This window comes from Alkalimonas amylolytica (assembly GCF_900107845.1).
Lineage (GTDB): Bacteria > Pseudomonadota > Gammaproteobacteria > Enterobacterales > Alteromonadaceae > Alkalimonas > Alkalimonas amylolytica.
This window is the reverse complement of sequence record NZ_FNRM01000002.1, coordinates 333,312-387,526: the sequence shown is the minus strand read 5'-3', so window position 1 is coordinate 387,526 and position 54,215 is coordinate 333,312. Positions and strand designations below refer to the sequence as shown.

The window sequence follows — 54,215 nt, the reverse complement described above, 5'->3', positions numbered from 1 at the left end:
TTAACAACAACTTTTTACCCAAGGATAAGGCTTCGGATGGCAGTTCAAAGCCACCATTGGCAATCACGCCTTCACAACGCTGCAAATGGCGCTGAAAGTTTTGATGCGACAGCGGATGCAGGCTGATGTTATCAGCAATTTCATGCTCTTTTTGCTCCGGGTGATAACAAACAAAACGCTGGGTTTTAATGCGTTGCAACAAGGTGCGGATTTGTTGCAGTTGCTCAAACGGCAGATACACCAACACATAGGGCTCGCTATCGGTTGATTGTACATCGAGTTGATGCACGATAGGCGGCAATATCGGCTGATCAAAATGGTACCAATGCAAGCCAATGGCATGCTGTACCGGCGCAAAATACTGCATCACCAGCCGGTCCAAGGCCGTCATACCGACCTTGGGGACCTGATGGCGAAAAGCATTCTGATGGCTGATACCAACCGATGGGATCTTCTGCCTGCGGGCCGCCCAGGCGCTGACTGGTTCAAAATCGTTAATCACCAGATCGTAGCCGGATAGATCCAGTGTCTTAATATCGCGCCATAATTGCAACGGGTGATTAGTAAGGGCGGTTTTGATGGGACGAATACGCCCTTGTTCGGTGATAAAGGTTAAGCCTCTTCGGGTTTGATAGTCGCCAAAGTCGTTCATCGAAAAATACTGGTCTGCAGCGCGGCCGGAAAACAAATAATCCACCTGTACGGGCTGCTTTTTTAGTGCCTGCGCCATGGCTCGGGCGCGGGCGATATGGCCGTTGCCGGTGCCTTGCACACCGTAAAGTATTTTCATAAAACTCCTAAGTTAAAAGGGACAGAGCGATATGCGCACAGGCCATGCCGAGCAATGCTCCAATCAATACGTCGGTCATAAAGTGCACGCCAAGTAAGATCCGGGATAAACCGATTAAGGTGGCCCAGCACAGCGCCAGCAGATAAAACTCCGGATAAAACTGACCGATGAGCGTCGCCATTAAAAATGCGGCTGCAGTATGACCAGAGGGTAAGCTGTAACGATCACTTGGGGTGATAAAGCAGGTGAGAAATTCGCACAGCTCTTTAGGGCGGCGGCGACGAAAGCTGTTTTTGGCTAACCAATAGATGGGGAGATGAATACTGAAGGCCAGTAAGCCAGCTTGCAGGAAACGGGGGCTATCCAGCCACCAGGTTAGCAGGCCCAGCAACAGATAGAGATGGCCATCACCGGTGCGTGAAATGACTTTGCTGATACGGGCCACTTGCCTGTTAAAGCGGTGCCGTAAACAAAACAACGAAAATGCTAAATCTAATTCTGCTATGGGTTGTATGGCTCGCATCTGAGATCCTCCATTGAGCACACAGCACAGAATGTAGTTTTAGCTTACTGCTCTGATATGACAGCAATATGACATCCGAGGAAGAGACGAACCTGCTAACTGGCTGGTGTTTGTTGCAGTTGATTTCTGCCTTTCGCTTTGGCTTGATACAGGGCTTGATCAGCGTTTAGCAACATGGTGTCGGCATTATCATAACCACTAAAACCGCAAACACCGATGGAAACTGTGGTGCTCATCTGTGGCGCATCGTAGCGACTAGCCAGTTGCTCGGTATTTTTACGAAGTTTTTCCAGTACGTTAGCGGCATCATCAACCGTGGTGTGTGGCAATATGGCCAGGAACTCCTCACCACCAATGCGGCCAATCACGTCGCTGGAACGCAGTTGTTGCTGGCACTCTGTGGCAAAGTCGCGCAGTAATTGATCGCCGGTGGCATGACCATACTGATCGTTGACTTGCTTAAAGTGGTCAAGATCAAGCATTGCAATGCTAAGCGGGTACTGATGTCGGCTGGCAAGGCGCAGTTGCTGCTGCAGCAGTTTGAGGGTGTAGTGCCGGTTTGGCAGTGAGGTCAGGCTGTCAAAGTGAGCCAGATGATGCAGGCGTTTGCGTTGCCACCAAATTCGTGTCAGCAGAAACAACAATAGCAAACTTCCTGCGATGGCTCCGAACAGCAGCACCGTTAGCAATTGCTGATGTTTTGCCTGGCTGTTGAACAGGCTGTATTGCAGCTCCAGCTCTTTTTGCAACAGTTCATTTTCCAGTTTGCGGCTATCGAGCTCGTGTTGAGCTCGAAGCTGATGCAACAATTGGGTACTCTCTTCTCGTTGCAGCTCTGCCAGACGTTGACTAGATGTCTTCAGCAGTTGGTAGGCTTCGTCAGCTTGACCACTCAGGCTTAGCCATTCAGCTTGTAAGCGTTGTACTTCAGCGTGCTGAATTGGCATGTGCTCATGGTTGGCATAGGCCATGGCCTGCTGCAGATAATTTGCCGCGGCAGCTAACTCGTTACTCTGCAATGCAATGCGACCCAGTTGCAGCTGGGTATCCAGCAGCATGTAACGATTATTTGCTTCTTCAAAACGCGCGAGTGCCTGAAGCAGTAGCTGTTTAGCTTGGTTTGGTTGCTGTTGGCGCAAGGCGATACCAGCCAGTTCTTTTTGAGCATAGGCGACGCCCTGATCGTCACCGGCTGCTTCGGCCAATTGCAGTGATTGTTGCAGTTTGCGAGCACCGGTAGCAAGGTCTCCTAACTGGCTGTGGGCTTTTCCCAGACCATACAAGGCAATGCTCACCTCGACCGGACTGTTTTGCTGCTGGTGAAAAGCCACTGCTTCTTCGAAGTATGGAATCGCAAGCGCATGCTCACGGCGGTATTCATACACCAGGGCGATGTAGCCAGCAATATGGCCTTTGCTTAACAGTGCATCGTCGGCGGGAGCTTGTTGGTAGGCTTGCAAAAAATCGTGCAGGGCTTCGACATAATTGACCAGACTCAATTGCAAAGAGCCGCGAACCACCAAAGCCTGTAAGAAGAGTGGTTGATGCTGTTGTTGAGCAGCGTACTGCAAAGCCGCTTCCGTCGCGGTCATGCCTTCTGAAGGTGTGCCGGCCAAATCAAACGCGAAGGCCCGGACCAGCTGCAGGCTATGATACAGCCAGGGTTGCTCAGTGGCGTTAATCAATGCCAGCGCCTGAGCGGTGCTCTCAAGTGCCCGCTCAGGATAAACCAGCAGCGTCTGTAGTTGAGCCTGGATATAAAGTAGTTGCGCCTGCTGTAACGGCTCAGCAGCTGCGCCAAGTTGAATTTCAATCTGCTGCAGTGCGGTGGCTGGTTGTTGCTGGCTTTGGATATAAAGCCCTTTTAGCTCTGGCTCCAGCGCGTTCAGAGCTGTGGCCGAAACTTGGTTGGTCAGCCCAAGCAAGGCTATACAGCAGAGGAAAAAAAACCAGCGGCCAACTAACATAGGGTTCTCATCACAGTCAAATAAGCGCTTTATCATAACAACGCTAACTGGGTTGCACAATTTTTCAGCGCTATATCAGTAAATTAAGGATTAGCCGTGGGTAGTATTTTTTATGGCTGGCACTGGTCAACAGCTTCAGAGTCGGTAGAATAGTAGGCTTTGATGCACGACGTAAGTGACCGCATGACGCAAACAGAACAAGACCCGTTTTTTGATATCCGGCCTTATCACGACCAGGAGGTTGCCGGTGCCATTGCTGATCTGATTGCTGATCAGGAATTCATTAAGGCTATTTTACACTATCGGTTCCCGCATTTATCCGGCCCCTTTGGCTGGTTGTTGTCGCCGTTGGTGAAAGCCGCCTTGAAGCGCAAATGGTCCAGCCTGAATAGTGTAAGGGATGTGCAGCTGCAGGTTGCGGCTTATATGAAAAAAACCATGGCCAATACCACTACCGATTTTAGTTATTCAGGGGTTGAGCGGCTGAAAAAAAATCAGGCTTATTTGTTTATTTCCAATCACCGCGACATAGCGATGGATCCGGCCATCGTCAACTGGTGTTTGCATAAGTACGGCATGAACACAGCCCGCATCGCCATTGGCGATAATTTGCTGAAAAAAGATTGTGTTACTACGCTGATGCGACTGAACAAAAGTTTTATTGTACGCCGTTCAGCCAAAGGCCCGCGTGAGATGTTAAAAGCGCTGGGTCAGTTGTCGGCTTATATTCACCATTCATTAGGCACTGAAAAACAATCGATCTGGATTGCCCAGCGGGAAGGTCGTGCCAAAGATGGCAACGATTATACCGATGCAGCCATGCTAAAGATGCTGTATATCGAAGGCCGCAAGCAAGGTTTGAGTTTTGCCGAGGATATCGGCCAATTGCATATAGTACCGGTGACCATCAGCTATGAATTGGATCCGTGCGATAAAGCCAAGGTACGCGAGCTGGTGCAAAAACAAATGCAAGGGCACTACCAAAAGGGGGAGTTTGAAGACATCGACAGCATTATCCAGGGCATTACCGGTATGAAAGGGCGGGTGCATGTGGCTTTTGGTGAGATGGTGCAACCCAATGTTGATTCAGCCGATGAATTGGCGTCAGCCCTGGATGCTGAAATTTACCGCAACTACCGTTTATTCCCAATCAACTATCTGGCTGCCGGGGTAGAGCACGACAGCGTTACTGCGGAAGATAGGGCTTTGTGGCAAGCCAAACTGGCGGAGCACAGCGAGGCTGAGCAACACTGGTTAAAAACCATGTATGGTGCGCCGGTATTTAAGCTGAAGCAACAGGCAGAGCAGGACGCGCCAACGCAGTAAGGTGTGGTGTGAGCGCTGGCCCGAAAGGGGGCGCTCACAAAAAACGCAGGCAACAAAAAAGGACACCGCGGTGTCCTTTTTAGATCGAAGTAAGTCAGCCTTACAGCGGAGTTACGTTCGCAGCTTGTGGGCCTTTTTGGCCTTGCTCGATTTCGAAAGAAACGCGCTGGCCTTCGGTCAGAGTTTTGTAACCGTCGCTCATGATTGCACGGTAATGAACGAATGCATCAGCACCACCGTTATCTGGAGTGATGAATCCGAAACCTTTATCCGCGTTGAACCATTTAACGATACCAGTTGATTTAGACATGTGATGTCTCCTGAAAAATATAAAAAATTTAAGTGTGTAACGCATGATGCGTTGGTAGCCGGCAAAAATGTTACTTATGTGGCCAACCAGCGTGAATCTTCAGGGACATGACTTACAATGAAGCTGTGCTGCGAAGTGTTCAGGAACAAGTTGTGTACATAGGTCTGCATTACAGGCCAGACATCATAATAGCAGCTATTTAGTGAATGTATAGTTATTTTTTGTGCGGCCGGCAAAGTTTCAATAAAAAGCCTGAGTCGAAATAAGAACGCCCAGCATAAAGCCGGGCGTTCTAACGAAAACAAGTACTTGTTAGCTATTCAATGCTACTGTTGGCTCTACATACTCAAACTTCAGCGCTTCAGCAACAAACTCGTTGGTAACCAGTCCACGGTAAACGTTCAAGCCATTGCGTAGGTGTACATCGTCCAGCAAGGCCTGCTTGTAGCCTTTGTTCGCCAAGCGGATGATGTAGGGCAGAGTGACGTTGTTCAGTGCGAAAGTAGAGGTACGTGGCACGGCACCTGGCATATTGGCAACACAGTAGTGCACTACATCATCCACAATGTAGGTTGGATCCGCGTGGGTGGTTGGCTTGGACGTTTCAACACAACCGCCCTGATCGATGGCTACATCGACAATGGCGGCTCCAGGCTTCATCCGTTTGATGTGATCAGCTGTCACCAGCTTAGGTGCTGCCGCGCCAGGTACCAGCACACCGCCAATGACCAGATCGGCAGCCAATACTTCTTTCTCCAGCGCATCCGCTGTGGAATAAACAGCTTTCACTGCACCATTGAACTGGGCATTGATCCGACGCAGGACATCAACGCTGCGATCCAGCACGGTTACATCAGCACCCAGACCAACTGCCATCTGCGCTGCATTGGTGCCCACCATACCGCCTCCAATGACAACGACCTTGGCAGGAGCAACACCTGGCACACCGCCTAGCAGCATGCCTAAGCCGCCGCAGGATTTTTCCAGTGCCCGGGCACCGGCCTGAATCGACATGCGGCCAGCCACTTCCGACATTGGCGCCAGCAGGGGCAAGCCACCTTTATTATCGGTTACAGTTTCATAGGCAATGCAGACCGCTTTGCTTTTAATCAGATCTTCAGTTTGTGGCAAATCAGGGGCAAGGTGCAGGTAAGTAAAGAGGATCTGGCCTTCGCGCAGCATGGCACGTTCAACCGCCTGAGGCTCTTTCACTTTCACAATCATCTCAGCTTTGGCAAACACTTCTGCAGCAGTGTTCAGAACTTCGGCACCGGCTTGCTGGTAATCGTCGTCGGTAAAACCAATACCGATACCTGCATTGTGCTCGACGCAAACCTGATGGCCGTGTTGAATTACTTCACGCACGCTGGCAGGAGTCATACCGACGCGGTACTCGTGGTTTTTAATTTCTTTTGGGATACCAATTAACATAACTGAATCGCCTTTTTGTAGGGTGATAAAATTTGGTGCTAGTATATAGCGAATTTTGCGGAATTAATGCCTGTTTTAAAGTTCTGACTTGGTGCATAATTCTATTTTACTAGCTAAAAACAGAGTTTTTAACTGCATGTTTTCACAGAGTAAGAGCATTAAAAAGCTCGACAGAACCGATCGTAAGATTTTAGCTGAACTTCAACGCGATGGCCGGGTTTCCAATGTTGAATTGGCCAGGCGGGTCGGCCTAAGCCCAACGCCTTGTCTGGAACGGGTACGTAAACTGGAAGCTGAACAATACATTCTTGGTTATACCGCCCTGGTCGATCCGGTTAAGGTGGGAGCTGCGCTATTGGTGTTTGTCGAAATCACCTTAAGCAAAACCTCGCCGGAAGATTTTGATGAGTTTAGTAAAGCGGTGCAAAAGTTGGATGAAATTCAGGAGTGTCATCTGGTGTCGGGCAGTTTTGATTTTTTATTGAAAACCCGGGTAACCAATATGGCTGCTTATCGTGAGCTGTTAGGGGAAACCTTGCTGCGTTTGCCCAGTGTGCGCGAAAGCCGAACCTATGTGGTGATGGAAGAAGTGAAGCAAAGTAGTTTCGTGAGGCCATAAAACAGGCACTTGTCATGCTTGATCCAGCTTGGATTCAGCCAGGAGCCACTAAACTTGCCGTCAGAGGAATAAAACTTGTCGGAATGCCGGATTTTTCTGCGGCTAACCTGCCAAACAGATGCACGAAAGGTTGCAGTCTGGTATCTTTCACAGAAGGTTATTATGCAGCAAAGTCAAGCGATGGCAGATAACAACATCATACAGATAAGTGAGGCGCACTTTTGCCACGGATATCCTTTTTTAATTTAAATGGCATCCAGCGATTGCTGGAGGTTGGCCTGATTTTATGTTGTGGCCTTGCCTTGTTTTTATTGCTGGCGCTGATTTCGTTTAATCCGGCTGATCCCAGCTGGTCACAAACCGGTTATCAGCAAGGTGTATCGAACTATGCTGGTCCTGTCGGCGCTTGGCTGGCAGATTTATTGCTGTTTAGTTTTGGCTGGATTGCTTATTTGATCCCGGTGCTGGTAGCCGGGCTGGGTTACTTGCTCTTCAAACGTTTCCATCATGTATTGCAACTGGACTATCTGATTCTGGGGCTGCGGCTTATTGGCCTGGTGCTGACCATGATCAGTGCCACCGCAATCAGTAGCATGAACTTTAACGACATTTATTACTTCTCCTCCGGCGGTGTGGTGGGGGATATTTTCAGTGGTCTGTTATTACCTTATCTAAACTTTGTTGGCACCACCTTGTTGCTGTTGTGCTTTTTTGCCACAGGCCTGACATTGATGACTGGTATCTCCTGGTTTACGGTGATGGATGCATTGGGAGCCTGGGTTTGGCTGGCAGGGTGCTGGCTGCTGCAATTGCCATCCTGGTTGCAAGATAAGTGGCAGCAAAATCAGCAGGAAGTGGATGACAGCCGGGATCAAAAGCAAGAAGCTATCGACCATAATTGGGCAACCGAGCCTAAAGTGAGCAGCCAACCAGCCAGCAAGGCATTGGCCAACAAAGCAGAGCGCAGTGAATTTACTTTGCCGGTACAGCCGCTAGAAGAGCGGGATGCACGTGCGTTTTACAGTGTGGATGACCTTGCCGATGAGTCGCTGTCATTCAGTGCGGTGGATGAACCCGAACTGCCTGAACAAATTGAAAAAACGCTGCGCCATACTGAGTTAAAACAAAAAGCTGTCAGGCTCCCAGAGCCGGAGCTGGATGATGACGACTCACCGGAGTCGGAGCCCCATGCAATCACTGAGTTGCCTGGGCTGGAATTGCTGGATCGGCCGGATAAAGCGCAAAACCCGATTGATCCAGCTGATTTGGAGCGGGTGTCGCGATTGGTTGAAGCCAAGCTATTGGATTTTAATGTTGAAGCCAAAGTGGTGGGGGTGCATCCTGGCCCTGTGGTTACCCGTTTCGAACTCGATTTAGCACCAGGCGTGAAGGTCAGCAAAATTACTGGTTTAGCCAAAGATCTGGCGCGCTCCTTGTCGGCCATCAGCGTGCGGGTGGTGGAAGTAATCCCCGGCAAGTCGTTTATTGGTTTGGAGCTGCCGAACAAGCACCGTGAAATCGTGCGTTTATCGGAAGTGATTGGCGACAGCACCTTTGAGCAGTCGCGCTCGCCATTAACCATGGTGCTGGGCAAAGACATCGCCGGTAAAGCCATGGTAGCCGACCTGGCCAAGATGCCACATTTGCTGGTGGCAGGTACCACCGGCTCGGGTAAGTCGGTCGGTGTCAACGTGATGATTTGCAGTATTTTGTACAAATCGACGCCGGATGAAGTGCGCTTTTTGATGATTGACCCGAAAATGCTGGAGCTGTCGATTTACGAGGGCATTCCGCACCTGCTGACTGAAGTGGTCACTGATATGAAAGATGCGGCCAATGGTCTGCGCTGGTGCGTTGGCGAGATGGAGCGACGATACAAACTGATGTCTGCGCTGGGTGTACGCAATCTAAAAGGCTACAACGCCAAAGTCAAAGAAGCCATTGCTGCCGGTCAGCCCTTGATTGACCCGTTGTGGAAGCCTTCCGATGATATGCGCGATGAAGCACCCAGGCTGGAGAAGTTACCCGCCATCGTGGTGGTGATTGATGAATTTGCCGACATGATGATGATTGTCGGTAAAAAAGTGGAAGAGCTGATTGCCCGTATTGCGCAAAAAGCCCGGGCGGCAGGTATTCACTTGATTCTGGCGACCCAACGGCCTTCTGTGGATGTGATCACCGGCCTGATTAAAGCCAATATTCCAACCCGCATTGCCTTTCAGGTCAGCTCGAAAATTGATTCACGTACTATTTTGGACCAGCAAGGTGCCGAGAGCCTGCTTGGGCAGGGTGATATGCTCTATTTACCGCCCGGCTCTGGTGTGCCGAACCGGGTGCATGGTGCCTTTGTTGATGATCACGAAGTGCATGCTGTGGTTGCCGACTGGAAACGCCGCGGTCAGCCGAAATACATTGCTGAAATTTTAAGCGGTGAAGCCACCGAAGAGAACTTATTGCCTGGCGAGACGCTCGAAGGGGATGAAGGCGAAGCAGATCCACTGTATGACCAGGCCGTGGCTTTTGTTACCGAAAGCCGCCGTGCTTCAGTCTCCGGAGTGCAACGTCGTTTTCGCATTGGATACAACCGGGCAGCTCGTTTGGTTGAGCAAATGGAACACAGTGGTGTGGTCAGCGGTCCGGGCCACAATGGCAATCGTGAAGTATTGGCACCACCGCCACCCAAGGGGAATTAATGAAATCATTGTTTTTAGCAGCCAGCTTGCTGCTGAGCACGGCGTGTTTGGTCAGTGTTCAGGCAGTGGCTGATTATGCCTCTGAACCGAGCGACTCGGAGCAGGCAAGCAAAGCTTTGCAGCAGCAACTGGCTGACATGACGCGTTTTTATGCCCGCTTTGAACAGCAGGTGTTTGATATGCAGCAGCAGTTGGTGCAGCAGGGTGAAGGCGAGCTCTGGCTGCAGCAGCCGGGCAAGTTCCGTTATCAGATGGAACTGCCGGAGCCTATATTATTTGTTGGTGATGGCGAAACCTTATGGTATTACCATGAGCTGCTGGAGCAGGTCACCATCTATGATGCCAAAGCTGAGCTGGAACGCACGCCCTTTACCTTGTTGATGTCGAACGATGCCAGTTTGTGGCAGCAATACCGGATTAGTCAGCTGGATGATGGCTATCGTATCCAGTCTGTTGATCCGGCCAGTCCTGTTCAGTATTTGCAACTGCACTTTACCGCTGCCGGCCTTAACATCATGCAAGTGCTGGATTTAAACGGCCAACGTAGTATCTTCCATTTTCAGCCACAGCCTGATGTTGGTTCTGACTTCGCTACCGATTTGTTTCAGTTTCAGCCACCGGCTGATGTTGATATCGACGATCAAAGGTAAAGCCGGGTGTCGACGCTGAACTTCGATTTTAGCGATGATATCAGGCCTTTGGCGGCAAGGTTGCGGCCACAGACGCTGGCTGATTATGTCGGTCAGCAGCATCTGCTGGCACCAGGCTTGCCGCTGCGTCAGGCTATTGAGCAAGGCAAGGTATTTTCTCTGATCCTGTGGGGCCCTCCCGGTACCGGTAAAACCACGTTAGCGGAAATTATTGCCCGTCATGCCGATGCCGAGCTGTGCAAGCTATCGGCGGTCACCGCTGGCATCAAAGAAATTCGTGATGCTATTCAGCAAGCCAAAGAGCGCCAACTGCAATGGCAAAAGCGCACTTTGCTGTTTGTTGATGAGGTGCATCGCTTTAATAAAAGCCAGCAGGATGCGTTTTTACCGCACATCGAGGATGGCACTATTGTCTTTATTGGTGCTACTACCGAGAACCCATCTTTTGCCCTGAACAACGCTATTTTATCCAGGGCCAGGGTCTGCGTGCTAAACAAGCTGACCGACGAGGAATTAAAACCGCTGATTGTGCGCGCCTTAACCGAGACCGAGCTGGGTTTGGGCCGACTGCAACTAACGCTCAGTGACGAGGCGCAAGCGCTGTTGCTACTGTTGGCTGGTGGCGATGCCCGCCAATTACTGAACTTGCTGGAGTTGATTGCCGAGTACAGTGCAGCATCCGGTGTCCAGCAGCCGGTCAGTGCAGAACTGGTTCGACAGTTGGTACCCCGCAAGCTGCCAGGTTTTGATAACCAGGGCGATCAGTTTTACGATTTGATTTCTGCCTTTCATAAATCGGTGCGTGGCTCATCACCGGATGCGGCTTTGTACTGGTACTGCCGTATTTTGGAAGGTGGCGGCGATCCGCTCTATGTTGCCAGGCGCTTGTTGGCGATAGCCAGCGAGGACATTGGCAATGCCGATCCAAGAGCCTTAACTCTGGCACTGAATGCCTGGGATACCTTTCAGCGGGTAGGCCCGGCTGAAGGAGAGCGTGCCATTGCTCAGGCTGCGGTCTATCTGGCGCTGGCGCCAAAAAGCAATGCCTTGTATTCGGCTTTTAAGCAAATGCGTCAGCTGGTGCGCGAGCAGCCGGATCATGAGGTGCCGCCTCATCTGCGCAATGCGCCCACCAAGCTGATGAAAGAGCTGGGCTTTGGCGCTGAATACCGCTATGCGCACAATGAAGAGGGGGCCTATGCTGCTGGCGAGAGCTACTTGCCAGAGGCACTCTGTGATCTGCAACTCTATCAGCCGACTGAACGTGGTCTGGAAAAGCAACTTGCTGAAAAAATGCGCTATTTGCAGCAATTGGATGCACAAAGTCCGAACAAACGCTATCGGCAATGATACACTATTGCCAGTTATTGTCTGATTGGCCTCAATGGCCCTTTACCGGGAAGTTTGAACCCTTATGTTGGATGCAAAGTTTTTACGTGCCGAATTAACCCAAACTGCAGAGCGCCTTGCCAGCCGTGGCTTTACGCTGGATGTGGCGAGCTTAAGCCAACTTGAAGAGCGTCGGCGCGATCTGCAGGTACGAACCCAGGAATTACAAAATCAGCGCAACAGCCGTTCGAAAGAAATCGGCCAGGCCAAAGCGCGGGGCGAAGATATTGTCCCTTTGCTGCAGGAGGTCTCGGGTCTTGGTGATCAGCTGGATGCGGCCAAAACCGAGCTGGACCAATTGCTGGCAGAGCTGGAGCAAATCAGCCTGAGCATACCCAACTTGCCGGATGCCTCAGTGCCAGTGGGGGGTGACGAAGCGGCCAATGTCGAGGTGCGTCGTCACCTGGAAGCAACCCGCTTTGATTTTGAGCCGAAAGATCATGTTGATTTAGGCGAAGCACTGGATAAAGGTCTGGATTTTGAAAGTGCAGTCAAAGTATCCGGCTCGCGTTTTGTGGTGATGCGTGGCCAACTGGCACGACTGCACCGGGCACTGGCGCAATTTATGCTGGATTTGCATACCAATGAGCATGGTTATACCGAGATGTACGTGCCTTATCTGGTGAACCACGACAGCCTTTATGGTACCGGCCAGTTGCCAAAGTTTGGTGGTGACTTGTTTCACACCAAGCCTGCCACCGAAGAAGGTCAGGGCATGGCCTTGATCCCAACGGCGGAAGTGCCGCTGACGAATTTAGCCCGTGATACTATTTTTGATTTGGCCGAGCTGCCGGTCAAAATGACGGCTCATACCCCTTGTTTTCGTAGTGAAGCCGGCTCCTATGGTCGTGATACCCGTGGCCTCATTCGTCAGCATCAGTTCGATAAAGTCGAGCTGGTGCAATTGGTCCACCCGGAACACTCGATGCAGGCACTGGAAGATCTGACCAGCCATGCCGAGCGGGTGTTGCAGTTGCTGGAACTGCCTTACCGGGTAATGCTGCTTTGCACTGGCGATATGGGCTTTGGGGCCTGCAAAACTTACGATCTGGAAGTTTGGTTACCGGCGCAAAAAACCTACCGTGAGATTTCATCCTGCAGCAATATGGGGGATTTTCAGGCCCGCCGTATGCAAGCCCGTTTCCGGCTGGCTGAAGGCAAAAAGCCGGAGCTGCTGCATACCTTAAATGGCTCTGGTTTGGCGGTAGGCCGGACCTTGGTGGCCATTTTGGAAAACTATCAGCAAGCCGATGGCTCCATTCGGGTACCTGCAGTGCTGCAGCCTTATATGCAAGGGCAGGCGGTACTGAAGGTTAAAGGTCAGTAAGGACCCCCGGTATGCCTGCCAAGCCTGGCAAAGAGCCCGGTCAAGCAGCTGATAAGGCCAGCAGTGCAAAGCGACTGCGGCCGACCGCGCCGGATGTGAAAGTGCCAGCGCGGATCCGGCGCTGGCTGTATCGCTTGTTATTGCTTGGGGTGGTATTGATTGCAGTCCTGTTCTTTTTTGAGGCGGTGATGGGCATAGTACGCGATAGCTTTTAACGCAACGTAACACCTGCTAGCGAGCAAGATACAGCCTATTCGCCGGATGGTTAAAGACAGCGTGCTGGCTTAGGTAAGCCGGCAATGCGGGTGGCCTGCTTGGCAGGGCCATCCGGAAACAGCAGAAACAAGTACTTGCTGCTGCCTTTTTCCGGCCCATAGTGCTGGGCCATGGCTTTTACCAACAGCCGGATGGCGGGGGAGGTTTGATGTTGCTGATAAAAACCCCGCACAAAGTTCACCACTTCCCAATGCGCCTCGGTCAGTTCAATGCCTTCTTGCCGGGCAAAGTACTCGGCAAGTGCGGTGCTCCACAGCGATAAATCCGCCAGATAGCCGTGTTTATCCAGCGGGATGCGCTGGTTATTTACCATTACTTCGGCCATAGCACCACCTGTGAGGCCTGCGCCGCCAGCTCCACCCAACTGGTATCATCAATGGCTTGCCAGGGTGTTCTCAGGCTCAGGCCGCGTGCGTGTAAATCCGTGGTCAGCACCAATAAACGACAGGGTAGTTCAGGCCAGGGCAGTGCCAGGCCATAGCAGCCATCCTGGCGCAACAGCAAAACATCCTGCGGTTGTAACTGCGCTAGCAAGGTCTGAGAAGGGAGTTCGGGGTAGATCCAGTGTACTAATTTCATTGGAGCAACCGTCCTTACAAAGTAACCACATGCTGAAACCGAGCCAGCCGTTCAGTTATTTGCTGTTTTGAAAGCAGTGTGATCGCCTGATTGAGTTGGCCCGGCTCTGGCTGGTATTGATTCAGACTGTCCTGACAGACCAGCGGCACGGGCAAATCGTAAAGCTCGAATAACCCGAGCAACTTACTGCAGTCTTTCAATTGCAGGGCAGCGCTAACATCGGCATGAGGCTGCAGCAGGCAAACAGCCGGGCCACTTAACAGCAACTGCGCCGGGCAATCCACTGCAGCTAGTGCAAGGATATAATCCAGTGCTTCACGGGCGGCGCTGCTGTTGTAGGGGCTGCTCTGCAACCAGATTAAGGTGGAGTAGCTCATCAGAATTGCACCAGTTTATCGCACTTACTCAGTCGCATGGCATGCTCGGCCAGGCCAGCCAGCTGATAGCCCGCGCCAAGCTGATCCGGCTGCAGGTTAACACCACGTTTTTCTGCCGCTGTGCTGCAAAACAACAAGGGAATTTGTTGTTGTTGGCAAAAGTCTGCCAGTAAAGCCGCTGCATTGGGTTCATCAGAGGGCAGATCGATGGCGACACTGGCTGCCAGCACCGCATCCTGGTACAAAAAGATGTGCTCTACCTGATGCCTGGCTTGCACGGCTGCGTTGGCAAAGCGCAGGCAGCTTTGAAAAGCCTGGCCGGCAAAAGGCGACTGGGTCAGCAGCAGGGCAAAGGTGGTCATCAGGGCCTCAAAAAAAATGCCTCACACAAAGGAGGCATTTTACCGGAAAACAAGCCAACGACAAAGTGTCTGTATCGGCTCTGATTTAGTCGTTGTTCAGCACGCCCAGCAGACTTAGCAGATGAACAAAAATATTAAAGATGTTCAGGTAGAGTGCTACCGTTGCACGGATGTAGTTGGTTTCACCGCCATGAATGATACGACTGGTATCAAACAGGATCAGACCAGACATGATCAGGATCACGGCTGAGCTGATGGCAAGAGACATTGCCGGTATTTGCAAGAACAGATTCGCCAGAATCGCCAGCAGTACCACAATCAGGCCAACAAACAGGAAGCCGCCCATAAAGGAAAAGTCTTTCCGGGTGGTCAAGGCGTAGGCCGACAGTGAGAAGAAAATCACTGCGGTACCGGCTAAAGCCTGCATAATCAGGCTTGGGCCATTGGCCAGGCCAACGTAGTAATTCAACATGGGGCCTAAAGAGGCACCAAACAGGGCAGTAAAGGCAAATACCCAGAAAATACCGCTGGCTTTATCGGCTTGCTTGTTCACCACAAACAACAACACAAAGCCAGCAATCATGCAGACCAGAGATGCCATAGGCGAAATATTTAACGCCATGGCAAAAACGGCCGCAATGGCGCTAACCGCCAGTGTCATACCGAGCAGGAAATAGGTATTGCGCAGTACTTTATTAATTTCTACACCACGGCTCACCGAGCTGATGGTTTGGGTTTCTCTGTACGACATACAGGTCTCCTTAACATTGGTTGCGTAATCTACAGAACCAGATCTTAGTTAATGCTTTGATAACTATCATACCTGCTAAGTTCCCGGAGCTCTAGTGATTCCGTAGCAAAACTGAGTCAGAAAAACCAAATTGATGAAAAATTGGCTGGCTGAACCGAAGAATGATAAAAAGGACTTTTCTTTCCCCAGCAAACTGATTAGTATACGCCTCGCTGGAGGGATGGCAGAGCGGTTGAATGCACCGGTCTTGAAAACCGGCGTGGGTTAATAGCCCACCGAGAGTTCGAATCTCTCTCCCTCCGCCATTTTTACCGGGTTGGCTAAGCCCGTTAAAAATCAGCTGTGAATTAGCCCCCAGTACCGTATTGGGTGATGCCGGAGGGATGGCAGAGCGGTTGAATGCACCGGTCTTGAAAACCGGCGTGGGTTAATAGCCCACCGAGAGTTCGAATCTCTCTCCCTCCGCCATTTTTTATTCTGCTAGCATGCCGCAATTTTGTTACGTCACCCAAAGTTTTGTTTCCATCTTGTCACTCAATCTGGCAGACTAAGCCCGCGTTGTAGTTTCGATTAAAATTTGCTGCTCAAAATGCAGCGATAGGTCGAGTTAATGGCTGTTCTCGACTAAGCTATAGCTAATAAAAAGAACGAACCAGTAAAGCGGAGAAGCAGCTTGATTAACGTACTCATTGTCGATGATCATGAGCTTGTTCGAACTGGCATCAGTCGCATTCTTAAGGACGAGCGTGGTATCAAGGTGATAGGCGAAGCTGGTACCGGCGAAGAAGCTCTGCAATTTTGTCGTCATCAGGAACCCGATGTGGTGTTGATGGATATGAACATGCCTGGCATGGGTGGCATGACCGCAACCAAGCGTATTTTGCATTTTTGTCCGGATGTCAAAGTGCTGGCACTGTCTGTAACGTGTGAAGAGCCGGTGCCGACTAAGGTGATGCAGCTGGGTGCTGCTGGCTTTATTTCGAAAAATGCGGCACCTTCGGAGGTGATTTCCGCGATCCGTAAAGTGCACTCGGGTGTGCGGCATATTTCTGATGAAGTGGCGCAAAAGATGGCGCTCAGTAAACTGAATCATCAGGGGCAGAATCCATTCGATGAGCTGTCGGATCGGGAGCTGCAAATTATGCTGATGATCACCCGGGGTGAAAAGGTCAACGACATAGCGACACAGCTAAATGTCAGCGCCAAAACGGTGAACTCTTACCGCTACCGGATGTTTGAAAAGCTGGCCATCAATGGCGATGTTGAGTTAACGCACCTGGCGTTGCGTCATGGCATGATTGATATCGCCAAGGCGTGATGGTTTGTGCCGATAAACAGATTGGCGGAAGGCCTGCGGTTGTTCAATGATGTTTGATGCGAAAGGCTTTATGCAGTCGGTGCCACAGCAACCCGGGGTGTACCGGATGCTGAATGCCAAAGGCATCGTGATCTATGTGGGTAAAGCCAAAAACCTAAAGAAGCGTCTTAGCAGTTACTTCCGGGCCCAGGTGGATAGCATTAAAACCAGGGCCTTGGTCAGCCAGATAGCCCAGGTCGAACTGACCCTGACCCACAGTGAAACTGAAGCACTGCTGCTGGAAAACAATCTGATCAAAGCGCACCGGCCGAAGTACAATATTCTGCTGCGTGATGATAAATCCTACCCCTACATTATTCTGACTGACCATAAACATCCCAGACTAATGTCGCACCGGGGTGCTCGTTCGGTCAAAGGCCAGTATTTTGGCCCTTACCCCAATGCCGGTGCTGTTTGGCAAAGCCTGAAGTTGATGCAGAAAATCTTTCCTATTCGCCAATGCGAAGACAGCTATTACCAGGCCCGCACCAGGCCTTGTCTGCAATACCAGCTCAAACTATGCTCAGCACCTTGTGTTGGCAAAATTTCGGATACCGATTATCAGGAGCAGGTGCGACTGGCACGGTTGTTCTTAACCGGCAAAGACCAGCAGATTATTGCCGATTTGGTGCAGCAGATGGAGCAAGCCAGTCAGGAACTGGCTTTTGAAAAGGCCGCCCGCTTACGCGACCAAATTCAGGCGCTACGTCGGGTACAGGAGCAGCAGTCGGTCAGTGGCGATCACGAAGAGATGGATGTGATCGGCTTTTGTTTTATGCATGGCGTGGCTGCAGTGCATGTATTGTTTATTCGTCAACACAAGGTGATAGGCAGCAAAACCTACTTTCCCAAGTTGCCGGCTAATACCAGTGAAGAAGAAATCCTGCCCGCTTTTCTTATGCAATTTTATTTGCAACGTATGGGCGGCCAGCAAGTCCCGAAAGACATTGTACTTGGCAAGCTCCCACAGGGAAAAGAGGCGCTGCAAACAGCCATCTCGGAATTGGCCGGGCGTAAAGTGCAATTGAACTCGGTGCAGCGTGGTGAGAAAGCGCGTTATCTTGAGTTGGCCAACAAAAATGCCCGCATTGCCTGCGATGGTAAAGTCAGCCAAAGCCAGAAAGTTCGGCTCGGCTATCAGGCATTGAGTGCGTTATTTCAACCCAGGGCCGCGCTCAATCAGATGGAATGCTTTGATATCAGCCATACCATGGGGCAGGAAACCATTGCTTCTTGTGTGGTATTTGATGAGAAGGGGGCCAATAAAACCCTGTACCGGCGTTACAATGTCAAAGGTGTCACGGCTGGAGATGACTACGCCGCCATGGATTTTGCGCTGCAAAAGCGCTATGGCAAGCTGACCGATGAAAGTTTGCTGCCCGATTTGGTGGTGATTGATGGTGGTAAAGGCCAGTTGCAGCGAGCGATTGATTTTTTCAGCAGCGCCAACTTCGATCGGCTGCCACTGCTGATGGGGGTTGCCAAAGGCGAAGGCCGTAAGCCAGGGCTTGAAACCCTGTTAATCCCCGGTCAGCCAGACATTCATTTGCCGGTTGAACACCCGGCGCTGCACCTGATCCAGCAAATTCGTGATGAAGCCCACCGTTTTGCGATAACCGGGCATCGGAATAAGCGCGGTAAAGCCTTACTGAAAAGTCCGCTCGAGCAGATTTCCGGCATAGGCCCGAAACGCCGCCAGGCTTTGCTGCAGTTTTTAGGCGGTATGCAGGGCGTGCAGCAGGCTAGTGTCGAAGAATTAAGCAAAGTACCGGGAATTTCCCGGCAACAGGCAGAAAGCATTTACCAGCAGCTGCATAGCAAGTAGCATAGAATGAACGCAGCAACGCAACAAGAGAGATGTCGTACATGATCAATATTCCCAATCTTCTGACGTTGTTTCGGCTGTTGCTGATCCCAGTATTTCTATGGTTGTTTTATTCTGGTATTGAGGCGGCCCGTTTCTGGGCTGCACTGGTGTTTGTGTTGGCGGCGATTACCGATGCATTGGACGGCTATCTGGCCCGTAAGCTGGAGCAATCCACCCCTTTTGGAGCCTTTTTGGATCCGGTAGCTGATAAGGTGATGGTGGTGATGGCTCTGGTGCTGGTCACCGTAGACCTGCAATTGCTGTGGATGACCATTCCAGCGCTGATTATGATCAGCCGAGAAATCATCATCTCGGCGCTGCGCGAATGGATGGCGGGCCTTGGCCGCCGTGCCAGTGTGGCGGTGTCGGGCAGCGGTAAACTGAAAACCATATTCCAGATGGTGGCGCTGATTGGCCTGATCTGGCAGCCCTCAGCTGCCTGGCTTGGCTGGGTGATGCCGCTAAGCTGGGGCTTGTTGTACATCGCCACACTGCTCACCATTACCTCCATGGTGCAGTATGTGTATGCCTCCAGAAACGACTTTGGCAGCGAGCCGGAGTAAGGCATAAGCAGGGCAGCTAAAAAAATAAGCAGTCGATCAACAATGTGACAATTTATTGTTGACTGAATGCCTGAAACCAGTAGAATGCGACACGTGCTCAGGCACAGGGTGTAGGACAATGCGAGTATAGCTCAGCTGGTAGAGCGCGACCTTGCCAAGGTCGAGGTCACGAGTTCGAACCTCGTTACTCGCTCCAATTTACAACGCGTAAATCCTGACACTGGCGGGTTGGCAGAGTGGCCATGCAGCGGATTGCAAATCCGTCCACCTCGGTTCGACTCCGGGACCCGCCTCCATTGCTTGATAGAGTAACAAAAAGTTGTCTGCCCGGGTGGTGAAATCGGTAGACACAAGGGATTTAAAATCCCTCGAGGGAAACCTCGTGCCGGTTCAAGTCCGGCCCCGGGCACCATTTACTGCAACCAGAGCAGTAAAGCAGATACGCGAGTATAGCTCAGCTGGTAGAGCGCGACCTTGCCAAGGTCGAGGTCACGAGTTCGAACCTCGTTACTCGCTCCAAATTCCTAAAAAAGCAGCCTAATGGCTGCTTTTTTGCTTTGATACCATCAACAGCTTAAATCCTGATTGCTTCCTACTATGTCATGCAGCTTTATTCTTGGTCTTTGAATGAATGTCGTAAATTTATCGTAAAAATATTAATTTTATTCTTTTCTTTGCCTCTATAACAAATCTGACGCATTTGGGCGTCCGTGTTACACAACCAATAAGCAAAGGGAGATCGTTATGGGTTATCCACACGTTAAAATTCATGATTCAACCAATTTTAATGTCAAAGGCAAGGTTCGCTATATGAGTGTGTTTTGCTCGGATGATGACTTTAGTGCAACACCTTCAACTACATGGCAAGCGAGTAGTCGAGGTGTTTGTTTGCTGACAGAAATCACCGCTACGGTCATTACACCGCAAGGTAATATTGAGGCAACGCCTTACAAATCATCGGGTACTTCGTACAGTGAGTTTGCTGTAATTTCGCGAGGTGGTAATAATTTTGCGGTGACGCGGGTCGTAACGGCTACCGATGAGTCTTTACCGGAAGACTATGTTGAGCCGACAACACAGCAAAAGTGATCGGCATATGGCACGACAAGTGAAGCTCACCTTCCAATGGCGGGTGAGCTTTGTTATTTAAAAGCTGAAAATCAGCTCCACCAGCCAGTAGCAAAACAGCGTAATCACGGCTATGGCCATGATATTTAGCGCAAAGCCGGCCTTAACCATGTCAATGATTTTGAGCTTGCCCGAGGCAAATACAATGGCGTTGGGTGGGGTTGCTACCGGCATCATAAAGGCGCAACTGGCGGCTAAGGCCGCGGGCACCACCAACATGGCGACACTGGTATCAAGCGCCAGCGCAACTGGCCCGAGCAAGGGCAGAAAACCAGCCGCGGTGGCGGTATTGCTGGTCACTTCGGTCAGAAATACGATGATGCTGGTGACCAAAAGCACCAACAGCAGAATGCTGATGCCGTCCAGGCCGCCAACCTGCAGGGCGATAAAATCGGCCAGGCCGGATTTTTGAATTTGCCCGGCCAGTGCCAGCCCGCCACCAAAGAGTAGCAGTATGCCCCAAGGCAGTTTTTTAGTGTCTTCCCATTGCAGGATGCGCTGGCCGCTGCGCCAATTCACCGGCACAATAAACAGCAGGCAAGCCGCTATGATGGCGATAATGGTGTCGTCCAGTGGCCAGCCGGTTTGGCCTTGGACAAACTCCCGAGAAATCCACCCTATGGCTGCGAATAAAAAGATAGCCAGCACCCGTTTTTCGCCATCGCTCATCGGGCCCAGCTGTTGCAGTTCATCGCGGTATAAATCTTTGGTATCGCTAAGAGTGACCTTATCCAGTTGAAAAGACAGCTTTGTTAGCCAAAACCAGCACAGCACCAGCATCAAGCTAGCGATTGGTACACCAATCAGCATCCAGCGGGCGAAGCCAATCTGAATGTCGTAATTGCTTTGCAGGTAAGCTGCGAGCAGCGCATTAGGTGGAGTACCAATCAGGGTAGCGACACCACCAATGCTGGCGGAATACGCTATGGCGAGCATCACGGCAGTATCAAATCCAGAGTTGTCATTCGTTTGGTTTTGTTGCAGGGCCAACACGGACAGAGCAATAGGCAGCATCATTACCGAGGTAGCAGTATTGGACATCCACATCGATAAAAAGGCCGTGACAAACATCAGGCCTGCCACTTGTTGGCTTGGCTTGCTGCCGACAATGAGCATCACATGCAACGCAATACGTTTATGCAGCTGCCAGCGCTCCATCGCAATGGAAAGTAAAAAACCACCCAAAAATAAGAAAATCAACGGGTGTGCATAAGGGGCAGTGACAGCACCTAAAGAGTCCAGCCTAAGCAAGGGTACCAGAATAATGGGTAGTAAGGATGTTACAGGGATAGGTACGGCCTCGCTGATCCACCAGATAGCCATCCAAAGTGTTAAGGCCGCCATCAGCCAGGCGTGCTGGCTCATATCGTCAAAAGGCACCTCCATGCTGCTTAACAGCACAAAGCTGAGTGGGCCAGCCAGCAAGGCAAACAGGTAGGTCGGTTTTTTCGTAGCCATGCAATAAATGTCGTATGAAAGCGCTTGGTCTTTAGTCTAAGGCTATGCCAGCTGCACTGCAATAATGCTATAGTGGCAAACAAGTTTTTTGCTGATTTTACAAGGTGTATCCATGAACTTTCCTCTACAGGCTTTGTTTCCAGCAGCTAGCCGACTGATGTACGGTTGTATGCAGCTTGGCGGTAATTGGGATAGCAGCAGCCTTAGTCGTGAGCAACATCAACGTGCTTTTGCAGCACTTGATGCTGCCATTGAGGCTGGTATCAACTGCTTTGATCATGCCGATATTTATACGCTCGGTAAATCAGAACAGGTGTTTGGCGATTATCTACGTCAAGCCGCCATCCCGCGTGAGCAATTGTTTATTCAAAGCAAGTGTGGTATCCGGCTGGCAACCGCTACAGAGCCCGGCTACTACGACTTTTCCGCCGGGCATATCCGCCAAAGTGTCGAGGCTTCATTGCAGCGCCTTGGCTGCGACTATCTGGATTTATTGTTGTTGCACCGGCCGGATCCGCTGATGCAACCTACGGAAGTGGCAGCCGTCTTTTCTGAGCTATACCAGCAAGGCAAGGTGAAGGCTTTTGGGGTGTCTAATATGGCCTGGCCACAGCTTCAGTTGCTGCAGCAAGCATTGGAGATGCCACTGGTTGCCAATCAGTTGGAGATGAGCCTGGCCAATTACCATTGGCTGGAAGAGGGTATTTTGACAGGGATGCCGGCTGGAAGCGAATGCCATTTCTCGGCTGGTACTGTCGAGTATTGTCAGCTGAATCGCATACAGCTACAGGCTTGGGGTAGCCTGGCGCAAGGAGTATTTAGTGGTGGTCGCTTTCCGCGCAACGATGCTGAGAAAGCGACAGCTCGCTTGGTAGAGCAGCTGGCTGGAGAGTATCAAAAGCCAGCAGAGGCCATTGTACTGGCTTGGCTCATGCGCCATCCGTCCGCAATCCAACCGGTGATAGGTTCTTGTTCCGTCAGGCGGATCCACGCCTGTCAGCAAGCAACCCAGGTCGAACTCAGCCGGGCGCACTGGTATGCACTGTATACTTCGATTCGTGCTGCTGCATTGCCCTGATACGGCACGATGACTACAGCGCAGGTCAGTTATGCTGTTAGTTTTTTTCGGGAGCCCCTTTGCTGTCTTGCTTGTTAAGTGAGATAACCCGGGTTTTGCTGATTTTGTGCCGGTAGATCTCACGCAGATACTTGATGGCCTTCTTCACACTGTCACGGGATAAGCGGATATCGTTGATGGAAATAAACTTATCCTTACTGTGGATCAGTTCACGGTATTTTTTCTCGTACATTGGCTTGATGGCGTACCAGTTGGTATCGAGAATTTTCGCTGGGTTTTCAAACTCATTTAGCATGGTATCGACCCGGTCTTCATCAAAGTCTTCACTGCGAATAAACTCCAGCATGGCTTCATCGAGCTGTTCATCAAAGCGGTAGCTGTCTTTGGCAAAACAGCGCTTGATATAGGCGACGATAAGAGTCAGGAAATCATCACTCAAACAAGGGCTTTTTACGATCAGGGTGGTCAGTGAAATATTTGCCGAGGCACCAATCACTAAAGCGTAGCGTTTTAAGGTGGTATTTGGGAAAAGGTTGTTCAGATGCGACTTCAGCTTATTCAGGTCCATGTACGACAGCTTGTAGTCTTTTGGCAATGAAACGATAGACACCACCGAGGAACAATTTTTGAAAAAGTGCAGGTCTTTCAGCTCTGTCGCATCGTAGCCATTTTTCTGGTAGCTGGCCAGGGTGGCACGGTAGCGCTCGGACTCGATGGGCAGCAAGCTGATGCCCTCAATGGCTTGAGTCACCTTATTAAAGTGTGGCAGGTCAATGGAGCGAAAAAACAAGTCATCGATATTCAGTCCACTGGCTTGTTGTTTATCAAACAGTTTGAGCTTTTCCTGATTCGCACCCTCGGTTGGGATCACCGATTCAGCATAGGCTACTGCAACCGGGCCAGCCAGGCTCATAAATAGATCATTGGCATCGAGCCGGATGGTTTCACCAATATCGATCCCGGCCCTACGGAAGTAGTTCTCATCGTAATCGGTGGTGACTGCCTGAGCAGTCAGGATATTAAAAATCTGCTGAGAAATGTATTGATTGGCATACTTCTCCATAGCATTGACATCGATATGCTGGATGTCGCCATCGTCAGTTTCCTCAGCGTAACGCATGATGTCATTTGAAATCAGCATCATGGCATTCCAGGGACGAATGCGGTGCATTACGCTGGCATCGCTGCTGTCTTCATGGTCAAAGTTGTAAGAAAAATCCCATTCTTCTGCCAGGTATTTACAAAGCAGGCGACCGGCATTGATGTGCAGCGCTTCAGACATTTCAACGCCATGATCAGAGATGTTCGGCAGGATGCAAATACCACTGGTGAAAATGGGCTCGAATACAAAGGAGTGTCCACGATTTTCTTCATTCTCTGGCAAGGTTCGGGTATCAAAGGTTTTGCTCATGTAGGCGTATTGTTGAGCCAGGCCAAACTCGGATGCCATGCCTGAGCCGGTACCACCACCAGCACTGAAAATATAGAAGTAGAGCCTGGATTGGTTGGCTTTGATGCCGCAGGAGTCAATTAAATAGGAGTGAATAAACTTCCAGTCGGCATTGGAAAAACGCTGAGTATCTTTATTCAGGATGATTTTTGCCAAATACTGGCCCAGGATAGGGGCGTTACCAGCGCCACCAGCATGCACTTCAGATAAATCCATGATTTTCATCTTGGTGTAATCGTGCAAAAAGCCACTGGACTCGCCCTTATTGGAAAAGCGGATGCGGCCTTCAATGTCTTTGTCCAGGTCACCAAGCATTACCAAAGGCTCAATCAAAAACACCGGCTTTAAAGCATTCGATGGCTTTAAGTGCAGGCTGCGCTTAATCCAGCGCATGGGACGGTATTCCTGCTCACGGTTTTGTTTTTCTTCGTTGTTAAATTCATTCAGGTAAAAATTGCGGGCATTGTAGACCAGTGACGCGACATCCAGAGCAATGTTTGAGCCACAGCGACCAAGGCCAATCAAACAAACCGATGGGAAGTGTTGCTGTTTAGGGGCACTGATTTCATGCTCAACACCACTGGTAGGGAATACCGTTTGCCGCAGGGCATCCAGGTTCGCCAAGATGCGATTGAGGTCACGCTCGGTAAAGTACATGTAACGCTCACCGCCAAAAGCAATGCTCGGGGGCTGTGCTTTATTGCCTGGAGCTGGTCGTACTGCAATCACCTCATCATTCAGGTCTTCCTGCTTTGCTTCTGGTTGAGTGGTCGGTGTTTTCGTTGCCATAGCGCATCATCCTGCATCGGTATTTTTAATACAACTGTGCACTAAAAGTAGACGCTTTTTCAGTTGAATACAATGCTTAACCAACACTGAACCGGCTGAAAAAATATCCCCAAACGACCAGTCACTGTTTTTAACTGCTGCAGCAAGAGCTGTAACAATGTCTGCAGAGTTATTGGCACTAAAAAGGGAGCGCATGGCTCCCTGAAATGAATTTACATATTGGGGTAGTTCGGGCCGCCCGGTCCCTCTGGGGTCACCCAGCTGATGTTTTGCGCCGGATCTTTGATATCACAGGTTTTGCAGTGAATGCAGTTCTGTGCATTGATCTGAAAACGGGGACTGCCGTCAGTATCCTCAATGACTTCGTAGACACCGGCTGGGCAGTAACGCTGGGCGGGCTCAGCAAAGCGGGGCAGGTTCTGGCTGATTGGGATGCTGGGGTCTTTTAGTTTCAGATGGCATGGCTGCTTTTCTTCATGGTTGGTGTTGGATAAATACACCGATGATAAGCGATCAAAGCTCAGTACATTATCAGGTTTGGGGTAGTTGATCATCGGGCAGTCGCTGGCGGGTTTGAGCTGTGCATGATCCAATGATTCGTCTTTCAGTGTCCAGGGCAGTTTGCCAGCAAACCAGTTTTGTTCGATGGTGTTGTATGCGCCACCCCAGAAGGTACCGAACTTGTGCATGGCTGGGCCAAAGTTACGTGAGCGGTACAGCTCATCGTAAAGCCAGCTTTGCTCAAAACGTTGCTGATGCTGAGTCAAGTCCTGGCCACCTTCGTCGCCACTTTGCAGGGCTGCAAAAATGGTTTCAGCCGCCAACATACCGGATTTCATGGCAGTATGGTTGCCTTTGATTTTAGCAAAATTCAGCGTGCCAGCCTCACAACCAGCTAAAAGGCCACCCGGAAAGCTCATTTTAGGCAGACTGTTTAAACCACCTTTAGCGATGGCCCGGGCACCATAGCTAACGCGCTTACCGCCTTCGAGATATTGTTTCATAACGGGGTGTTGTTTAAAGCGTTGAAACTCTTCAAACGGACTTAAATGCGGGTTGCTGTAATTTAAATCGATGATCAGGCCAACCAGGATTTGCTGGTTTTCAGCATGGTACAGGTAACCGCCGCCACTGGTGTCTTTATCGAGCGGCCAGCCAGCGCTGTGGACCACCAGGCCGGGATGATGCTTGGATGTATCCACATCCCATATTTCTTTGAAGCCAATGGCGTAATGCTGCGGCGAGCGGTCTTTATCCAGCGCAAATTGTTGCAGCAGCTGTTTGCCAAGATGTCCACGACAACCTTCGGCGAAGATGGTGTATTTGGCACGCAGTTCCATGCCAGGCTCAAAGCTGTCTTTTTGGCTGCCGTCAACATCCAGCCCCATATCGCCGGTAATAATGCCTTTGACCACGCCGTCTTCAATAATCAGCTCAGATGCCGGGAATCCCGGGAATATTTCTACGCCCAATTGCTCGGCTTGCTCAGCTAACCAGCGGCAGACATTGCCCATGGAAACAATGTAGTTGCCACTGTTGTGCATGGTGTTAGGTACCGCAAAGCCAGGCAGTTTTTTGGCCTGAGTTGCAGATTGCAGCAGGTAAATGTCGTCGTGCACTACGGGTGTATTCAGTGGTGCTCCAAGTGACTGCCAGTCGGGCAATAGTTCTTGCAAGGCTCTCGGTTCAAACACGGCGCCCGATAAAATATGCGCGCCCACTTCGGAGCCTTTTTCGACCACACAAACCATCAGCTCCTGCTGGGCTTGCTGCGCTTGTTGCATCAATCGGATAGCGGCTGCTAAACCTGCCGGGCCTGCGCCTACTATGACTACGTCAAACTCCATCGATTCTCTTTGCACGTCCACAGCTGACCTCTTCGTTGTTGTATTTGTCCTGCAGGGAAACAAAGGAATACCTCGTTGCAGGCACTGTTACCCTGATCTTTATCAAATTCGCGCCGGTTTCATTGCGCCTGCCACTCGTCTGCAAGTGTAGTGGATGTTATTATTTACAGCGAATTCAGTACGAAACCGCCCCTAAAGCCTATTGCAGGTTGACGTTAACGTCAACAGGAAGTAGATTGAGAGCCTGTTCTGCTGGATAAGTTTACCTTCACGTCAACCAAGCTGCCAGTAGCAGTTGGCTGTTTCCCCTGTGTATTGTGAGGAATCTATGAAAATATTAGTGCCGGTCAAACGGGTTATCGATTACAACGTCAAAGTGCGGGTTAAAGCCGACCAGAGTGGTGTGGATTTAACCAACGTGAAAATGGCGCTGAATCCGTTTTGTGAAATTGCCGTCGAAGAAGCCGTGCGGTTAAAAGAAGCGGGCAAAGCGACCGAAGTGGTGGTGGTTTCTATTGGCAGCAAGTCTGTACAAGAGCAACTGCGTACCGCCCTGGCACTGGGCGCTGATCGCGCCATTCACCTGGAAACCGATATCGAGCTGGATTCACTGCAAGTGGCTAAGCTGCTGCACAAGCTGATGGAGAAAGAGCAGCCTGAGCTGGTGATTATCGGTAAGCAGGCGATTGATTCTGACAACAACCAGACCGGTCAGATGTTGGCGGCACTGGCTGGCATTGGTCAGGGTACCTTCGCCTCCAAAGTGGAGCTGACTGCAGGCAATAAAGTTCAGGTGACCCGTGAAGTGGATGGTGGTCTGCAAACCGTCGAGCTAAGCCTGCCAGCGGTGGTTAGTACCGATTTGCGCCTGAATGAGCCACGTTATGCGTCCTTACCCAATATTATGAAAGCCAAGCGCAAGCCGTTGGATGTGATCCCGGCGGCTGAGCTGGGTGTGGAACTGGTTTCCAAGGTCAAGGTACTGAAGGTTGCTGCACCGGCTGGTCGTACAGGTGGCATCACTGTTGAGTCGGTGGCAGAGCTGGTAGACAAATTAAAGAATGAAGCAAAGGTGATCCAATGAGCATCCTGATTATTGCAGAGCACAACAATCAACTGTTAAAGCCAGAAACTCATAAAACGGTGCAGGCTGCACAGCAAATGGGCGGTGATATTCATTTGCTGGTTGCTGGCGCGGGTTGTCAGGGGGTTGCTGAGCAAGCGGCAAAATTGGCCGGTGTCAGCAAGGTGTTCGTGGCCGATAACCCGGCTTATGCGCATCAACTGGCTGAAAATCTGGCCGCTTTGGTGCTGGAACTGGCTTCAGGCTATAGTCATATTCTGGCTGCGGCTACCACCACCGGCAAGAACTTCCTGCCGCGCGTTGCTGCCTTGCTGGATGTAGCGCAAATTTCCGATATCATTGCGGTTGAGTCAGCCGATACCTTTGTTCGTCCTATTTATGCCGGTAATGCCATTGCAACGGTGCAATCGGACGATGCAGTCAAGGTTATTACCGTGCGTAGCTCGGCCTTTGATGCGGTTGCCGAAGATGGTGCCGCAACCATTGAGGCTGTTCAAGTGGTGAAAGAACTGGCGGTTTCTTCGTTTGTAAAAGACGAGCTGACAGTGTCTGAGCGTCCTGAGCTTACAGCTGCCAGGGTAGTGATCTCCGGTGGTCGTGGCATGCAAAATGGTGAAAACTTTAAATTGCTGGACGGCATTGCCGACAAGCTGGGTGCTGCTATTGGTGCCTCCAGGGCTGCTGTCGATGCTGGTTTTGTACCGAACGATATGCAAGTAGGGCAAACGGGTAAAATTGTGGCGCCGGACTTGTACATCGCGGTCGGGATTTCTGGTGCCATCCAGCATCTGGCCGGCATGAAAGATTCCAAAGTCATTGTCGCCATCAATAAAGATGCCGAAGCGCCGATCTTCCAAGTGGCGGATTATGGCCTGGTTGCTGATCTTTTTACTGTTCTCCCTGAGCTCGAAGCTCAACTCTAAGTTCGATCCGGCAGGTACAAATCCACTTGTACCTGCCGGTATACCTCATTATTCTATGCTACATGACTGCTACATGACTGCTGCATGGTGCCTGGTTGCGCTTTTTATGCCTTGCTGCCTGTTGCGCTGCACGCTAAACGACAAAGTGTTAATACTCTGATACATTTTTTTACAGAAGGATGTGCCCATGCCGGTTATAATCCGTCACGCTGAGCAAGCTGATGCCAAAGCTTTGCAGCAAATTTACCAGCAGCCCAGTGTGTACGCCAATACCCTGCAGTTGCCATTGCAAGCAGTCGAGCATTGGCAGCAGCTGTGTCAGCGCCAGTTAGGTTTTTACAATCTGGTGGCGGAGTTGGATGGTGAGGTGGTTGGTCAGCTGGGGTTGCAGCAGTTTCAGAACCAGCGCCGTCGGCACTCAGCCGATATCGGCATGGCAGTTTCCGAGCCGTATCAGGGGCAGGGCATAGGCTCTGCATTGCTACGCACCGCCCTGGAAATGGCTGACAATTGGCTGGCAATACGCCGGCTCGAACTGCAGGTTTACAGCAGCAATGAGGCGGCAGTTGCCTTGTATGAACGTTTTGGTTTTGAAGTAGAAGCCGAACTAACTGATTACGCCTTTCAGTATGGCCAGTATGTCTCTGTGCTGCAAATGGCACGCATTATGACCAACCGATAATCCGTTTTCCTGGGGTGTCGGTGGCGCAACAGGAGTTAAGGATGGTACAGCGTGGATGGCAAGTGGCAACAGCAGCTCTGATGGCATCGCTATTGGCTGGTTGTGTGCAGTTAAACGAAGAGCAGCAACGCGCGGCGCTGCTGAGTGAGCTGGACGGCTCGCTGGCTCAGTTACAGGTTAACCTGCGCCAGCTGGAGCGGCGCATGGATCAACTGACCGAAGACAAAAGCTGTCAACAAGACCAGCATTGCAAAGTATTGGCGAAAGGCGTGCGTCCATGCGGTGGTCCGGAGCAATTTTTGACGTACTCGGTGCTGACCACCGATGAAACCATGTTGCTTCACACCAGTGAGCAGTTCAGCCAGTTACGACAGCGCCAGCATCAACGGCTGGGCACCGTCAGCACCTGTGAACTACTTTTAGAGCCTGTGGCCAGTTGCCAGCAGCAAAGCTGTACCTTGCAAGAGCAAGACTTCGCCAGCCGCTAACTTGGTTTATGGCCTGGGATCGTCTTTTAAGCGGGGGATCTTACGACCCAGCTCCTGGCCTCGGAAGCGGGCATAATAGGTGCAGCCAAAGAACATCAGCATGGCCAGCAGCAGTTCCAGCACCGACAGCCAGAAGTATAACCCAGAGGCAACCCAGAGATTGGTCAGGCTGTGCACAAAATAGATCATCACAATAAAATTAGCCCATGCAAAGGTGTAGGGCTCGCCTTTTAAAATTCCCGGCAAGGGAAACCACAATGGTAGCCACAGCATCAGCAGCAGGATGTAAGGGTTGCCGAGGCTTGGTGGGGCCAGCCATAGCAACCACAGTGGGATTAAAACAAAGAGCCCAAAATAACCCACTCGCCCCATCAGCAGAAATTGTTTGGTTTTCTCCGCCATCGCCACAGAGTCGTCTGCCAGTTGCTCAGGTTTACCTGCATTCATTTAACTTGATGCTCCTGTTTGAAGTTGTTGCGTGATCCGGGCAATGCGCTGGCCAAACGCCAGGCAGAGTGCTTGTTCATCCCGGCTAAAGGCTTTATCACCGGTCATGCCACTGACGTGGCTTGGGCCGTATGGGGTGCCGCCCTGATTGGTTTGGTTTAATGCCGGCTCGCTGTATGGCAGGCCGCACAGTACCATACCGTGGTGTAATAAGGGCAGCATCATGCCCAATAAGGTGCTTTCATTGCCGCCATGCATACTGCCAGAGGAGGTAAAAACCCCTGCTGGTTTATCAATCAGACTTCCCCGGATCCAGGCCTGGCTGGTTTGATCCCAAAAAGCTTTTAGTGGTGCGGCCATCACACCAAAACGCACCGGGCTGCCGACAATGAGAGCGTCACAGCCAATCAGTTCCTGTTCACTAATTACGGGGTGCTCAGGTTGTTCAGCCGGATCCAGCGGTTGTACCGAACGCAACATGGCCTCTGCACCGGCCTGTTGCACACCGATGGCAATTTTTTCGGCCAGCTTGGTCACCGAGCCGTGCTTTGAGTAGTACAAGATCAGGACTTTCACCGTCATGCCAGCAATTCCAGAACCTTCTCTGGCGGACGGCCAATGACAGCTCGTTCTTTATCAAACACCACGGGGCGCTCCATCAGCTTAGGGTGGCTAAGCATAGCTTCGATCAGTGCATCATCGCTCAGCGCAGAGTTATCCAGCTGTAACGCTTTGTAGGCGTCTTCTTTGTTGCGCAGTAAAGCTCGGGCAGGTATGGCAAGTTTGGCCAACACGCTGATCAGCTCAATTTTACTTAATGGGTTCTTTTGGTAGTCAATGACGGTAAGCTCAGCCTGGTGCTGCTGCAATAGCTCAAGAGCTTGCCGGCTTTTCGAGCAGTGTGGGTTGTGAAGAATGGTCAGCATAAAGGCTCCGGTTTCGCAAATGCAGCTATTGTAAAGAAACTCAGGCGCAGGCGCAAAGTTCTGCTTGCAGAGCCGGGAGTCGTTTACATACGCCGCAAGCGATCAAATTCGGCTTGCATTTGTCGCCGCTTGGCTTCCAAACGCCGGCTCTCCAACTTGTCACTGCTGGATAAGTGATTCAAGGCTTCTTGCAAATCATCAATAGCCCTGGGGTAGTTTGCCAGCTGGTAAAAAAAGTCAGAGCGCGCTTCGTAAAAACGGGCATAATCTTCCAGGTTCTGATAAGCCTTGGCAATCAGATCATAGGCCAAAATATTGTCTTCTTTGTAGTGCAGCATGTTTTTCAGCAAATGAATGGCTAATCGATTGCCACCGGCTTTGATGGCGGCATTGGCGTAATTGAGCGTGACCACCTGATTGTTCGGGCGGATCCTGTAATGATGCTCCAGCATTTCGAGGGCGTCATTGGCACGGTTTAAGCCAAGCAGCACGTCGGTATAGACATCCAGGTAATACAGGTTGTATTCGTCTTTTTCCAGCAGCTCCAAAATTAGCTTTTCTGCTTCAGCGTAGCGCTTGGCATCCAGATAGGCGATGGCCAAGCCATATTGGTTAGCCCTTGTGTTGCCGCCTGGTTGTTGCAGCCGCTGCTTGAATATGGTGACAACATCTTCATTTTTATGTTGAAAACGGGCCAGTATTCTGGCTTTAGCCAGGGTATAATCCTGACTGTCAGGTACATAGCGTTTTGGGAAACGCTCGGCTCTCAGGCGGGTATCGGTGACCCTGGCCTGAGACAATGGGTGGGTTTGTAAAAATGCCAGTTGTTGGTTCATAAAGCGGCTGCGCTCACTGAGACGGCGGAAAAAGTCTGGCACTGCATGAGGATCAAAACCGGCATCGGATAAGATTTGCATGCCGATTCGGTCAGCTTCTTGTTCATTACTGCGGGTAAAGTTAATGGCTGCCTGAGCTTGGGCCCCTTGAGTCGCCATCATCGCCGCCATGCCGGCTTCTGGGTTTACTGTCGCCAATACTATGGCACCTAATAGCCCCGCCAGGGTTAAAGGCGCGCGCTGGCTTTGAGCTTCGACAAATCGCGCTATATGCCGCTGAGTGACGTGGGCAATTTCGTGCGCTATAACCGAGGCAAACTCACTCTCACTTTCCGAAATTGCCAGTGTACCCGTGTGGGATGCAATGTGGCCACCCAAGGTAGCAAAAGCGTTGATATTGCGGTCATCTATCCAGTAGAAACGAAACGGAAAACGCACATCATTGGCATTGGCAACCAGTCGGTTACCAAGTGCGTTGATGTATTCATCCAGTAAAGGATCATACGCCATCGGCAGTGATCCTCTCGCCTGGCGCATCAGCACATCACCCAGAATTTTTTCTTTTTCCGGTGTCAAAGTAGAAAAGCCGCTGCCGCCCAGGTCCGGTAGGTTCGGATTGGCATAAGCGCTGATATGAATGCAGCTAAACAGCACAAGCAGACAACTGGTGAGCAGTTGTTTACGCAAGCTTAGCAGCGGGGAAATGCGGCAGGAATCAAATATCATTGGTAGTACAGCCCGTATCGTTGAGACAGCCAATCGCAGCATTAGGCAGCTAAACTGATTTGAAGTTCAGCGCAAAATCAGCAATTATCTTGTCACGGATATCTGGTAATCTACCATACAAATCTGACAGATACAGGGCTTTGCTGTATCTTCTGCTCTGAACTGGTTGATAAGGAGCCAAATGCGATGTTGTCCTGGCTAAAAAAGTGGTATCACCACAAGTTTTCTGATCCTCAGGTTGTGGTGCTTTTTTTGATGCTGTTGCTGGGGTTTTTATCCATTTACTGGCTGGGCCGTATTTTGGCGCCATTGTTGGTGGCCATCGCCTTTGCCTATTTGCTGGAGTGGCCTGTTGCCCGGTTAACAAAGTTGGGTTTATCCCGCACCATCAGTACCAGCCTGGTAGTGTCCACCTTTATTGGCCTCAGTACCATGGTGCTTATGTGGACCATGCCCTTGTTCTGGCACCAGGGCCGTACCTTGCTACGCGATATGCCCCAGATGATAGAGCAGGGCAGGCAATACCTGCTGGAACTACCGGAAGCTTTTCCGGGCGTGATTAGTGCTGAGCAGGTGAATATTTTTATGCAGTCGGTGGATGAACGGCTGATGGCTTTTGGCCGTGATATGTTGTCCTTATCTCTGGCTTCAATTGTCGATCTGGTGGCCTTGATGATTTACCTGATCCTGGTGCCGCTGCTGGTGTTTTTTATGCTAAAAGACAAAGAGTTGCTGATGCAACGCTTTGCTGCCTTACTGCCAACCGAGCGTAAGCTGATTGGCCAGGTTTGGCAGGAAATGAACTTTCAAATCATGAACTACATCCGCGGTAAAATCCTGGAAATCCTGATTGTTGGCGCGGTCAGCTATGCGGTGTTTGCACTGTTTGGCCTTAATTACCCGTTGTTGCTGGGGGTGTTGGTTGGCTTCTCGGTATTGATCCCTTACATCGGCGCCGCAGTGGTGACCCTGCCGATTGCGCTGGTGGCGTTGTTCCAATGGGGCTTTAGCCCGCAATTTGGCTACCTGATGCTGGCTTATGCGGTGATCCAGGCGCTGGATGGCAACTTGCTGGTTCCTTTACTGTTTTCTGAAGTGATTGATTTGCACCCGGTGTACATCATTGTGGCAGTACTGTTTTTCGGTGGCATGTTTGGCTTCTGGGGGATTTTCTTTGCGATTCCGTTGGCCTCTCTGGTTAAAGCCACCATCAACGCCTGGTCAACCCGGGTGCAACCGGCGATGGAAGCTGCGGAGTAGTTGGGTAAGTAACCGGCATTAAAAAGGGCTGCATGACAGCCCTTTGTTTTATCAAAACCAGCAGACTTAATTGCTGGCTGGTTTTAGCTGTAATACCTTGCCATTTGGCTCATCGGTCAGCAGGTAGACAGCGCCATCCGGTCCTTGCCGGACATCTCGCACCCGCATGCCAATATCAATACGCTCTTCGTGCGTCACTTCATTGCCATCCATCACCAACCTGGCAATTAACTGATAACGTAAGGCTCCCACCAACGCATTGCCTTGCCAGTCACTGAACAGCTCACCGGTGTAAAACACCATGCCACTGGGGGCAATGGACGGCGTCCATTGATGCACTGGCTGCTCCATGCCTGCTTTTTCGGTTGGGCCTATATGACCGCCACCGTACTCTTCGCCATAGGTGATCACCGGCCAACCGTAGTTTTTCGCAGCTTCGGTAAGATTCAGCTCATCGCCGCCTTGAGGGCCATGCTCATGAGTCCACAGCTCACGGGTTTGTGGATGCAAGTCGGCGCCTTGAATGTTGCGGTGACCAAAGGACCAGATTTCATCCAGTCCTTCACGACCTACGAAAGGGTTGTTTTGTGGGATAGTACCATCCGGGTAAAGACGAACCACTTTGCCGTGGTGGGTATCCAGCGTTTGCGCATCATGCCGGCGTGAGCCTCGGTCTCCCAGCGTGACAAAGAGGTAACCATCATCGGTAAATACCAGCCGGCTACCAAAATGATGACGGCTACGCATCTTGGGTTGAGCACTGAATATAACTTCCAGTTGTTCCAGTTGCTGGCCATTTAAGCGTGCCCGGGCAACGGCGGTGCTGCTGCCCTCCGGGGTGGGCTCGTTATAGCTGATATAAACCCATTGATTGCTGGCAAATTCCGGGTGCAATGCAACATCCAGCAAGCCACCCTGGCCATCGACCAGAATATCTGGCAGGCCAGCAATGGGGTCACTGATGGTGCCATCCATATCCACGTAGCGTAGGTTGGCAGTACGCTCTGTCACCAGCATGCGGCCATCCGGCAGAAAAGCCATGCCCCAGGGGTGTTGCAGCCCTTCTGCTATGGTATTCAGTTGTATTGGACCATGCTCAGTAGCAATGGTCTGAGCCTGAGCGGTGGTAGCTAACAACAGGGCAGCTACCGAAAAAGAAAGCTTCCGAATAGAATGCATAAAACCTCCATAAAAATAAGAGTGTGCTGATAAGTATGCACAAAGCGCTGGTTCTTGCATGCTGTATCCGACCAAAGCAAGAGCAGACAGGGCAAATGACTTATTGCGTCAGATAATCCAGCACCACCTGATGATGATCCTTGGTCTTGAAGGTATCAAATACATGGGCGATTGTGCCTTTTTCGTCGATCAGGAAGCTGGTACGGTGAATGCCGTCGCTTACCCGTCCCATAAACTGTTTCGGGCCCCAGACACCAAAAGCATCAGCCACGCTGTGATCTTCATCCGCCAGCAAGGTGAAATTAAGCTCTTGCTTACTGGCAAAGTTCAGTAGTTTTTTCGGTGTGTCCGGGCTTAAACCTAGTACCACGACACCGAGCTTCTCGAGTTCAGCTTTGCTATCGCGTAAACCACAAGCCTGCACGGTGCAGCCTGGTGTCGAAGCACGTGGGTAAAAATACACCAGCACTTTCTTACCACGAAAATCTGCCAGGCTGACATTGTGGCCATTCTGGTCTTGCAGCGTAAAATCAGGAGCGGTTTGTCCGGCAGTTAAGGTTTGCATAGAATATCCTTGAGTTGCGACTGATAAATACGTCTGAGTGTAACAGTCTGAGAGGAAGTCTCAAGCTGCTACAGACGAAAGCTGTTATGATACAACGAGTTTCAGTGATTGGATCAGGCCATGGTGCCTGTGGAGTCTTTACGTATGCAAAATAAAGGGTTAGTGCCAGTAGCGGTGGTCACCGGTGGCAGCACCGGCATCGGAGCAGCTGTGGTTGAAAAATTGCTTCAGCAAGGCTATCAGGTGATCAATCTGGATATTCAGCCTGGCCCGGAAGGTGTCTATCAGGCTTGCGATGTCAGTAACGTTGAAGCGGTGCAGCAGGTTATCGCTCAGATAAAAGCTGCGTATGGCCGCATTGATGTACTGGTGTCCAATGCTGGCCGGCATCTGTCGGCTGATATTGAACACACCACAGAGGCGATGCTGGATGAGCTGTTTGCGCTCAATGTGAAAGGAGCTTTTGCCGCAGTGCAGGCAGTTTTGCCGGTGATGAAGCTGCAGCGTGATGGCGTTATTTTGCTGATGGCCTCGGATCAGGCGGTGATCGGCAAGCGCAACTCCTTTGCCTACAACCTGACCAAAGCCGCGCTGGCTTCGATGGCGCGCACTACAGCGCTGGATTACGCAGTCTTTAACATTCGCTGCAATGCCATTTGTCCTGGAACCATCGATACGCCTTTGTACCGGGAGGCCATAGCCCGCTATTGTGCCCAAAGTGGCCGCGATACCAATGAGGTGCACGGTGAAGAAGCGGCTGAGCAGCCTCTTGGCCGTTTAGGCAAACCTGAGGAAGTGGCTGCGCTGGTGGCTTTTTTGGCCAGCCCGGAGGCGGCTTTTATTACCGGCAGCTTGCAGTTGATAGACGGTGGCTATACGGCGCAATGAGTGAGCCTATGATCGACATCATTGATCCCCATGTGCATGTCTGGCAACTAAGTGCTGGTCATTACCACTGGCTGCGCCAGGCTAATCCACCGCACTGGCCTGCCAAAGCACTGTTGCAGAAGGACTTTCTGCCGGCTAAGCTTGCGCTGCAACCACCATTTCGTTTGCATGGCGTAGTTCATATTGAGGCTGGCTTTAATAATCAGCAGCCGGAACAAGAGCTGGCTTGGTTACGCAAACAAGACTGGCCCTGTGCCAATAAAAGCGTGGCTTTTTTGGATTGTGCCGCGCCGCTTGGCCAGGTAGAAAGCCAGTTGCAGGCGTTGTTACCTTATCAACCCGCCGGCGTGCGGCATATCTTTGACGGCAACGACGAGCAGGTGCTGCACCGAACTGAGCTACATACCATCGCAGGCTGGCTCTGCCAGCAGCAACTGCTGATGGAAGTGCAGTGCAATGTGACCAATCCGAAAAACCTGGCTCGGATCACTCAACTGGCTGAGCTTTTTCCGCAGCTGCGACTGGTACTGAATCATGCGGGGTTCGTCAAACCTGAACGCTTCAGTGTCTGGCAACAGGCGCTCAACGCGCTTGGCACATCCCCCAACATTGCAATGAAGCTGTCTGGGTGGGAAATGCTGCACACCGGCGAACGAAGTCCGTTTGATAGCGCCTGGTTTCAACGAGTGTTGAGTGCAGCGCTAGAGCACTTGCCAACAGAGCGCTTGATGCTAGCCAGTAATTTCCCGCTCTGTTTATGGCAAGGTAGTTATCAGCAGCTGTGGCAGGGTTACTTCGACCAGTGTCAGGCGCTTGGGCTAAGCGCAGCCGATTGGCAAGAGTTGAGCCGGTACAGCGCCAGCCGCTGCTATGAATTTGATGCTAAAGGCTGAGCGGTTAAGCCCAGCGCTGTGCGTTTCGATTTGCTCAAACCAAGCACCACCAAACGGTACGATGCTTCCAGGTAATACTGCAGCTCCTCATCCAAAGCACCGCTGGTTTCCGTTTGCTGGATCCATTTCATCCCACGATTGGCAAAATAAGGCGCAGGGAGATAGCCATCTTTGTGGCAGAGGAATTCGTAGTTCAGATCCGAGGTTTTAAAGGTAAAAGCGGGCTGCTTCTCCTTGCTCCAGCCACCAATGGCAAATACCTTACCAGCCACTTTCCAGACATGGGAATTGCCCCACTGCATCACATAGGTGGTTGCTGGCAAAGCGCCGCAGAATTCGTTGAATTCGTCGTAGGTCATGGCTTTATTGGCTTTCGGCTGAACAAGTCATACAGCTAGCTTAGCGATTTTTTTCCAAACCGTACACTGCAGCGTCTTGCTCAGCTTGCTCCAGTATCACCGGGCCGCTGCCGGATGTCCCCAGGGTATCGTCCGGGTTATGGAGCGGGCATGAACTCATGCTGAGGCAGCCGCAACCAATGCAGCCGGTCAGGTTATCGCGCAGTGTTTGCAGGTAGGCAATGCGCCCGTCCAGCAGACGCTGCCAGTTTTTGGAAAGCTGCTGCCAGTCGGCAACGGTGGGGGTGCGGCTTTCAGGTAACGATTGAAAAGCCTGTTTGATTTCTTCCAGGCTTACGCCAACGCGTTGGGCGGCTTTAATCACCGAAATCCGTCGTAACACTTCAGGTTTGTAGCGCCGTTGGTTGCCGGCATTACGCCAGCTGCGGATCAGCCCTTGTTTTTCGTAAAAGTGCAGGGTGCTGATTTTCACCCCACAGCGTTTTGCCACCACCCCAACACTTAAGATCGCCTCTGTCATCGGTTGCTCCTGCATGTCATCGCAATTTTTTTAAAAAAGCTTTACCTCAACCATTGTTGAGGTTTTACCCTGATGGTCGACTGAATGCAAGGAGACTTTTATGCACTTAGAACACGTAAATCTGGTGGTGACTGATATAGATGCCATGTTGAAGTTTTACCGCGCAGCTTTCCCGCACTGGCGCATTCGCGATCAAGGTCGTGGCGAATGGTATGGCAAGCCATGCAACTGGCTGCATTTTGGCGATGATTACCACTATCTGGTGCTGAGCGATCATGGGGAGGGGAGCAACCGTGACCTGACCGGGCACAGCGTTGGCCTAGCGCATTTCGCTTATGTCACCAGCAATTTGGCAGCGGTAATTAAGCGCCTGGAGCAGGCTGGTTTTAGCATCGACTCCCCAGGAGCCGAGGAGCCGTTTCGCAAAAACGCCTACTTTCTCGATCCAGCCGGTTTTGAAGTGGAGTTTGTCGAGTACCTGAGTGATATTCCGGCTGAACGCAATTTAAACCGCGCTAAGCTAGAGGAGGTGCTGTGATGAAGCTAGCAGTCGTTTTTCACTCTGCTTCGGGTACTACCCGGCAGTTGGCACAGGCTGTTGCGGCTGGGGCAGCGACAGAGCCTGGTGCTGATGTGTGTATGGCAGAAATTGTCGGCAGCGATATCGTTGACGGGCGGTTTCAGAACAGCACACTGCTGCAACAATTAAGCGGTGCAGATGCCATTGTCTTTGGCTCGCCTACTTATATGGGCTGTGTATCCGCACAGTTTAAAGCCTTTGCTGATGCAACCAGTGAACTCTGGGCTGAACAGGACTGGGCAGACAAAATTGCGGCTGGTTTTACCATAGGGGCAAATCTTAGTGGCGATCAGCTCAATACCATCCAGTACCTGCAAGTGCTCGCCGGCCAGCATGGCATGCTGTGGACAGGCCTGGATATTCCAGGGGGCTTTTCAACAAAGCTAAGCGATCCGGCAAAGCACAACCGGCTGGGTGCTCAATCAGGCCTGATCGCCCACTCTGCCGATGGGAAAGTCCATAAAACAGACCTGCTCACAGCCTACTATTTGGGTCAGCGAGTTGCCCGGCTCGCTGCGCCTTCAGCAACACCTGGTAAACGCAATGGTAACGCTCGTGTTTTATGCAAGGATCCAGTATGGTACGCCTTTAATCGCGGTGGCTTATAAGCTGGCCTTTTATTGAGCAGGCCAAAGCATAGTGACAGAGGAATTACCACCAGGCGGCAAAAGTTTGTTACCTGGGACTTGGTTTTCAGCCAGCAGAGTATCCTGAGCTCATACCAGCGCTGGCGGGTTGTTATTAATTAATCGTTAAGCCGTCTGAGAGACGGCTGTAAAAAGGAGAGGGTGATGTACCAGGGCAGTTGTCTTTGTGGGGAAGTAACCTTAGAAATACTGGGACCCATCGAGTCCATTATTCATTGTCATTGCAGCAAGTGTCGTAAAAACAGTGGTACCGCTTATGCCACCAATGGCTTTGTCGCGACCAAGGATTTAGTCATTCACAGTGGGCAACAGCGTATTCGTTTTTTTGAGACCTCGCCGGGTAAAAAACGCCATTTTTGTGGCATCTGTGCCTCGCCCATCTACAGCAGCAACGATCAGGTACCCGACAAAGTACGGCTTCGGCTTGGTATTTTAGATTCAGATATTCTTGAACGGCCGCTATCGCACAACTTTGTTTCCTCCCGCGCCAATTGGGATGACTTAGACGCCGAATTACCGCGCTACGATGGCCATGAGCCAGGGCGTTGATGATCAGTCGAGCCAGTATGGCTCGACTGATGGAAGGGGCCGTGTTGACGGGTTAGTCTGTTAAACCTGGTGATTCACGATAAAAGGCTTCAACCTTGCCTTTGACTTTCATCAGCAGAGGTTGGCCGCGACGGTCAACGGCTTTGCCGGCAGCAACTTTCACCCAGCCTTCGCTGATGCAGTATTCTTCCACATCAAAGCGCTCCTTACCGTTTAATCGAATACCGATATCGTGTTCGAATATTTCTTTCACATAATGCGGGCTACGCGGGTTTACGGAAAGACAATCGGGTAATTCCGGGCGTGCTGAGGTATCGGACATGGTTTGGCTCTGTAGCAAATTGGATGTGCGCTATTGTAGGTAAATCGGACATGTTGCTCAAGAGCTACTGTGGCAAAGAGTGAACATGAGCCCCTGGTAGCAATTAGCAAAGACCAGGCAGGCAGTGTGTTTTACTGGCCAGTGTTGAATCATGAAGCTCAACGGCAAAACGGCATGGATGCGACTTGATAACGCCAGAGATGCGATTACCTGGGTTTATTCAGCAAGGCTTTTAAATCAGCAAAAGGGTTATGGGTTGCCGGCGCGATTTTTTGCTCGGTGGTGCCACCATACAGCACAAATTCGTGGAATTTATTGTGTTCATTGTCGTGGCAATAAAGACACAGTAATTCCCAGTTGCTGCCGTCACTGGGGTTGTTGCTGTGGTTGTGATCAATATGATGCACCGTTAGCTCACGCAAATTAGAATACACAAATTCGCGCCCGCAACGGCCACAAATCCAGGGGTACATTTTTAATGCCTTGTCGCGATAGTCTTGCTCTTGCTGCTGATAGCCTTGAGCGCCGCTGCTGGTTTTGCTCATACTGCGTTACTCACTATGTTGTATCTTCAAGCTCGTTTAGAGTTTAGCACTTTCGGTAGTCAATGAGCACTGTACCATACAAGCCAATTTCCGCCTCATGGCTTGGTTCGCGCCAGCTTTCTTGCAAGGCTGCCTGGTACCAGGACTGCATCGCAGGCAGAGCCAGCAGGTGCTTAACATAGGTCAGAGCCTTGTCGCTTAGCAGAAGATCATAGGTTTGCACCCGAAACGCCACCGGCGCAAAAAACGCATCAACCGCAGTAAAATCCTTGCCAGCCAAAAAGGGCCCACCAAATTGCGCTAACCCCTGTTGCCATAGCTCATCCAGCCGTGCCAGCTCTGGCGCCAGTGCCGCAGGTGGGTTATGCAGCTGCGCCCTTACGCCACAGTTCATCGTGCACACATTACGTAAAGTAACAAAACCAGCGTGCATTTCGCTGGCAGCGCAACGGGCATAATTGCGTGCGGTCGCATCCGCTGGCCAGACACCTTCGTGGCGCTCGGCCAGGTATTCGACGATAGCCAATGACTCCCACACCTGGGTATCGCCATCATGCAGGCAAGGTACTTTCGCGGTCGGGGAAAAGCTACGGAAGTTGGCATAGTTGTCGACCTGAAACTGCTGCAGTTGCTCGTTGAATGGGATATTGAGTTGCTGAAGCAGTAACCAGGGCCGCAGTGACCAGGATGAGTAGTTTTTATTAGCAATAAACAATTGATACACAGGCACCTCCTTGCAAAAGGATCATGAGATTACGCTGGCTGGAGAAAGGCTTCAAGCTTGGCGTAGTACTCAATCAAATTAGCAACTGCTGAATAATTCGCCCTTGGTCGACTACTTGCCATCTTGAGGCTGCTGTATCATGCTTGGTTAAACTTAACGCCCTGAAACAAGAGGTGGTTGCATGAATGCGGTCTTTTTAATGCTGATGGGGCTGGGTGCTATGGCACTGGGCTATTTTATGTACTCGAAGTTTATTTGCGAAAAGATCTTTCAGGTCGATCCCAACTTTCGCACTCCGGCGCACGAGCTGCAGGACGGGGTGGATTATGTGCCGACCAACAAATACATTCTGTGGGGCCATCACTTTACCTCGGTGGCTGGTGCTGCACCGATCCTGGGCCCGGCCATTGCGGTGATCTGGGGCTGGGTACCGGCCTTTCTCTGGGTGGTGTTTGGTACTATTTTCTTTGCCGGTGTGCATGATGCCGGCGCCATCTGGGCCAGCAGCCGCAACAAAGCCCGCTCTATTGGCGCTTTAACCGGCGATATTGTCGGCAACCGCGCCCGCAGTATTTTTATGATCGTGATTTTTTTGGTGCTGCTGATGGTCAATGCGGTCTTTGCCGTGGTGATAGCCAATCAGCTGATTAATTTCCCCAGCGCCACCTTGCCGGTGTGGGGCGCTATTGTGGTCGCGCTGATTATTGGCCAGCTGATTTACCGCAAAGTGATAGGCCTGCTGATGGTCACCATCCTGGGTGTTACCGCGCTCTACGGCATGATCTACCTTGGGCCCATGTTGCCGTTTTCCCTGCCAACAGAAACCATGCTGGGCTTAACGGATCGGCAAAGCTGGATCATCCTGTTGTTTGTTTACGCGGCCATAGCGTCCTTATTGCCGGTGTGGGCCTTGCTGCAGCCGCGCGATTACATCAATGGCATTCAGCTCTTTATTGGCCTGGGGTTATTGTATGGCGCTGTGCTGCTGGCCAGCCCGGATGTGGTGGCGCCAGCCTTTAACCGCGAAGTGCCGGCAGGCACGCCCTCGCTGATCCCGCTGTTGTTTGTCACCATTGCCTGCGGCGCGATTTCTGGTTTTCATGGCCTGGTGGCCAGCGGCACTACCTCCAAGCAACTGGATAAAGAGCCGGATCTGCGCTTTGTCGGCTACTTTGGTGCTGTAGGAGAAGGGGCGCTGGCGCTGGCGGCCATTATTGCAGTCAGTGCAGGCTTTGCTACGCTGGCCGACTGGCAAGCGATTTACCACAACTTTGGCCAGGGCGGTGTCGCCGCCTTTACCCGTGGTGGTGCCAACATTCTGGAGCAGGGACTGGGGCTGGATACCGTGATGGCGCAGACGTTGCTTACCGTGATGGTGGTGCTGTTCGCTGGCACCACCATGGATACCGGCCTGCGTTTGCAGCGCTATATTTTCCAGGAATGGGGCAGTATTTACCGCATTGGCTGGATGCAAAAAACGCTGCCTGCCACCTTGCTGGCAGTGGGCTGCTGCCTGTTGCTGGCCTTTGGTGCCGGTGGTGATGGTGCTGGTGGCATGCTGATTTGGCCACTCTTTGGCACCACCAATCAGTTGCTGGCGAGGTTAACCCTGCTGGTGATCACCGTGATGCTGGTCAAATTAGGCCGGCCGATGTGGTACACCCTGGCGCCTTTGCTGTTTTTACTTTGCATGACCACCTTGGGGCTGTTAATCCAACTTAAAACCTTTTACGACAACGGCGACTGGTTCCTGTTTACGCTGGATATTGTGATTTTGGCGGCCGCTATTCTGGTGATCCTGGAAGCCAGTTCGGCCTTAACCAAACAAATCAAAGCCAATAAAGTGGTGGTACCCGAGCCATGAAACTGGATACCATTAAAGCCTGGTTCCGCCAGGCCAGCTTTTATGCCGAAGAAGCCTACAACGCGCCTTACCGCTCGGCCATTGCCAGAGCGCAGCGTGAGCAGGACGATCTTTTTATGCTGCTGGTGTTCTCGGAAATGATGGGCGTGCCGAATCCGGCCAGTTACTACACACTGGAGCTGCAACCCTTGTTGCTGGAGCGCTTTCATGACTGGCATCAGCGCATGGGCATGGAGCACTCACCGCTGGATCAGTTCCGATGCTGTTAAAAGACAGACGGTTATTGCTGGTTGGCGGCAAAGGCGGGGTGGGCAAAACCACCGTCTCATCGGCCTTAGCGGTACTGGCCAGTCAGCGCGGCCAGAAGGTATTGCTGGTATCGACCGATCCGGCGCACAGCCTGGCCGATGCCTTTGGCCGGGCGCCGATAGGGGATAGCATTACCCGGCTGGCTCCCAATCTGGATGGGCTGGAGTTGGATCCGGACCGCGAAGTGGAGCAACATCTGGCCAACGTCAGTGCCCAGCTAAAGCGCTATACCCGCCCTGAAATGTTTGCTGAAATTGAGCGGCAGATGCGGCTAACCCGCCAATCGCCCGGTGCCCAGGAAGCTGCCATGCTGGAGCGGATTGCTAAGGTGATCGAACGTGGCCTGAGCGACTACGATCTGCTGATTTTTGATACCGCACCAACCGGCCATACGCTGCGCTTGCTTAGCTTGCCCGAAGCCATGGCCGCCTGGACGCAAGGCTTATTGCAGGCCAATCAACGCTCAAAAAAGCTCGGCGATGTGCTGGGCCATTTAACCCCCAAAGCCGGCCGTGACCTCGATAATCCGCTGGGCGACCCCAATGAGCATGCCACTGCCGGTATGGATGAGCGCAACAAAGCCATTACCGAAACCTTGCTGGCGCGTCAGCGTTTGCTGCAACGCACCCGCGAAGTATTGCTCGATAGCAAGCTAACAGCGCTGTTGTTTGTGCTAACCCCGGAAAAACTGCCCATTCTGGAAACCGCGCGGGCGGTAAAAAGCCTGCAGCAGGAAAAGCTGCCGCTGGCCGGCTTAGTGGTCAACCGGGTGTTGCCCCAAAGCGCCGATGGTGCCTTTCTGGCGAAACGGCGTGAGCAGGAGCAGCAGCACCTGGCGCAAATCGCCACTGAATTTGCCAAACTGCCGCGTTACCAGTTGCCATTGCAAGCCACCGATATTCAGGGCCTGGAGGCATTGCAGCAGATGTCAGCTTTATTGGCTGAGGCCGGGTTTTAGCAGACGCCTTTCTGGTATACCATAGCCATACTTACTTGAAATCCTTAAGGATCCCCATGGAATACTATGTTCCGATAAAGCATTTGCATATGCTGTTTGCCTACCTGACAGCGCTGCTGTTTATCGTGCGCTTAGTGCTGGATGCGGTGGGTAAGCCCGGCTGGCGGCAAACGCCGCTGCGCTTTATCCCCCATATCAACGATAGTTTGCTGCTGTTGTTTGCGCTGACACTCTGGTTTATCGGTCCCTGGCAGTTGTTTGCTCATGGTTGGCTGGGGCTGAAAATTGTGCTGCTGTTTGGCTACATAGCGGCGGGTATGGTGGCACTTAAGCAAAGCAAACCCAAAGGGATGCGCATTGGCTTTGCTGTGCTGGCGCTGGTCTTACTGGCAGCTATTTTCCACCTGGCTACCGCGAAGCCCTTGCTGTTTGGTTAAACTGTTGTTTGGCAAAACCGGGTGGAGTTTGCGACGAAACCTGAGCACGGCTGCTTTGCTATACTGCCTTAGTATCAAAGGCTGACAAGGAGTTTAGGATGCACAGAGGCAATCAATCCTGGCTGAGACTGTTGTTGCAACTGATCGGATTATTGCTGGTGTCTGGCATCGCTTACCTGAGCGTGGGCGCTTTTCTCGACCCGTCGCAAAGTACACATGCCATGCTAAGCTCGGTGGTCTGGGCCACCTTTGGCCCACATTTAGTGCTGTTGGCCGCGTTTGTCTTTGTGGCTGGCGTCGTAGCCTGCCGCAAAAAGCCTGCCTGGTTGTCTGGTGCGCTGCTGGCTGTCTCTGTGGCTGCCCTGGCTGGTTCCAGCTACATTACGGTCAGCATTATCACAGCGGTTGAGCGGGCCGGTGGCACTATAAACATGTTGGCCAGTCTGCATTTGCAGTCCATGCAAGCAGGGGGACCGGATGAATGGGTTCAGCTGCCGGGACAGGACCAGGAAGCAGCCCGAATCGCCATCTACCGGCCTGCGCAGGATACGCTGGCACCGGTGCTGGTTTACATTCACGGTGGTGGCTTTAAAGCTGGCAGCATCACAGAAACAGATCGTGATTTACGCTGGTTTGCTGATAGGGGCTGGCTGGTATTCAGCCTTGGCTATCGGCTATGGACCGAACAACAAGCTACCTGGCAGCTGGCACCGCAGGATGTTTACTGTGCCTCGGTCTGGGTGCAAGCCAATGCCAGCCGTTATGGCGGTGATACCACAGCGGTGGCCGTACTGGGAGATTCTGCCGGAGGTAATCTGGCGCTGAATCTGGCTTATCAGGGAGCACCTGGTGAGCTGGCTGCTGCCTGTCCCGGGCCAGCGCTGCAAGCTGCAGCTGTAGTGGTGCAGTACCCGGCGGTGGATCCTTTGGCGATTTATCAGCATGGTTATCCGGTACCAGGCTTTGAGCCAACCATGTTGGTAGCCGGCTATCTGGGTGGCGATCCCTATCAGTATCCACAGCGGGTCGCTGCGGTCAGTTCATACAGCTATCTTCATGCTGAAGCCCCTGCAACGCTGATCTTCGCTCCGGAGAAAGATGGACTGGTGCCATCCTGGTCGGTGTACCGTTTTGCCGATTATGCTCGGCTGGCTGGGGTGGAGGTGGAGCTGGTTCGTATCCCCTTTGCCAGCCATATCTACAATCAGATGGCCGCCAACTCGCTGGGCAATCAGGCCCGCTTAAGCATTACCAAGCGCTTTTTGCAGCAGCAGGGCCTGGCGCCGTTGCCCGCAGAGTAGAGGTTGTGCTTTATGCTGAGCTGGCCACTACCTGATTCCGGCCACTTTGCTTGGCTTGATACAGCGCTTTATCCGCCCGGGCAAAAACTTCATCAAAGTACTCGGTTTGCGCCGGGTTCAGGCTGGTAACACCAATGCTGGCACTGGTAGCAATGCCTTCCGGCTTTAACTGCTGCAGCCGTTCACACAACTGCTGTGCTTTGGCGGTAGCATCGGTTAAGTCGCATTGATGCAGCAGCACCACAAATTCTTCACCGCCAAAGCGGGCAATGCAATCCTGTTCGCTGAACTGCTCGCGCAAGGCTTCGGCAAGACGTTTCAACACTTTGTCGCCAATATGATGGCCGTGCTGATCGTTTACTTGCTTAAAGTGGTCGATATCAATCACCAGCAGGGACAGCGGTAGTTGCTGCTTGTTGGCTTCGGCAAAACGGCGTTTGGCCACTTCCCCCATAAAGTGGCGGTTGTACAGGCCGGTTAAATGGTCCTTGGTGGCCAGTTCCAATAAACGTTGACGCTCACGGGTAAGCTGGTCGACCAGCCGGTTGGCGGAAATCAGGTTATTGATGCGTGCAAACAACTCTTCATCCAGCACTGGCTTCGAGATGTAATCGTTGGCGCCGGATTGCAGTGCCAGAATACGACGGTTCACGCTTTCCAGGCTGGTAACGGCGAGGATAGGTGTTTGCTGAAAACGAACTTCTGAACGCAGCTGCTTAATAAAATCGATGCCGGTTTCATTATCCTGCAGCACGATGTCGGTCATGATCAGCTCGTATTTGTTGTGCTGCAGCAGCTCCAGAGCCTGCTGGATGGAAAAAGCATGATCCATCGAAAGCCCCAACCGCTTCAGTTTGGCATCGGTGGCCTTGGCAACGGTTAAGCTGTCTTCCAAATACAGGGCCTTGCCACTGATGTTGTAGCGAAAGGGGCCGAGCGGGATCAACGCATGCAAGGCTTCTTCCAGTCGTGGCAGATCGTCTTTGCGAACAATATCGGTGGCACCGGCCGCTAAAGCCGAGGACAACAGCTCCGGGTTCGATTCGGAAGTGACAATAAAAATCGGTAGCGCTTTGGCTTGCCCTTCCGAGCGTACGTGTTGGCAGAACTCAATACCGGTCAGATCGGCCAGATACATGGCAACACAAACAAACTGAAAGGAGTGCTCACGCATGGCCCGAAAGCCTGCTGTAGCCGTATCGACAAAGGTGATATCGAAGTCGTAGCTTTCCAGCATGCGCGACAAGATGCGCTGGTAAGTCGGGCTGGGCTCGATAATCAGGGCGCGCATAATAATCCTTCGGCTAATGGTATGCTTTAAGTCTAACTCAGAATGGCCTGTGGTAAAAAGAAAGTTGCCAGCTTTTCGACATCACTACAGATGACGAACTACAAAAAATTCTCTCGGCTCAGGGGACTGTTTTAGTCGATTTTTGGGCTCAATGGTGCGGGCCTTGCCTGTTAATGAACAAGGCTGTTATCGGCCTGGCGGAAGAATATGCTGGTAAAGTGACTGTTGTGAAAGTCGATGTTTCCTTGAATGCTAAACTAAGTAAGTTATATGCTGTAAAAGGTTTGCCGACAGTAATAGTCTTTAAAAAAGGTACTGAAGCTATTAGAAAGAGTGGTGCTTTGACCAAAAACCAATTGGTAGAGCTCGTTCAGTAGCCAGGGTGTAAGCTGGCAAGATCCTGAGGTAGCCTTAATTGTAGTGAGCTTTAGAATCGGAGCTCTTGCGGCAGAACGATAGTAAGCTGAACGCCGGCTATCTCCTCTTGATCGCCAACCCAGTGCTGTACAGACTGCACCGTAACGCTGTACTCTTTGATTCGATGTATTCTACCCCTTCAATGTTCGCCTTTCATCATCTGGTTCATGCACCATCTCTCTGGCTTTGCAGTAAAGCTACTGCCAAAAGAAGCGAGGGCACTATGAAGACATTTCATATGGCCCATGAAATAACACCATTTTTCTTCATCCCAACTTGCGCGTATAACACATCTATGGTTGCCATTTGGATGTCCAGACGCCTAACGCTGGTGTCCGATGCAATGGCAGCGAACACGTGCAAGCAACAAGGTTTGCAGGTAGCAAACCGGCAGCATGGGTAGCAGACAACTGGGTGCAGAAAACTATGAATTACATTACATTTAACATTAAACGCCTTCGTTTTGACGAGCATTACCAGCCAGCGGACAATACGCGTATTACCACCAACTTTGCGAATCTTGCCAGGGGCGCCAGCCGTCAGCAGAATTTGCGCAAAACCTTAGCCATGATCGACCGGCGTTTTAATGCACTGGCGCCCTGGGATAACCCAACGGCAGATCGTTATGCGGTGCAGCTGGACATTATTTCTGTCGATATCCACATCGCAGGAAAAAGCGATGCGTTCCCGGCCATCGAAGTGCTGAAAACCAGCATCATAGACCGTACAACCAAGCAACGGATTGACGGCATTGTTGGCAATAACTTTTCGTCTTATGTGCGGGATTATGATTTCAGTGTGGTGCTACCGGAGCACAACAAAAACAAGCCCAACTTCAGCATTCCGCCAAACTTTGGCGATTTGCACGGCAAGCTGTTTCAATGCTTTGTGAGTTCCAGGGAATACCAGCAACACTTTCGCAAGCCGCCGGTGATTTGCCTGAGTGTGTCCGATAACAAAACCTATCAGCGTACCGGCAATCAGCACCCGGTGTTGGGAATTGAATATCAGCCCGATGACAGCTCGCTCACCGAGCAGTACTTCAAAAAGATGGGTTTGAATGTGCGCTACTTTATGCCGGCTCAAAGCGCCGCGCCACTGGCGTTTTATTTCTTTGGTGATTTGCTCAATGATTACAGCAATCTGGAGCTGATCGGCACCATCAGCACCATGGAAACCTTTCAGAAAATATACCGGCCAGAGATTTACAATGCCCATATCGCGGCAGGGAACCGCTATCAACCCAATTTGAACAACCCGGACCATGCGCCAACCGACATCGTTTACGACCGGGAGGAGCGCAGCCGGCTGGCGGTGGAGCAGGGCAGGTTTGCCCAGGAGCATTTTATCAGGCCGCATCAGCGCCTGCTGGAGCAATGGGCTGCACAGTACCTTTCACCTGAAACGTTTTTAACCGAAGAGCGGGCGATCGCATAATGAAAAAATTACTCCCCACCTCCACGGCCGGCAGCTTGCCCAAACCATCCTGGCTGGCTGAGCCTGAAACGCTGTGGTCGCCCTGGAAATTGCAGGGCCAGGAATTAACCGATGGCAAACAAGACGCGCTGCGTGTGGCGCTGCACGAGCAGCAACAGGCAGGCCTGGATATTGTTAGTGACGGCGAGCAATCGCGCCAACACTTTGTCACCACCTTTATTGAGCACCTGGATGGCGTGGACTTTGCCAAACGCGAAATCATGCGCATTCGTAATCGCTACGAAGCCAGCGTGCCCTCGGTGGTCGGCGCGGTCAGCCGGCAAAAACCGGTGTTTGTCGAGGATGCCCGCTTTTTGCGTCAGCAAACCAAGCAACCGATCAAGTGGGCGCTGCCAGGCCCAATGACCATGATAGATACGCTCTACGATGGCCATTACAAAAGCCGCGAACAGCTGGCCTTTGAGTTTGCCAAAATTCTCAATCAGGAGGCCAAAGAGCTGGTGGCGGCCGGGGTGGATATTATTCAGTTCGACGAGCCGGCCTTTAATGTGTTTTTCGACGAAGTGAATGACTGGGGCATGGCTGCCTTAGAGCAGGCGATAGCCGGCCTTGACTGCGAAACCGTTGTGCATATTTGCTATGGTTATGGCATCAAGGCCAATACCGACTGGAAGCAAACCCTGGGCTCGGAATGGCGGCAGTACGAGGCTGTATTTCCAAAGCTCCGGGAGTCCTCCATCGATATCATCTCACTGGAGTGCCACAACTCCCGGGTGCCGATGGACTTGCTGGAGCTGATTCGCGGCAAAAAAGTGATGGTAGGGGCCATTGACGTCGCCAACCACAGCATTGAAACCCCACAGGAGGTCGCCGCCACACTGCGCCAGGCGCTGCAGTTTGTTGATGCCGACAAGCTCTATCCATGCACCAACTGCGGCATGGCGCCGCTACCGCGCCAGATAGCACGTGGCAAACTGCAGGCCTTAACGGCAGGGGCAGACATAGTGCGTGGAGAGCTCGACATCCGCTGAGCACCACGCCTTGATTGCCAGCAAGGCTGTTTGGCCGATATAGTGTGCCGATAGTGGTGAGTAGGGTGCCTTTACCCAGCGAGGCCTGAATGCATAAACTGTGTGAACAAATGACGCTGTGCCTGGCGGTTATTCTAATTATTACTGGATGCGGTAGTACAACGGTGAATCAGCCAGCGGCGGACACGGAGCCACAGCTGTTGCGGTTGGATTATCAAAGCAGTATCGACGATCGCAGACGCCAGTATTTCGTTTACTTACCGGCTGGCTATCAACAAAACAGCGTGAAGAAGTGGCCGTTGCTGCTTTTTTTGCACGGCAACGGTGAGCGTGGCAATGGTCTGGATGAGCTGGATTACACCTTAATTCATGGCCCCCTGTATGAAGCCTGGGTGCAAAAACGCGAACTGCCTTTTATTATCGTCGTGCCGCAGCTGCATATGTTTGATATGGGTACCTTACCTTATATCGCCAATCGTTCGCCTGCTGATATCCCGCAGCGTTTGCCTGATGGCGTACCACCACGGCAGGATATGTTTCCATCGACCAGGTCAATTGCGCCCGCCGCGGTCGTAACGGATATGAGTACAGTGCCAGCGTTGCTGCCAAATGGCTGGGAGAGAGCAGAGCAAGATCTGCTGCACATACTGCAACAAGTGCAGGCTAATTTCCAAACTGACCCCTCACGTCTCTATTTAACCGGCATCAGTTATGGCGGCTTTGGCAGTTGGTTTATGGCCAGTCAACACCCGCAGTTATTTGCCGCTGTTGCCCCGGTGGTCGGTTGGGGCCACCCGGATTTAATGCCGCCTATCGCACAAGCGCAAACCCCGCTGTGGGTGTTTGCCGCCGGGCGTGATTCAGCCATTAATAAAGACTACTTTTATCCCGGTATGGAAACCCTGCGCCAGCTTGGTCACAACAACGTCCGCTTTAGTATGTTAGAGCAGGCCGAACATGACGCCTGGCGCCAGGTGTATGCCGGCCAGGATGTATACAACTGGCTACTGCAGCAGCAATGGCCACCAGAACATCCGGCTGAGCAAGAATAGCCTTGAAAAGGCCGGGAATATGGAGCTCATGATAACCGACGGGCTTTAAAGTCAACCAGAAGGAGTTCAGATGTCATTGATAGCGACAACCCCGAAGCCACCTTATTATGCCGTCATTTTTACCTCACTGCGCACAGAGGGGGACCATGGTTATGCAGACATGGCAGACAAGTTGATTCAGCTTGCATCCGAGCAACCGGGTTTTATTGGCATAGAATCGGCCAGGGAAGAAGTAGGCATCACGGTGTCGTATTGGCGGGATCTGGAGTCGATAAAGCAATGGAAAGCCAATGCAGAGCACTTAGTAGCCCAGAAACTGGGTCGCGAGCAATGGTATAGCAGCTTTAAGACAAGGATTGCCAAAGTTGAACGCGATTATGGTATTTAGCCGTGAAAGCGGATAGTGGTATAAGCCTGTTACAGAGTATAGACTTCTTGCAGGGCTAATTTATGGGGTATTTATGTTGCCTACCACTGAGCTGATTGAATCTGAGGCACTTACGCTCCCTGTTTCAGAACGTGCAGAACTGATTGTGCATCTGCAGGACAGTCTGGAACCCCACCCGAAGGCTGTTCCTGCTCAAGTTGAAAAAGCCTGGTTGAATGAGGCCAATCGGCGATATCAGTCCTACCTGCAAGGAGAGGAGGAATCCTATTCTGCTGACGAGGTGTTTGCTGACTTAAGGGCGGATGACGATTCAAGCCTATTCGCTAGGAGAAGCGGAAAAGTATGTGCTAGTTTTGGCAGTATTTCATCCGAGTCGGGAACCTGAAAAATGGCATCTGCGAGTCCGCACATAGCTTGTCGCTATAAAGCTTGAGGCTTACCGTTTCTGGAAAGTCATTTATGGAAAGGGCTAGTGGTGCTCAAAGCGACGCTGAGTAATATGATGAGCTAAATGGTCAAAGTCAAGACTTGACCCTGACCCCTCTGACCTTATCCGCATCCTGCGGGTGCTTCATGCTACCCAACAATGGCCACCTGCCCCTGAATAACCACGACCTATTTAGGTTAAAGACTTAGTAGAGCTCAAAACGACACTGAGGAATTTGATGAGCTAAATGGTCAAAGTCAAGACTTGACCCCTTTGGCTTGCTCTGAATTTTAATTTTCGGTATATAGTCACTATACTATCTGTTTACTCTAGGTCACTTACTGATGGAAAAGTCGCATCAACAAGCATTCAGCTATAGTGCTGCTGCCATCGTCATGGCAACCAACTACATGATATTTCAACGGGCAGGTTACCCATTGAACATAGGCATCGACTTGCTGCTGCTATGCCTTCCGCTCTGTTACTGGAGCGCTGTCCACTTTGTGCTTGGTAATCAATTCAGCTGTCGTCTGGTTGTCCTTTCGATAGGTACCTTGATGCTGCTTGGTTGGCTCAGCCTGTTCTTGCTAAACACTCTTTCCGGCTCTTTAATCTTGGTGGGGCCGGTTGTATTATTCGGCTATGTACTGCTCCTGGTTGGTCTGATGTGCAGTTATCACTTTGTTGATTTTTATCTGGTGAATAAGTCCTGACTCACAGGGGGGAGCATGGATGATCAATAATTGAGCTAAGCAACAGCAAGTAACTTAACTGAGACTCAAGCTGGCACTAGTAAGTCACCGCATTGAGTTCCCTTCGTTTAGTGATCTACTGTTTGGAACAGTTATTTAGAAACACTAATCGCTCAGAATGAGAGCCGTTTGTGTTTAGAAAACTTTCGTGTTTTTGACCAGTTGTAATTTCATCGCTCTTTTCATAGGCCTCCTGAATGAAGGTGCCTCGCAGGGGTTGCCGTCAATGGCTACCACTTAGCCGTCAGTGAGTTTGGTGCAGGCTTGTATCCAGTCGGCTTTCACCAAAATCCTCAATGTCTTTCCTGCCTTCACAGCTAGCGATAACCGTACAAAATGTTTAAAAATCACATCAAATAAATGGTAAACCACTTTTGCTGATTGCCTTGGGTCTTCTCATTCTGAGAAATGTTAAGCAAAAAGGATGTAAGGGGTCAAGTCTTGACTATTGCGAACTTGGTTTGGTTAGACTGAATTTGAACCAGAGTTTGAGGGGCAAAT

Annotated in this window: 59 protein-coding genes and 6 tRNA genes (1 of these 65 only partly in view); 40 read left to right on the top strand and 25 right to left on the bottom strand. The window is 51.4% G+C overall.

Going from position 1 to position 54,215, the window contains the following annotated elements; genetic code table 11:
- The 3 genes from BLW37_RS05260 to BLW37_RS05250 form a co-directional block, all read right to left on the bottom strand.
- Window positions 1-790: the 5' portion of an MJ1255/VC2487 family glycosyltransferase gene (locus BLW37_RS05260; RefSeq protein ID WP_091340632.1), read on the bottom strand. The gene continues 260 nt to the left of window position 1, outside the view; the window shows 790 of its 1,050 coding nt (coding positions 1-790); it begins with the start codon at window positions 788-790; the stop codon falls past the left edge of the window.
- A 7-nt stretch (window positions 791-797) separates the two neighbouring features.
- Window positions 798-1,313, bottom strand: a complete 516-nt coding sequence (locus BLW37_RS05255; RefSeq protein WP_091340628.1) for a phosphatase PAP2 family protein — start codon at window positions 1,311-1,313, stop codon at window positions 798-800.
- A 95-nt stretch (window positions 1,314-1,408) separates the two neighbouring features.
- Window positions 1,409-3,280: a GGDEF domain-containing protein gene (locus BLW37_RS05250; RefSeq protein WP_171907552.1), complete on the bottom strand. Its 1,872-nt coding sequence runs from the start codon at window positions 3,278-3,280 to the stop codon at window positions 1,409-1,411.
- Between the two features lie 183 nt (window positions 3,281-3,463).
- Here BLW37_RS05250 and BLW37_RS05245 point away from each other — a divergent pair, with 183 nt between their 5' ends.
- Window positions 3,464-4,606 (top strand): 1-acyl-sn-glycerol-3-phosphate acyltransferase, encoded by a 1,143-nt coding sequence (locus BLW37_RS05245; RefSeq protein ID WP_091340623.1) that lies wholly within the window; start codon window positions 3,464-3,466, stop codon window positions 4,604-4,606.
- Between the two features lie 100 nt (window positions 4,607-4,706).
- Here the strand turns inward: BLW37_RS05245 and cspE are convergent, their stop codons facing one another.
- Together cspE and ald are read right to left on the bottom strand one after the other, a co-directional pair.
- Window positions 4,707-4,916: a transcription antiterminator/RNA stability regulator CspE gene (gene cspE, locus BLW37_RS05240; protein ID WP_091340618.1), complete on the bottom strand. Its 210-nt coding sequence runs from the start codon at window positions 4,914-4,916 to the stop codon at window positions 4,707-4,709.
- A 312-nt stretch (window positions 4,917-5,228) separates the two neighbouring features.
- Window positions 5,229-6,347: an alanine dehydrogenase gene (gene ald, locus BLW37_RS05235; protein WP_091340614.1), complete on the bottom strand. Its 1,119-nt coding sequence runs from the start codon at window positions 6,345-6,347 to the stop codon at window positions 5,229-5,231.
- Between the two features lie 136 nt (window positions 6,348-6,483).
- Between ald and lrp the strand changes: the two genes are divergently transcribed.
- The 6 genes from lrp to BLW37_RS05205 all read left to right on the top strand — a co-directional run bounded on the left by lrp (window position 6,484) and on the right by BLW37_RS05205 (window position 13,240).
- On the top strand, window positions 6,484-6,966 hold the full coding sequence (gene lrp, locus BLW37_RS05230) for a leucine-responsive transcriptional regulator Lrp (protein ID WP_091340610.1): 483 nt from the start codon (window positions 6,484-6,486) through the stop codon (window positions 6,964-6,966).
- Between the two features lie 221 nt (window positions 6,967-7,187).
- Window positions 7,188-9,659: a DNA translocase FtsK gene (locus BLW37_RS05225; protein WP_091340605.1), complete on the top strand. Its 2,472-nt coding sequence runs from the start codon at window positions 7,188-7,190 to the stop codon at window positions 9,657-9,659.
- Window positions 9,659-10,309, top strand: a complete 651-nt coding sequence (gene lolA / locus BLW37_RS05220) for an outer membrane lipoprotein periplasmic chaperone LolA (protein ID WP_091340601.1) — start codon at window positions 9,659-9,661, stop codon at window positions 10,307-10,309. The genes BLW37_RS05225 and lolA overlap by 1 nt, the downstream gene beginning before the upstream one ends.
- Before the next feature lie 6 nt (window positions 10,310-10,315).
- Entirely contained in the window at window positions 10,316-11,659 is a 1,344-nt protein-coding gene (locus tag BLW37_RS05215) for a replication-associated recombination protein A (RefSeq protein ID WP_091340596.1), read from the top strand.
- 64 nt (window positions 11,660-11,723) lie between these two features.
- On the top strand, window positions 11,724-13,025 hold the full coding sequence (gene serS, locus BLW37_RS05210; protein ID WP_091340591.1) for a serine--tRNA ligase: 1,302 nt from the start codon (window positions 11,724-11,726) through the stop codon (window positions 13,023-13,025).
- A gap of 11 nt (window positions 13,026-13,036) precedes the next feature.
- On the top strand, window positions 13,037-13,240 hold the full coding sequence (locus BLW37_RS05205; protein ID WP_091340587.1) for a hypothetical protein: 204 nt from the start codon (window positions 13,037-13,039) through the stop codon (window positions 13,238-13,240).
- Between the two features lie 50 nt (window positions 13,241-13,290).
- Here the strand turns inward: BLW37_RS05205 and BLW37_RS05200 are convergent, their stop codons facing one another.
- The 5 genes from BLW37_RS05200 to BLW37_RS05180 all read right to left on the bottom strand — a co-directional run bounded on the left by BLW37_RS05200 (window position 13,291) and on the right by BLW37_RS05180 (window position 15,370).
- Window positions 13,291-13,626, bottom strand: a complete 336-nt coding sequence (locus tag BLW37_RS05200) for a TusE/DsrC/DsvC family sulfur relay protein (protein ID WP_091340583.1) — start codon at window positions 13,624-13,626, stop codon at window positions 13,291-13,293.
- On the bottom strand, window positions 13,614-13,880 hold the full coding sequence (locus BLW37_RS05195) for a DsrH/TusB family sulfur metabolism protein (protein WP_091340578.1): 267 nt from the start codon (window positions 13,878-13,880) through the stop codon (window positions 13,614-13,616). The genes BLW37_RS05200 and BLW37_RS05195 overlap by 13 nt, the downstream gene beginning before the upstream one ends.
- Before the next feature lie 14 nt (window positions 13,881-13,894).
- The gene (locus BLW37_RS05190) at window positions 13,895-14,257 is read right to left on the bottom strand and encodes a DsrE family protein (protein WP_091340574.1); all 363 of its coding nucleotides are present in this window, start codon (window positions 14,255-14,257) and stop codon (window positions 13,895-13,897) included.
- Complete coding sequence (tusD, locus tag BLW37_RS05185) at window positions 14,257-14,619, bottom strand: sulfurtransferase complex subunit TusD (RefSeq protein WP_091340570.1); 363 nt, start codon at window positions 14,617-14,619, stop codon at window positions 14,257-14,259. Before tusD ends, BLW37_RS05190 begins: the two co-directional genes overlap by 1 nt.
- A gap of 85 nt (window positions 14,620-14,704) precedes the next feature.
- Window positions 14,705-15,370, bottom strand: coding sequence for a Bax inhibitor-1/YccA family protein (locus BLW37_RS05180; protein WP_091340565.1), 666 nt, complete (start codon window positions 15,368-15,370; stop codon window positions 14,705-14,707).
- A 214-nt stretch (window positions 15,371-15,584) separates the two neighbouring features.
- Here BLW37_RS05180 and BLW37_RS05175 point away from each other — a divergent pair.
- The 10 genes from BLW37_RS05175 to BLW37_RS05130 all read left to right on the top strand — a co-directional run bounded on the left by BLW37_RS05175 (window position 15,585) and on the right by BLW37_RS05130 (window position 20,246).
- Window positions 15,585-15,675: transfer RNA gene (locus BLW37_RS05175), tRNA-Ser, on the top strand.
- 72 nt (window positions 15,676-15,747) lie between these two features.
- Window positions 15,748-15,838 (top strand) — tRNA-Ser (locus BLW37_RS05170).
- 205 nt (window positions 15,839-16,043) lie between these two features.
- Window positions 16,044-16,688 carry a UvrY/SirA/GacA family response regulator transcription factor gene (gene uvrY, locus BLW37_RS05165; protein WP_091340560.1) on the top strand — a complete coding sequence of 215 codons (645 nt, stop codon included), beginning with the start codon at window positions 16,044-16,046 and terminating at the stop codon, window positions 16,686-16,688.
- Window positions 16,689-16,737: 49 nt separating this feature from the next.
- Window positions 16,738-18,552, top strand: a complete 1,815-nt coding sequence (uvrC, locus tag BLW37_RS05160; RefSeq protein ID WP_091341082.1) for an excinuclease ABC subunit UvrC — start codon at window positions 16,738-16,740, stop codon at window positions 18,550-18,552.
- A gap of 41 nt (window positions 18,553-18,593) precedes the next feature.
- Complete coding sequence (pgsA, locus tag BLW37_RS05155; RefSeq protein WP_091340557.1) at window positions 18,594-19,157, top strand: CDP-diacylglycerol--glycerol-3-phosphate 3-phosphatidyltransferase; 564 nt, start codon at window positions 18,594-18,596, stop codon at window positions 19,155-19,157.
- Between the two features lie 120 nt (window positions 19,158-19,277).
- Window positions 19,278-19,353: transfer RNA gene (locus BLW37_RS05150), tRNA-Gly, on the top strand.
- A 26-nt stretch (window positions 19,354-19,379) separates the two neighbouring features.
- Window positions 19,380-19,453: transfer RNA gene (locus BLW37_RS05145), tRNA-Cys, on the top strand.
- Window positions 19,454-19,482: 29 nt separating this feature from the next.
- Window positions 19,483-19,569: transfer RNA gene (locus BLW37_RS05140), tRNA-Leu, on the top strand.
- A gap of 31 nt (window positions 19,570-19,600) precedes the next feature.
- Window positions 19,601-19,676, top strand: a tRNA-Gly gene (locus BLW37_RS05135).
- Between the two features lie 225 nt (window positions 19,677-19,901).
- Window positions 19,902-20,246, top strand: coding sequence for a hypothetical protein (locus tag BLW37_RS05130; RefSeq protein ID WP_091340552.1), 345 nt, complete (start codon window positions 19,902-19,904; stop codon window positions 20,244-20,246).
- A 57-nt stretch (window positions 20,247-20,303) separates the two neighbouring features.
- Here BLW37_RS05130 and BLW37_RS05125 read toward each other — a convergent pair whose 3' ends face one another.
- The gene (locus BLW37_RS05125) at window positions 20,304-21,743 is read right to left on the bottom strand and encodes an SLC13 family permease (RefSeq protein ID WP_091340549.1); all 1,440 of its coding nucleotides are present in this window, start codon (window positions 21,741-21,743) and stop codon (window positions 20,304-20,306) included.
- A gap of 112 nt (window positions 21,744-21,855) precedes the next feature.
- Here BLW37_RS05125 and BLW37_RS05120 point away from each other — a divergent pair, with 112 nt between their 5' ends.
- Window positions 21,856-22,821, top strand: a complete 966-nt coding sequence (locus tag BLW37_RS05120) for an aldo/keto reductase (RefSeq protein ID WP_091340546.1) — start codon at window positions 21,856-21,858, stop codon at window positions 22,819-22,821.
- Between the two features lie 37 nt (window positions 22,822-22,858).
- On the opposite strand, the gene BLW37_RS05115 is transcribed toward BLW37_RS05120, so the two are convergent.
- Both BLW37_RS05115 and BLW37_RS05105 read right to left on the bottom strand, forming a co-directional pair.
- Window positions 22,859-25,060, bottom strand: coding sequence for a hypothetical protein (locus BLW37_RS05115; RefSeq protein ID WP_091340543.1), 2,202 nt, complete (start codon window positions 25,058-25,060; stop codon window positions 22,859-22,861).
- Window positions 25,061-25,272: 212 nt separating this feature from the next.
- A complete protein-coding gene (locus BLW37_RS05105; RefSeq protein WP_245785621.1) occupies window positions 25,273-26,907 on the bottom strand; it encodes an electron transfer flavoprotein-ubiquinone oxidoreductase in 1,635 nt (544 codons plus the stop codon).
- A 328-nt stretch (window positions 26,908-27,235) separates the two neighbouring features.
- Between BLW37_RS05105 and BLW37_RS05100 the strand changes: the two genes are divergently transcribed.
- From BLW37_RS05100 to BLW37_RS05085, 4 genes are all read left to right on the top strand, one after another.
- Window positions 27,236-27,991, top strand: coding sequence for an electron transfer flavoprotein subunit beta/FixA family protein (locus BLW37_RS05100; protein ID WP_091340531.1), 756 nt, complete (start codon window positions 27,236-27,238; stop codon window positions 27,989-27,991).
- Window positions 27,988-28,914: an electron transfer flavoprotein subunit alpha/FixB family protein gene (locus BLW37_RS05095; RefSeq protein ID WP_091340527.1), complete on the top strand. Its 927-nt coding sequence runs from the start codon at window positions 27,988-27,990 to the stop codon at window positions 28,912-28,914. The genes BLW37_RS05100 and BLW37_RS05095 overlap by 4 nt, the downstream gene beginning before the upstream one ends.
- Window positions 28,915-29,101: 187 nt before the next feature.
- Complete coding sequence (locus tag BLW37_RS05090) at window positions 29,102-29,596, top strand: GNAT family N-acetyltransferase (RefSeq protein WP_091340523.1); 495 nt, start codon at window positions 29,102-29,104, stop codon at window positions 29,594-29,596.
- A 41-nt stretch (window positions 29,597-29,637) separates the two neighbouring features.
- Window positions 29,638-30,084 carry a hypothetical protein gene (locus BLW37_RS05085; RefSeq protein WP_091340518.1) on the top strand — a complete coding sequence of 149 codons (447 nt, stop codon included), beginning with the start codon at window positions 29,638-29,640 and terminating at the stop codon, window positions 30,082-30,084.
- A gap of 6 nt (window positions 30,085-30,090) precedes the next feature.
- Here the strand turns inward: BLW37_RS05085 and BLW37_RS05080 are convergent, their stop codons facing one another.
- From BLW37_RS05080 to bepA, 4 genes are all read right to left on the bottom strand, one after another.
- The gene (locus BLW37_RS05080) at window positions 30,091-30,531 is read right to left on the bottom strand and encodes a DUF2069 domain-containing protein (RefSeq protein WP_245785620.1); all 441 of its coding nucleotides are present in this window, start codon (window positions 30,529-30,531) and stop codon (window positions 30,091-30,093) included.
- Window positions 30,532-31,113, bottom strand: coding sequence for an NAD(P)H:quinone oxidoreductase (gene wrbA, locus BLW37_RS05075; protein ID WP_091340515.1), 582 nt, complete (start codon window positions 31,111-31,113; stop codon window positions 30,532-30,534). It abuts the gene before it with no gap.
- Window positions 31,110-31,457, bottom strand: coding sequence for an arsenate reductase (glutaredoxin) (arsC, locus tag BLW37_RS05070; protein WP_091340511.1), 348 nt, complete (start codon window positions 31,455-31,457; stop codon window positions 31,110-31,112). Before arsC ends, wrbA begins: the two co-directional genes overlap by 4 nt.
- Before the next feature lie 83 nt (window positions 31,458-31,540).
- Window positions 31,541-32,980 carry a beta-barrel assembly-enhancing protease gene (bepA, locus tag BLW37_RS05065; protein ID WP_245785619.1) on the bottom strand — a complete coding sequence of 480 codons (1,440 nt, stop codon included), beginning with the start codon at window positions 32,978-32,980 and terminating at the stop codon, window positions 31,541-31,543.
- 225 nt (window positions 32,981-33,205) lie between these two features.
- Between bepA and BLW37_RS05060 the strand changes: the two genes are divergently transcribed.
- On the top strand, window positions 33,206-34,279 hold the full coding sequence (locus tag BLW37_RS05060; RefSeq protein WP_091340504.1) for an AI-2E family transporter: 1,074 nt from the start codon (window positions 33,206-33,208) through the stop codon (window positions 34,277-34,279).
- 66 nt (window positions 34,280-34,345) lie between these two features.
- Here the strand turns inward: BLW37_RS05060 and BLW37_RS05055 are convergent, their stop codons facing one another.
- On the bottom strand, window positions 34,346-35,458 hold the full coding sequence (locus BLW37_RS05055; RefSeq protein WP_091340501.1) for a PQQ-dependent sugar dehydrogenase: 1,113 nt from the start codon (window positions 35,456-35,458) through the stop codon (window positions 34,346-34,348).
- Window positions 35,459-35,558: 100 nt separating this feature from the next.
- Complete coding sequence (bcp, locus tag BLW37_RS05050; RefSeq protein WP_091340498.1) at window positions 35,559-36,023, bottom strand: thioredoxin-dependent thiol peroxidase; 465 nt, start codon at window positions 36,021-36,023, stop codon at window positions 35,559-35,561.
- Between the two features lie 144 nt (window positions 36,024-36,167).
- On the opposite strand from bcp, the gene BLW37_RS05045 reads away from it, so the two are divergent.
- The gene (locus BLW37_RS05045; RefSeq protein WP_091341078.1) at window positions 36,168-36,911 is read left to right on the top strand and encodes an SDR family NAD(P)-dependent oxidoreductase; all 744 of its coding nucleotides are present in this window, start codon (window positions 36,168-36,170) and stop codon (window positions 36,909-36,911) included.
- An 8-nt stretch (window positions 36,912-36,919) separates the two neighbouring features.
- Complete coding sequence (locus BLW37_RS05040; protein WP_171907551.1) at window positions 36,920-37,804, top strand: amidohydrolase family protein; 885 nt, start codon at window positions 36,920-36,922, stop codon at window positions 37,802-37,804.
- Here the strand turns inward: BLW37_RS05040 and BLW37_RS05035 are convergent.
- The gene (locus tag BLW37_RS05035; RefSeq protein WP_091340492.1) at window positions 37,780-38,163 is read right to left on the bottom strand and encodes an MmcQ/YjbR family DNA-binding protein; all 384 of its coding nucleotides are present in this window, start codon (window positions 38,161-38,163) and stop codon (window positions 37,780-37,782) included. The two genes, BLW37_RS05040 and BLW37_RS05035, sit on opposite strands and share 25 nt — an antisense overlap.
- A 40-nt stretch (window positions 38,164-38,203) precedes the next feature.
- Window positions 38,204-38,683 carry a redox-sensitive transcriptional activator SoxR gene (soxR, locus tag BLW37_RS05030; RefSeq protein ID WP_091340489.1) on the bottom strand — a complete coding sequence of 160 codons (480 nt, stop codon included), beginning with the start codon at window positions 38,681-38,683 and terminating at the stop codon, window positions 38,204-38,206.
- Window positions 38,684-38,783: 100 nt separating this feature from the next.
- Between soxR and BLW37_RS05025 the strand changes: the two genes are divergently transcribed.
- The 3 genes from BLW37_RS05025 (at window position 38,784) to BLW37_RS05015 (ending at window position 40,459) form a co-directional block, all read left to right on the top strand.
- Entirely contained in the window at window positions 38,784-39,221 is a 438-nt protein-coding gene (locus BLW37_RS05025) for a VOC family protein (protein ID WP_091340486.1), read from the top strand.
- Window positions 39,221-39,871, top strand: a complete 651-nt coding sequence (locus BLW37_RS05020; RefSeq protein ID WP_425426600.1) for a flavodoxin family protein — start codon at window positions 39,221-39,223, stop codon at window positions 39,869-39,871. The genes BLW37_RS05025 and BLW37_RS05020 overlap by 1 nt, the downstream gene beginning before the upstream one ends.
- 183 nt (window positions 39,872-40,054) lie before the next feature.
- Window positions 40,055-40,459 (top strand): GFA family protein, encoded by a 405-nt coding sequence (locus BLW37_RS05015; RefSeq protein ID WP_171907550.1) that lies wholly within the window; start codon window positions 40,055-40,057, stop codon window positions 40,457-40,459.
- A gap of 52 nt (window positions 40,460-40,511) precedes the next feature.
- On the opposite strand, the gene BLW37_RS05010 is transcribed toward BLW37_RS05015, so the two are convergent.
- From BLW37_RS05010 to BLW37_RS05000, 3 genes are all read right to left on the bottom strand, one after another.
- The gene (locus BLW37_RS05010) at window positions 40,512-40,781 is read right to left on the bottom strand and encodes a DUF3297 family protein (protein ID WP_091340478.1); all 270 of its coding nucleotides are present in this window, start codon (window positions 40,779-40,781) and stop codon (window positions 40,512-40,514) included.
- A 206-nt stretch (window positions 40,782-40,987) separates the two neighbouring features.
- A complete protein-coding gene (locus tag BLW37_RS05005) occupies window positions 40,988-41,326 on the bottom strand; it encodes a YajD family HNH nuclease (protein WP_091340475.1) in 339 nt (112 codons plus the stop codon).
- A 43-nt stretch (window positions 41,327-41,369) separates the two neighbouring features.
- The gene (locus BLW37_RS05000) at window positions 41,370-42,050 is read right to left on the bottom strand and encodes a glutathione S-transferase family protein (protein WP_091340473.1); all 681 of its coding nucleotides are present in this window, start codon (window positions 42,048-42,050) and stop codon (window positions 41,370-41,372) included.
- Window positions 42,051-42,231: 181 nt separating this feature from the next.
- Here BLW37_RS05000 and BLW37_RS04995 point away from each other — a divergent pair, with 181 nt between their 5' ends.
- The 5 genes from BLW37_RS04995 to BLW37_RS04975 all read left to right on the top strand — a co-directional run bounded on the left by BLW37_RS04995 (window position 42,232) and on the right by BLW37_RS04975 (window position 46,919).
- Window positions 42,232-43,914 (top strand): carbon starvation CstA family protein, encoded by a 1,683-nt coding sequence (locus BLW37_RS04995; RefSeq protein ID WP_091340471.1) that lies wholly within the window; start codon window positions 42,232-42,234, stop codon window positions 43,912-43,914.
- The gene (locus BLW37_RS04990; protein WP_091340467.1) at window positions 43,911-44,183 is read left to right on the top strand and encodes a cory-CC-star protein; all 273 of its coding nucleotides are present in this window, start codon (window positions 43,911-43,913) and stop codon (window positions 44,181-44,183) included. Before BLW37_RS04995 ends, BLW37_RS04990 begins: the two co-directional genes overlap by 4 nt.
- Window positions 44,174-45,181: an ArsA family ATPase gene (locus BLW37_RS04985; RefSeq protein WP_091340464.1), complete on the top strand. Its 1,008-nt coding sequence runs from the start codon at window positions 44,174-44,176 to the stop codon at window positions 45,179-45,181. The genes BLW37_RS04990 and BLW37_RS04985 overlap by 10 nt, the downstream gene beginning before the upstream one ends.
- A 56-nt stretch (window positions 45,182-45,237) precedes the next feature.
- Complete coding sequence (locus tag BLW37_RS04980; RefSeq protein WP_091340461.1) at window positions 45,238-45,618, top strand: SirB2 family protein; 381 nt, start codon at window positions 45,238-45,240, stop codon at window positions 45,616-45,618.
- A 98-nt stretch (window positions 45,619-45,716) separates the two neighbouring features.
- Window positions 45,717-46,919, top strand: coding sequence for an alpha/beta hydrolase (locus tag BLW37_RS04975; protein WP_091340458.1), 1,203 nt, complete (start codon window positions 45,717-45,719; stop codon window positions 46,917-46,919).
- A gap of 10 nt (window positions 46,920-46,929) precedes the next feature.
- On the opposite strand, the gene BLW37_RS04970 is transcribed toward BLW37_RS04975, so the two are convergent.
- The gene (locus tag BLW37_RS04970; protein ID WP_091340455.1) at window positions 46,930-48,210 is read right to left on the bottom strand and encodes a response regulator; all 1,281 of its coding nucleotides are present in this window, start codon (window positions 48,208-48,210) and stop codon (window positions 46,930-46,932) included.
- Between the two features lie 80 nt (window positions 48,211-48,290).
- Here BLW37_RS04970 and BLW37_RS04965 point away from each other — a divergent pair, with 80 nt between their 5' ends.
- The 7 genes from BLW37_RS04965 (at window position 48,291) to BLW37_RS04935 (ending at window position 53,675) form a co-directional block, all read left to right on the top strand.
- Entirely contained in the window at window positions 48,291-48,587 is a 297-nt protein-coding gene (locus BLW37_RS04965) for a thioredoxin family protein (RefSeq protein WP_091340453.1), read from the top strand.
- A 466-nt stretch (window positions 48,588-49,053) separates the two neighbouring features.
- On the top strand, window positions 49,054-50,064 hold the full coding sequence (locus tag BLW37_RS04960; RefSeq protein ID WP_091340450.1) for a DUF1852 domain-containing protein: 1,011 nt from the start codon (window positions 49,054-49,056) through the stop codon (window positions 50,062-50,064).
- Window positions 50,064-51,095 carry a methionine synthase gene (locus tag BLW37_RS04955; protein ID WP_091340447.1) on the top strand — a complete coding sequence of 344 codons (1,032 nt, stop codon included), beginning with the start codon at window positions 50,064-50,066 and terminating at the stop codon, window positions 51,093-51,095. Before BLW37_RS04960 ends, BLW37_RS04955 begins: the two co-directional genes overlap by 1 nt.
- Window positions 51,096-51,184: 89 nt before the next feature.
- A complete protein-coding gene (locus tag BLW37_RS04950) occupies window positions 51,185-52,147 on the top strand; it encodes a carboxylesterase family protein (protein ID WP_171907549.1) in 963 nt (320 codons plus the stop codon).
- A 70-nt stretch (window positions 52,148-52,217) separates the two neighbouring features.
- On the top strand, window positions 52,218-52,535 hold the full coding sequence (locus tag BLW37_RS04945) for an antibiotic biosynthesis monooxygenase family protein (protein WP_091340445.1): 318 nt from the start codon (window positions 52,218-52,220) through the stop codon (window positions 52,533-52,535).
- Between the two features lie 73 nt (window positions 52,536-52,608).
- On the top strand, window positions 52,609-52,920 hold the full coding sequence (locus BLW37_RS04940) for an addiction module protein (protein ID WP_091340442.1): 312 nt from the start codon (window positions 52,609-52,611) through the stop codon (window positions 52,918-52,920).
- A gap of 386 nt (window positions 52,921-53,306) precedes the next feature.
- On the top strand, window positions 53,307-53,675 hold the full coding sequence (locus BLW37_RS04935; protein ID WP_091340440.1) for a hypothetical protein: 369 nt from the start codon (window positions 53,307-53,309) through the stop codon (window positions 53,673-53,675).
- Window positions 53,676-54,215 lie beyond the last annotated feature (540 nt).

Bases quoted from the DNA above. Each gene is read 5' to 3' on its own strand.
- BLW37_RS05020 (WP_425426600.1), top strand. From the start codon at position 39,221: ATGAAGCTAGCAGTCGTTTTTCACTCTGCTTCGGGTACTACCCGGCAG.
- lolA (WP_091340601.1), top strand. From the start codon at position 9,659: ATGAAATCATTGTTTTTAGCAGCCAGCTTGCTGCTGAGCACGGCGTGT.
- BLW37_RS04940 (WP_091340442.1), top strand. From the start codon at position 52,609: ATGTTGCCTACCACTGAGCTGATTGAATCTGAGGCACTTACGCTCCCT.
- BLW37_RS05010 (WP_091340478.1), bottom strand. From the start codon at position 40,781: ATGTCCGATACCTCAGCACGCCCGGAATTACCCGATTGTCTTTCCGTA.
- pgsA (WP_091340557.1), top strand. From the start codon at position 18,594: ATGATCAATATTCCCAATCTTCTGACGTTGTTTCGGCTGTTGCTGATC.
- BLW37_RS05120 (WP_091340546.1), top strand. From the start codon at position 21,856: ATGAACTTTCCTCTACAGGCTTTGTTTCCAGCAGCTAGCCGACTGATG.
- BLW37_RS05015 (WP_171907550.1), top strand. From the start codon at position 40,055: ATGTACCAGGGCAGTTGTCTTTGTGGGGAAGTAACCTTAGAAATACTG.
- BLW37_RS05055 (WP_091340501.1), bottom strand. From the start codon at position 35,458: ATGCATTCTATTCGGAAGCTTTCTTTTTCGGTAGCTGCCCTGTTGTTA.
- BLW37_RS05195 (WP_091340578.1), bottom strand. From the start codon at position 13,880: ATGAAATTAGTACACTGGATCTACCCCGAACTCCCTTCTCAGACCTTG.
- tusD (WP_091340570.1), bottom strand. From the start codon at position 14,619: ATGACCACCTTTGCCCTGCTGCTGACCCAGTCGCCTTTTGCCGGCCAG.
- BLW37_RS04975 (WP_091340458.1), top strand. From the start codon at position 45,717: ATGCACAGAGGCAATCAATCCTGGCTGAGACTGTTGTTGCAACTGATC.
- BLW37_RS04950 (WP_171907549.1), top strand. From the start codon at position 51,185: ATGCATAAACTGTGTGAACAAATGACGCTGTGCCTGGCGGTTATTCTA.
- BLW37_RS05205 (WP_091340587.1), top strand. From the start codon at position 13,037: ATGCCTGCCAAGCCTGGCAAAGAGCCCGGTCAAGCAGCTGATAAGGCC.
- BLW37_RS05040 (WP_171907551.1), top strand. From the start codon at position 36,920: ATGATCGACATCATTGATCCCCATGTGCATGTCTGGCAACTAAGTGCT.
- soxR (WP_091340489.1), bottom strand. From the start codon at position 38,683: ATGACAGAGGCGATCTTAAGTGTTGGGGTGGTGGCAAAACGCTGTGGG.
- BLW37_RS05250 (WP_171907552.1), bottom strand. From the start codon at position 3,280: ATGTTAGTTGGCCGCTGGTTTTTTTTCCTCTGCTGTATAGCCTTGCTT.
- wrbA (WP_091340515.1), bottom strand. From the start codon at position 31,113: ATGACGGTGAAAGTCCTGATCTTGTACTACTCAAAGCACGGCTCGGTG.
- BLW37_RS05045 (WP_091341078.1), top strand. From the start codon at position 36,168: ATGCAAAATAAAGGGTTAGTGCCAGTAGCGGTGGTCACCGGTGGCAGC.
- BLW37_RS05190 (WP_091340574.1), bottom strand. From the start codon at position 14,257: ATGAGCTACTCCACCTTAATCTGGTTGCAGAGCAGCCCCTACAACAGC.
- BLW37_RS04955 (WP_091340447.1), top strand. From the start codon at position 50,064: ATGAAAAAATTACTCCCCACCTCCACGGCCGGCAGCTTGCCCAAACCA.
- BLW37_RS04980 (WP_091340461.1), top strand. From the start codon at position 45,238: ATGGAATACTATGTTCCGATAAAGCATTTGCATATGCTGTTTGCCTAC.
- BLW37_RS04945 (WP_091340445.1), top strand. From the start codon at position 52,218: ATGTCATTGATAGCGACAACCCCGAAGCCACCTTATTATGCCGTCATT.
- BLW37_RS04990 (WP_091340467.1), top strand. From the start codon at position 43,911: ATGAAACTGGATACCATTAAAGCCTGGTTCCGCCAGGCCAGCTTTTAT.
- BLW37_RS05005 (WP_091340475.1), bottom strand. From the start codon at position 41,326: ATGAGCAAAACCAGCAGCGGCGCTCAAGGCTATCAGCAGCAAGAGCAA.
- BLW37_RS05200 (WP_091340583.1), bottom strand. From the start codon at position 13,626: ATGGCCGAAGTAATGGTAAATAACCAGCGCATCCCGCTGGATAAACAC.
- BLW37_RS05115 (WP_091340543.1), bottom strand. From the start codon at position 25,060: ATGGCAACGAAAACACCGACCACTCAACCAGAAGCAAAGCAGGAAGAC.
- BLW37_RS05245 (WP_091340623.1), top strand. From the start codon at position 3,464: ATGACGCAAACAGAACAAGACCCGTTTTTTGATATCCGGCCTTATCAC.
- BLW37_RS05095 (WP_091340527.1), top strand. From the start codon at position 27,988: ATGAGCATCCTGATTATTGCAGAGCACAACAATCAACTGTTAAAGCCA.
- cspE (WP_091340618.1), bottom strand. From the start codon at position 4,916: ATGTCTAAATCAACTGGTATCGTTAAATGGTTCAACGCGGATAAAGGT.
- bcp (WP_091340498.1), bottom strand. From the start codon at position 36,023: ATGCAAACCTTAACTGCCGGACAAACCGCTCCTGATTTTACGCTGCAA.
- serS (WP_091340591.1), top strand. From the start codon at position 11,724: ATGTTGGATGCAAAGTTTTTACGTGCCGAATTAACCCAAACTGCAGAG.
- BLW37_RS05100 (WP_091340531.1), top strand. From the start codon at position 27,236: ATGAAAATATTAGTGCCGGTCAAACGGGTTATCGATTACAACGTCAAA.
- uvrC (WP_091341082.1), top strand. From the start codon at position 16,738: ATGTTTGATGCGAAAGGCTTTATGCAGTCGGTGCCACAGCAACCCGGG.
- BLW37_RS05025 (WP_091340486.1), top strand. From the start codon at position 38,784: ATGCACTTAGAACACGTAAATCTGGTGGTGACTGATATAGATGCCATG.
- ald (WP_091340614.1), bottom strand. From the start codon at position 6,347: ATGTTAATTGGTATCCCAAAAGAAATTAAAAACCACGAGTACCGCGTC.
- BLW37_RS05060 (WP_091340504.1), top strand. From the start codon at position 33,206: ATGTTGTCCTGGCTAAAAAAGTGGTATCACCACAAGTTTTCTGATCCT.
- BLW37_RS05255 (WP_091340628.1), bottom strand. From the start codon at position 1,313: ATGCGAGCCATACAACCCATAGCAGAATTAGATTTAGCATTTTCGTTG.
- BLW37_RS05180 (WP_091340565.1), bottom strand. From the start codon at position 15,370: ATGTCGTACAGAGAAACCCAAACCATCAGCTCGGTGAGCCGTGGTGTA.
- BLW37_RS04970 (WP_091340455.1), bottom strand. From the start codon at position 48,210: ATGCGCGCCCTGATTATCGAGCCCAGCCCGACTTACCAGCGCATCTTG.
- BLW37_RS04960 (WP_091340450.1), top strand. From the start codon at position 49,054: ATGAATTACATTACATTTAACATTAAACGCCTTCGTTTTGACGAGCAT.
- BLW37_RS04995 (WP_091340471.1), top strand. From the start codon at position 42,232: ATGAATGCGGTCTTTTTAATGCTGATGGGGCTGGGTGCTATGGCACTG.
- BLW37_RS05130 (WP_091340552.1), top strand. From the start codon at position 19,902: ATGGGTTATCCACACGTTAAAATTCATGATTCAACCAATTTTAATGTC.
- BLW37_RS05080 (WP_245785620.1), bottom strand. From the start codon at position 30,531: ATGAATGCAGGTAAACCTGAGCAACTGGCAGACGACTCTGTGGCGATG.
- BLW37_RS04985 (WP_091340464.1), top strand. From the start codon at position 44,174: ATGCTGTTAAAAGACAGACGGTTATTGCTGGTTGGCGGCAAAGGCGGG.
- BLW37_RS05035 (WP_091340492.1), bottom strand. From the start codon at position 38,163: ATGACCTACGACGAATTCAACGAATTCTGCGGCGCTTTGCCAGCAACC.
- lrp (WP_091340610.1), top strand. From the start codon at position 6,484: ATGTTTTCACAGAGTAAGAGCATTAAAAAGCTCGACAGAACCGATCGT.
- BLW37_RS05090 (WP_091340523.1), top strand. From the start codon at position 29,102: ATGCCGGTTATAATCCGTCACGCTGAGCAAGCTGATGCCAAAGCTTTG.
- BLW37_RS05085 (WP_091340518.1), top strand. From the start codon at position 29,638: ATGGTACAGCGTGGATGGCAAGTGGCAACAGCAGCTCTGATGGCATCG.
- BLW37_RS05125 (WP_091340549.1), bottom strand. From the start codon at position 21,743: ATGGCTACGAAAAAACCGACCTACCTGTTTGCCTTGCTGGCTGGCCCA.
- BLW37_RS05105 (WP_245785621.1), bottom strand. From the start codon at position 26,907: ATGGAGTTTGACGTAGTCATAGTAGGCGCAGGCCCGGCAGGTTTAGCA.
- arsC (WP_091340511.1), bottom strand. From the start codon at position 31,457: ATGCTGACCATTCTTCACAACCCACACTGCTCGAAAAGCCGGCAAGCT.
- BLW37_RS04935 (WP_091340440.1), top strand. From the start codon at position 53,307: ATGGAAAAGTCGCATCAACAAGCATTCAGCTATAGTGCTGCTGCCATC.